This is a genomic window from Roseomonas sp. OT10 (assembly GCF_020991085.1).
Classification (GTDB): domain Bacteria; phylum Pseudomonadota; class Alphaproteobacteria; order Acetobacterales; family Acetobacteraceae; genus Roseomonas; species Roseomonas cutis.
Genome location: NZ_CP087719.1, coordinates 1008586 through 1064888, shown reverse-complemented (window position 1 = coordinate 1064888; position 56303 = coordinate 1008586). Strand labels below are relative to the sequence as shown.

The window sequence follows — 56303 nt, the reverse complement described above, 5'->3', positions numbered from 1 at the left end:
GCTGGTCGGGCTGGAGGCGGTGCCCCGCCTGCTCGGCTGCACCGAGCGCGAGGCGCTGCGCTGGGCGGGCACCGGGCTGCTGCCGGTCGCCAAGCGTACCCCCGGCAAGGGCGGGCGGGAGGTCTGGCTGTTCGACCCGGCCGAGCTGGCCCCGCTGCGCACCCGCCTGCCGGAATGGCGGGAGGACCAGCCCGACCCGCGCGAGCGGAAGCGCGACCGCCCTGAGGGGCGCGATGTCCCCGCCGCCCCCGCGATCCGCCCGGCCGGCGGCATGGGCGGCAAGGCGGCCAATGCCGCCGTGGCCCGGGTCGCCGCGCTGGACCGCTTCGCCGGACATTTCGCCACCGCCCGCGCCTTGAACCGGCGCATCACGCTGGTCACCGGCCCGACCAATTCCGGCAAGAGCCACACCGCGCTGGACCGGCTGGCGACGGCGGAGAGCGGCCTCGCCCTCGCCCCCCTGCGCCTGCTGGCGCATGAGTTCCGCGAGGCGCTGGGGGCGCGCGGCGTCCCCGCCTCCCTCTCCACCGGCGAGGAGCGGGTGCCCGTGGAAGGCAGCCGGCACCTGGCCGCGACGGTGGAGATGTGCCCTTTCCAGTCGCCCGTAGACGTGGCGATCGTGGACGAGGCGCAGCTCCTGCACGACCGCGACCGCGGCGCCGCCTGGACCGCCGCCATCATGGGCGCCCCGGCGCGGGAGGTCTTCGTGCTCGGCGCGCCGGAATGCATCCCGATGGTGCAGCGGATCGCGACGCTCTGCGGCGACCCGGTGGAGTCCGTCTCGCTGCGGCGCAAGGGCCCGCTGGTCGCGGCGCGCAACCCGGTGCGGCTGGGCGACCTGAAGGCGGGCGATGCGCTGGTCGCCTTCTCCCGCCGCGACGTGCTGGACTTCCGGGCGGAGCTGGTGAAGCGCGGCAAGCGGGTCGCCGTCATCTACGGCGCGCTGAGCCCCGAGGTGCGGCGCGCCGAGGCCGCCCGCTTCCGCTCGGGCGAGGCCGATATCCTGGTCGCGACCGACGCCATCGGCATGGGGCTGAACCTGCCGATCCGCCGGGTGGTCTTCTCCACCCTGCGCAAGTTCGACGGCGAGGAGCGGCGGGAGCTGAACTCCCAGGAGGTCAAGCAGATCGGCGGCCGCGCCGGGCGCTACGGCCAGCACGAGGAGGGCATCGTCGCCGTGCTGGCCGAGGGTGGCGGCGGCACGCCGGAGCTGGTCCGCCGGCTGCTGGAGGCCCCGCCCGACCCGCCGGCCGAGCTGCGCCCGCAGGTGCAGCCGGATTCCGACATCGTGGCCGCCGTCGCCGCCGAGATCGGCTCGGACAGCCTCTTCGGCGTGCTGGCCCGCATCCGCCGCGCCGTGCTGCGCAAGGACGACCCGAACTACCGCCTGGCCGACCTCTCCGCGCAGATCGCCATCGCCTCCGCCGTGGACGGGGTGGAGGGGCTGCCCCTGCTCGACCGCTGGACCTATGCGATGTGCCCGGTGGACGAGCGCGACCACGGCGTCGCCCGCCTCGCCCGCTGGGCCATCGAGCACGGCGCCGGCCGCCACGTCGCCCCGCCGCTGGCCGGCCGCCTCTCCGCCCCCGACCGGGCGGCGCGGGAGGAGCTGGAGCGGGCGGAGAAGACGCACAAGCGGCTGGTCGCCTGGCGCTGGCTCTCCCTCCGCTTCCCCAGCGCCTATGCCGACCACGCGCTGGCCGAGGCGGAGACGGAGCGGCTGGACCGCTGGATCGAGGAGGTGCTGCGCCAGCAGCGCCGCAGCCGCCCGGGGCGCTGAGGCAGGGCGGCGGCCGCGGCGCCGCCGTCAGCCGGCGAAGAGCGCCTCCACCCAGGCGGCCATGCCGAACAGGGCGGCCTCGCCGTCCGGCACGCCCAGGAGCTGCAGGCCGAGGGGCAGGCCCGCCTCCGCCTGCAGCACGGGCAGGGTGACCACGGGCACGCCGAGCAGGGAGCCCGGCACCACGAAGATGGTGTTCCCGGTCGAGCCCAGCCCCTCCGGCGCCGCGCCGGGCGCGGTGACGGAGACCAGGCCGTCGCAGCGCGCGGCCAGGGCGGCATGGGCGGCGCGGGCCGCGGACCGGCGGCCGAGCAGGGCCAGGTAGTCCGCGCGGGTCATGGCGCCGCCCTGGGCGTGGCGGTCGCGGGCGGACTGGCTCAGCCCCGCCGCGTCACGGGCGACGAAGGAGCCGAGCGGCCAGCGCCATTCCCAGGCATTGATCCCCAGGGTGATGTCGCGCGCCTCGGCGGTGGCCTCCTCCAGCGCCGCCAGCTCGGGGCAGGAGCCGCGGGTCAGGATCTCCACCCCGGCGGCGCGCAGGCGATCCAGCGCGACCTCCAGCGCGGCGCGCGCCTCGGGCTGCAGGATCGGCCAGCCGGCCGTCTCCAGCAGGGCGAGCCGCCGCGGCGCGGCGGCGGGGGGCAGCTCCTCCGGCCCGCCCAGGCCGGGATAGCCCGGATCGCCCCCGACCCGGCCGGCGATGGCGCGGGCCATCACCCAGGTATCGGCCAGCGAGGCGCCGATGGTGCCGGTGGTGCTCTGGCTCAGGAAGTCCAGGCTGCCGCCGCGGTTGATGCCACCCACCCCGGGCTTGAAGCCGTGGACGCCGCAGAAGGCGGAGGGGCGGATGATGGAGCCCACCACCTGGGTTCCCAGCGCCCCGGCCACCATGCCGCAGGCGACGGCCGCGGCCGATCCGCTGCTGCTGCCGCCGGGCGTGCGCGACAGGTCCCAGGGATTGCGGGTGCCGCGCGGCTCGGAGGAGGCGAACTCCGTCGTCACGGTCTTGCCCAGGATGACCGCGCCGCATTCGCGCAGCCCCTGCACGCTGGCCGCATCGAAGCGGGGCACGTAGCCGTCGTACAGGGTGGAGCCCATCTGCGTCGGCATGTCGGCGGTGTCGATGATGTCCTTCACCCCCACCGGCATGCCGTCGATGGGCGAGAGCGGGCGGCCGGCGCGCCAGCGTTCCGTGGCCGCGTCCGCGGCGCGCCGGGCACCCGCCGCATCCAGCACGGTGAAGGCGCCGACCTTCGGCTCCCAGAGCTCGACCGCTTCCAGGCAGGCCTCGAGGAAGGCGCGGGGGGTGTCGCCGCCGGCCGTGGCGAAGGCCTCGCGCCGCGCCAGGAAGGGGCGGGTGCGGGGTCGGTCGGGGGTATCGCTCGTCATCGGGAGTCTTCCTGCATGCGGACGGAGCCGGGACGGTCCCGTTCGGGGCGTCGCGGCCCCGCCCGGCTTCCCGGCGCGAGGATTCCAGCAAGGATCGCGCCGCCGTCCCACCCCTTCGGCCGGACCGGAAGCCGGCGGATCAGAAGCCCACCAGCACCAGCCCCGCCAGCACCGAGAGCAGGATGTTCACCACGATGGCGCAGGCGATGAGCGCCAGGGTGAAGGCCAGGCGACGCTCCTCCGGCACCCGCACGACGATCGGGATGCCGACCCAGAGGATGTAGAGGCTGTAGAGGCCGAGGATCGCCAGGAAGCCCAGCACCGGCACGATCGCGAAGACACCCGCCAGCCAGGAGGCGGTGGGCGAGTAGGCGGCGAGCTTCATCGCCTGGAGCGGATCGGCGGTGCCGCCGAAGCGGGGCGCCAGCGCCTCCACCAGCTTCGCCAGGACGAAGACGCCCAGCAGCCCCAGCAGGTAGCTGGCCACCGCGCCGAACAGCGCGGAGATCGGGCCGACCCGCATCCCCGGATGCAGCCAGCCCAGCGCCCCGCCCAGCAGCACGGTGCCGAGGAAGCCCGCCACCGCGGGCACGGCCGAGAGCGGCACGGCATAGGCGCGGAAGACCTCGGCCGGCGTGCCCGGCTCCGCCGCGATGACGCGCCACTCCGTGGCCGGGCTGAGGATCAGCCCCTTGGCCCGCGCAACGATGTCCATGACCCCGTCCCCCTGCCGCCCTCCGGCCCGGGCATGCTGCGATGCCGCCATGTGCCGCGGCAAGGGCGGACCCGCTTCCGGGCGGGCGAGGCTTCCGGCAGGTTGGGGGCGTGCGCCTGACCCTGCCCCCGATCGACCGCCGCCTTCTGGTCATGCTGGCCCTCGGCTTCTCCGCCGGGGTGCCGCTGCCGCTGACCGCCTTCACCCTGCGCCAGTGGTTCGCCGAATCCGGCGTGGCGCTGACGGCGATCGGGCTGACCGCGCTGATCGGCCTGTCCTATTCCTGCAAGTTCCTGTGGTCGCCGCTGCTGGACCAGGGCACGCCGCCGCTGTTCCGCCGCTGGGGGCGCCGGCGCGGCTGGCTCGCCACCATCCAGCCGCTGCTGGCGCTGGCCATCCTGGCGGTGGGGCTGACCGATCCGGCCACGGCGCCCGGGCTGACGGCGGCGGTGGCGGTGCTGGTCGCCTTCCTCTCGGCCAGCCAGGACGTGGTGGTGGACGCCTACCGCATCGAGGTGCTGGAGGAACGGCAGCAGGGCTACGGCCTTGCCTGCTACGTCTGGGGCTACCGCGCGGCGCTGCTGGTCTCCGGCGCCGGGGCGCTGGGCCTGGCCGAGCTGGGGGGATGGGCCCTCGCCTATGCCGTCTGCGCCGCGCTGGTGGTGCTGGTGGGATTCGCCGCCACCGTGCTGGCCCCCTCCCCGGCCGAGGCGCCGGCGACCCGCCTGCCCTGGGCACGGCGCATGCGGGCCGCGGTGGTCGAGCCCTTCGCCGACTTCGCCCGCCGCCCGCGCTGGCTGGGCATCCTGCTCTTCGTGTCGCTGTTCAAGCTGGGCGAGGCCCTGGCCGGGGTGATGACCACGCCCTTCTACCGGGAGCTCGGCTTCTCCCGCCTGGAGGTGGCGCAGGTCGGCTCCGTCTTCGGCCTCTTCGCCACGCTGGGCGGGGCGCTGGCGGGGGGCTGGCTGATCCGGCGCATCGGCGTGGCGAAGGCGCTGGTGCTGACCGGGCTGGGCCAGATGCTGTCCAACCTGATGTACGTCGCCCTCTACCATGCCGGGCACGACGTCCCGATGCTGTGGCTCCAGGTGGGGATCGAGAACTTCACCGACGGACTCGCCGACGCCGCCTTCCTCACCTACCTCGGCGGCCTCACCAGCCGGGCCTTCACCGCCACCCAGTACGCGCTGCTCTCCTCGCTGGCCGCCGTCCCCCTGCGCACCCTGGGCGCGACCTCCGGCTGGCTGGCCGAGGCGCTGGGCTGGCCCAACTTCTTCCTGCTGACCACGGCGGCCGCCCTGCCGGCCATGGGCCTGATGCTGTGGCTCCTGCGCAGCCTGCCCCCGGTGCCGGAACCGGCGGAGGCGGCCGGGCGCGCGGCGTGAGCTAAGGCCCTCCCCCCCCCGGCGGCGGACCGGGAGGGGACGCTGTCCCCTCCACGGACCCTCCCCTGCCGGGGCCACAAGCGGGCCCCGGTCCCCGCTGGGAGTTTGGTGCTGTGCGGTTGCCGCCAGCCTCCGGGCTGAACCCTGACGGTGCGTGGACAGGCGGGACTCTGAAAAAACGCATAGGGCGGCGGCCGTACCCGCCGAGGAGCATGGCTCCTCGGCACCTCGACCCCGTCGCAATCATCCGCGCGGCAGCGCCCCTCGGGTCCAGGGGCTCTGCTCCTGGCGGAGTGGGGGTATGGGGGCGAGGCAGCGCCTTGCCCCCAGGCCACGGGCACCACGCCGGCACGGATCGCGGCGTCCCACCCTCCAGGCCACGCGCCCGGCCGCCTTTCTCCTCCGGCGACCGAAGGTGCGAGAGGTGGTCCGCGTCACACGAAGGTCAGCAGCCGGCGCGGCGTCTCCACCAGGATGCGGTCCACCTCCGTCCGGCTGAAGCCGCGGCGGAGCATCAGGGGCACCACGTTGCGGAAGACGTGGCCGTAGCCGTGGCCGCCATAGGCCAGGAGGCGGGAGCGCGTGCAGATGTCCTGGCTGATGAGGATGCGGTCGAGATGCCCGTGGTCGCGCAGCAGCCGCAGCCAGGCGAGCCGGGCGCCGTCGTTCGGCATGTCGATCTCCGGGTTGGGGAAGTAGAAGCTCTCCTCCCAGCCGAAGAGGTCGAACTCGATCACCACCCCGGTGTCGGCCAGGCGCAGCAGCCGGTCGGCGTCGAAGATGGTGCGGTCGACATGGCTGATGATCACCCGGTCCATCGGCGCGCCGGCGGCGCGGCAGAACTCCGCCACCTCCTGCGGCTGGTCGGGATGGCGGCCGGGATGGATGTTCAGCGCGGCGCCGGTTTCCGCCTGGGCCAGCAGCGCGCCGCGCATCACCCGGCGCTCCTGCTCCGTCCAGGGCGACTGGCAGCCGATCTCGCCGATGATGCCGGCGCGGATGTCGGTGCCCCAGGCCCCTTCCGTGATCTGCGCGACGATCTCGCGCGCGAAATCCTCCGGCGCGCGGGTGGCGTTGGCCGGGTCCTGGTACTCCTCGACGTAATGGCCGCTGCCCATGACGATGGCCACGCCGGTCGCCCGCGACAGCGCGGCGAGGCGCCGCGGCTTCGGCCCCAGCCCGCCCACGGTGAGGTCGACCAGGGTGCGCCCGCCCGCCGCGTGCAGCTGGCGCAGCTCGCCTTCGGCGAGGTCCTTGTCGTTCAGCCGGAAGTTCAGCGGCCGGTAAAGCGAGCCCCAACGGATGTCGAAGCACTCGCAGGCGGGCATGGGCAGGTCGCCGCCGACCGGCTCGGCGCGCAGGCGCGGCGAGTTCAGCTCGATCTGCAGGTGCTCGTGCATCAGCGTCGGGCCGAGGCCGGCGGGATCGACCAGCCCGGTGACCGTCTGGGCGCGGCCGCGCAGCGCCCCGCGGGACAAGGGGGCCATGGCGCGTCAGCCCATCAGATGGGGCTGGCGGCGGGCGATGAAGGCATCGAGCGCGGCCAGGAAGCGTGCCTCCTCCGCATCCCCCACCGGCAGCATCAGCGCGATCAGGCCGCGCCGGGCGAGGTAGATGCCGCTCTCGACCATGTCGAAGAAGAACAGGTCGCGCAGGCGGCCGTCGCAGGCAGCGTCGGACGGGTTGCGGATCGGGCGCGCCGTGAAGTGGATGTTCATCAGCGAGCCGATGCCGCTCGCCTGCATCGCCACGCCCTGCGCGGCGCAGCGGGCGTTGATGCGCGCCCGCAGCGCCTCGCCGCGCGCGGTCAACGCCGCCGCCGCCTCGGGCGTGAAGATCTCCGTCAGCCCGGCGATGCCGGCGGCCATGCTGAGGACGTTGTTGTTGAAGGTCCCGGCATGGCCCAGCGCGCCGGGGCGGCGCGGGTCGAACAGGGCCATGAGATCGGCACGTCCGCCGAAGGCGCCGAAGCTCATCCCGCCGCCGAGGTACTTGCCCAGGGTGGTCAGGTCGGGCTCCAGCCCCAGCAGCGCCTGCCGGCCGCCGGCCGAGAGGCGGGACGTCATCACCTCGTCGAGGATGAGCAGCGCCCCCGTCCGCCGCGTCGCGGCGCGCAGCGCGTGCAGGAATTCCGGATCGGCTGGGATGCAGCCGCCCGCGCCCAGCATCGGCTCCACCAGCACGGCGGCGAGGCGGTCGCCCTGTTCCGCGATCAGCCGCTCGGCCGCCGCCGTGTCGTTGTAGGGGGCCATGACGACCTCGTGCGGCACGTTCACCGCCGAGGGGCCCGCGCCGAAGCTCAGCACCCCGCCGTGATAGGCCCCCTGGAAGACCAGGATGCGCGGCCGGCCCGTCGCCGCCTTGGCGAGCGCGACGGCCATCAGGTTGGATTCCGTGCCGGTGTTGGTGAAGCGCAGCTGCTCCATCGCCGGGAAGCGGTCGCAGATCAGCTTCGCCAGCCGCGCCTCCAGGAGGTTGTGGCCGCCGAGGTTGATGCCACCGTCCAGCGCCCGCCCGATGGCCGCGCGGATCACCGGGTTGGAGTGGCCGTAGAGCCCGGCCGTGAACTCGCCCAGCAGGTCGAGGTAGCGGTGCCCGTCCGCATCCCAGAGCCAGCAGCCCTCGCCGCGGGCCATGGCCAGGGGGAAGGGTTCGTAGAACAGGACGCTGCGGGTGTTGCCGCCGGGCATGACCGCCTCCGCCTCGGCGTGCTGCCGGGCGGAGGCCGGGTTGGCAGCGACGAAGCGGGCCCGCGCCTCCTCCAGCGCCGCGTCGAGGGAGGGGGCGTTCGGCAGCGCGTCCATGCGACCTCGCGGTATAATTGACCATTGGACAATAAATCCCACCGCCCCGGCGGGTCAACGGCCTTCGGCGGCCCGTCGCTCCAGCCCGGCGATCACCGTGTCCACATAGGCCTCGAAATGCGCGTCCAGCGGCATGGCGGTGCCGTTCTGCCAGCGCAGGGTGAAGGAGCGGTTCGCCATGCGCGGCAGGTGCGCGGCCAGCAGCGGGTAGCGGTCCGGGCGGACGCCGGCCAGCAGGGCGCGCATCCCCTCCTCCCAGGCCGGGGCATCCTCGGCCGGGGCGGGGGCGAATTCCAGCGTCACGAAGCCGACCTGGGCCGCCACCACCACGTTGAAGGCGGCGACCAGCCCCTGGTCGCGGAAGCCGGCGTCGCGCAGCACCTCCAGCAGCCGCTCCATCAGGCCGAGGTCGATGCTGGCGTTGGAGACGAGTTGCGCCCCGATCAGCGGCGCGATGTTCGGGTGCCGCCGCACGGCGCCGCGATAGCCGCGGAACAGCGCGCGCAGCCACTCCTGCCAGGGCGCCGTCCCGGCCGGCGGGGCGAGGCCGGACAGCACCTCCGCCACCATGGCGGCCAGCAGGGCGTTGCGGTTCGGGACGTGCCAGTAGATCGCGGCGGGATAGACGCCCAGGGAGCGCGCCAGGTCGCGCACCGAGAAGGCCTCCAGGCCCCGCTCGTCCAGCAGGGCCAGGGCCGCCGCGACGACCCGCTCCCGCGTCAGCCCCTGTCCGGCGGAGGCGGGCGGTCGTCCGCGCCGGCCAGAGGGCTTCGGAATCTCCGTCATGCGGGGCTTATACCAGCGGCCCGGGGGCGGGCGAGCCGCGGGGGGATCAGCGCCAGGCGCGCAGCACCTCCTCCGCCGTCACCGCCTGGACCTGCTGCCCGTAGCGGTCGCGGTAGAGGGTCAGCATGGCGTCGTGGGTCGCGTCCGCCGAGGAGCAGATGGCATCGGTCGGCACCACGACCCGGTAGCCGCGGTCCACCGCCCCCAGCACCGTGGCGAGGACGCAGACATCCGTCTCGGCCCCCGTGACGATCACGGTGTCGATCCCCCGCTCCTGCAACAGCGCATCCAGCTCCGGCTGCACCCAGGGGGAGTAGACCTTCTTGTCGATGATCCGGGCGGGCGGCACGAAGCGCGCGAGCGCCGGGACCAGGTCGATCATGCCCGGCGGCAGCGAAGCCCGCGTCATGCGGTGCCAGCGCTCCCAGTAGCCGCGCCAGGTGCCGTGCCCCTCGCCCGGCTGCGCGGCGGGGATGAAGCGGGTGAAGACGGTCCGGTCCGGGTGGGCGGCGACCAGCCGCTCCACCACCGGCAGGACACGGCGCATCCAGGGCGCCTGCCATTCCGTGGCCTCGGCGAACAGGTTCTGCATGTCGATGCACAGATGCGCGCAACGCGTCGTCAGCGGCTGTCCCGACAGGCTCTCCTGGCCCATGTCCCTTCCCTCCCCGGCTTCCCGGCGCCGGCAACGGCCGCGCCCCGCGGCGGAGGCCGGCCGGATCGGCGCACTATTCCGGCACGTTGCGGCGCAGCTCCTCCAGCCAGGCATTGGCATTGCCGTCCGAGGGGGCGCGCCAGTCGCCCCGCGGCGAGAGCGATCCGCCGCCCGAGACCTTCGGCCCGTTCGGCATGGCCGAGCGCTTGAACTGGCTGAAGGCGAAGTAGCGCCGCAGGAACAGCTCCAGCCAGTGGCGGATGGTGGGCAGGTCGTACTGCTTGCGCCGCTCCTCGGGGAAATGCGGCGGCCAGCGCCCGGCCCTGGCGTCGCCCCAGGCGCGCAGGGCGAGGAAGGCGATCTTGGACGGGCGGAAGCCGTAGCGCAGCGTGTAGAAGAGGTGGAAGTCCTGCAGCGCATAGGGGCCGATCTTGGCCTCCGTGCTCTGCAACGCCTGGGTCTCGGCATCGGCCGGGATCAGCTCGGGCGAGATCTCCGTGTCCAGGATGGCGGCGAGGGTGTCGTTCACCGGGCCGGTGAACTGGCCCGAGGCGATCACCCAGCGGATCAGGTGCTGGATCAGCGTCTTCGGCACGCCGGAATTGACGTTGTAGTGCGACATCTGGTCGCCGACGCCATAGGTGCACCAGCCCAGCGCCAGCTCCGACAGGTCGCCCGTGCCCAGGACCATGCCGCCGTGGTGGTTGGCGGCGCGGAACAGGTAGTCGGTGCGCAGCCCCGCCTGCACGTTCTCGAAGGTGACGTCGTAGACCGGCTCGCCCCTGGCGAAGGGGTGGCCGAGATCGGCCAGCATCTGCCGCGCCGCCGGTCGGATATCCAGCTCCCGCGCGTCGATGCCCAGCGATTCCATCAGCGCATGGGCGTTGGTCTTCGTCCCGGCGCTGGTGCCGAAGCCGGGCATGGTGAAGCCGAGGATATCCGTGCGCGGCCGGCGCAGCCGGTCCATCGCCTTGGCCGCCACGATCAGGGCCTGGGTGGAGTCGAGTCCGCCCGAGACGCCGATCACGATCTTCCCGCTGGTCACGGCGAGGCGCTGCTCCAGGCCGGAGACCTGGATGCTGTAGGCCTCGTAGCAATCCTGGTTCAGCCGCTCGGGATCGGCCGGGACGAAGGGGAAGCGCTCGATCGGGCGCAGCAGGCCCAGATCCTCGGCGGGCGGGCGCAGGCGGAAGGGGATGCGGCGGAAGGCCTGCGGCCGCAGGCGCCGGTTGTCGTCGAAGGTGCCCTGGCGCGCCCGCTCCTGCCGCAGCAGGTCCAGGTCCACATCCGCCAGCACCATCTGGTCGCCGAGCGGGAAGCGCTCGCTCTCCGCCAGGATGGCCCCGTTCTCGAAGATCGAGACCTGTCCGTCCCAGGCCAGGTCGGTGGTGGACTCCCCCACCCCCGCGGCGGCGTAGACATAGGCGGCGAGGCAGCGCGCCGATTGTGACAGGCACAGCAGCCGCCGGGTCTCGGCCTTGCCCACGGTGATGTTGCTGGCGGAGAGGTTGGCCAGCACCGTCGCCCCGGCCAGGGCCCCCTCCCCGCTCGGCGGCGCCGGAACCCAGAGATCCTCGCAGACCTCGGCATGCACCACCAGCCCGGGCAGGTCCTCGGCGGCGAAGAGCTGGTCCGGGCCGAAGGGGGCGGTCAACCCGGCCAGGCGGATGGTGCCGCCCTCCGTCCCCGCGCCGGAGGCGTACCACCGGCGCTCGTAGAACTCGCGGTAGTTCGGCAGGTGGATCTTGGGCACCACCCCCAGCAGCCGCCCGCCCTGGATCGCCAGCGCCGCGTTGTAGACGCGGCCCTCGTGCCGCACCGGGGCGCCGAGCAGCAGCAGCGGCCGCAGCCGCTCCGTCCGGGACACCAGCCGCCCGACCGCCTCCTCCACCGCGTCCAGCACGGCGTCCTGCAGCACCAGGTCGTCGATGCTGTAGCCGGAGAGCGACAGCTCCGGGAAGACGGCTACCGCCACGCCCTTGTCGTGGCACTCGGTGGCCATGGCCAGCGCCCCCTGCGCATTGGCCAGCGGGTCGGCCAGCAGGCAGCGGGGGGTACAGGCGGCGACACGGGCGAAGCCGTGCCGGTAGAGGGAATGGAAGTTCATGGCCATCCCAGGCTGGAACCTCCGCGCCACGAGGTCCAGCGGGGGGGTTGCTTCCCCCCGCCGGGGTCCCTCAGCCGTCGAGGAGCTTGTCGATCGTGATGGGCAGGTGCCGGACGCGCCGGCCGGTGGCGTGGAACACGGCATTGGCGATGGCCGCCGCCGTGCCGCAGATGCCGATCTCGCCCAGCCCCTTCACGCCGATCGGGCTGACCTTGTCGTCCTCCTCGGGGACGAAGATCACGTCGATGTCGTGGATGTCGGCATTGGCCGGCACATGGTACTCGGCAAGGTTGTGGTTCATGAAGCGGCCGAGCCGGTGGTCGAGCAGGCTCTCCTCCGCGAGCGCCATGCCGATGCCGAAGACCACGCCGCCGATGATCTGCGACCGCGCGGTCTTGGGGTTGATGATCTTCCCCGCCGCCACCGCGTCGACGATGCGGGTCACGCGGATCACCCCCAATTCCTCGTCCACCCGCACCTCGGCGAAGACGGCGGAATGGGTGTAGCCCGCGTAGCGCATCTGCGTGAGCATGCTGGGCTTGGCCGTCTCCTCCCGCTCGATCCGCTCCACCCCGGCGGAGCGCATGGCGTCGGCGAAGGTGACGAAGCGGGAGGGATCGGCGGCCAGCACGATGCGGTCGCCGGCGAAGGCGACATGGTCTAGCAGGGTGTTGGCAAGCGGCGACCCCTCCACCCGCCGGGCATCGCGGAACAGGCGCTCCCGCACGGCGAAGCAGGCCGCCTGCACGGCCGAGCCGGCCGAGGCCGCCGTCCAGGACCCGCCCTCGATGGGCGACATCGGCAGGCTGCTGTCGCCGATCCTGACGCTGACCTTCTCCATCGGCAGGCCCAGCGCATCGGCGGCGATCTGCGCCAGGATGGTGTAGGTCCCGGTGCCGATATCGGCGGTGGCGGTGGCGACCTCCAGCGTGCCGTCCAGGGCCAGCACCGCGCGGGCGCTGGTCTTCTGCATCATCGCCTCCCACATGCCCGAGGCCATGCCCCAGCCGACCAGCTCCCGCCCCTCCCGCATGGAGCGGGGCCTCGGGTCGCGCTTTGCCCAGCCGAAGCGCTCGGCGCCCAGCTCGTAGGCGCGGCGCAGCTCCTTGCTGGTGAAGTGCTTGCCCGTCGTCTCGTCGGATTCGGCGTAGTTGCGCAGGCGGAGCTCGATGGGATCGACCCCCAGCCCGTGCGCCATCTCGTCCAGCGCCGATTCCATGGCGAACTGGCCCAGCGGCGCCCCCGGGGCGCGCATGTCGATCGGCGTGGCGGTGTCGAGCTTCGCCAGCCTGTAGCGCAGCTCGACATTGTCGCAGTGGTAGAGTCCGTTGGACCAGTTGACCACGACCTCCTGGTAGTCCTCGTAGGTGGAGGTACCGGAGACCGCCTCGTGCCGGATGGATTGCAGCGTCCCGTCCTGCTCCATGCCCAGCGCCACCGTCTGAAGCACGTGCGGGCGGTAGCCGAAGGTGAACATCTGGTCGCGCGTCAGCACCACGCGGACGGAGCGCTTCAGCTCCATCGCCGCCATCACGGCCAGGAAGAGCTGGTATTGCGGCCGCAGCCCGCTGCCGAAGCCGCCGCCGACGAAGGGCGACACGACGCGCACATCCTCGGCGGACAGGCCGAAGACCTTGGTGACGTAGCCCTGGGTGTTCAGCACGCCCTGGATCTTGTCGTGGACGGTGATCTTGCCGTCGCCCTCCCAGACCACGGTGGTGGCGTGGGGCTCCATCGGGTTGTGATGCTCGGGCGCGACGCTGTACTCCTCCCGCAGCTTGCGTGGCGCCGCGTCGAAGGCGGCCGCCGCATCCCCCTTCGGCTTGGGCGGCGGGGCGATGCCGGAACGGGCCTTCGGCGGCTCGTAGGCGGCCGCCGCCGCCTTCTCTAGATCCGTCTCATGCGCCTCGGTGACGTACTCCACCCGCACCAGCGCGGCGCCGTCGCGCGCGGCCTCGAAGCTTTCGCCGATCACCAGCGCCACCGGCTGGCCGCTGTACTGGATCGCCTCGTCGTAGAGCGGGCGGAACGGCGCGCCCGGCGGCGCGACCTCGTCGCGGTAGTTGCGGTCCAGCCAGGCGGTGCGGGGCCGGTTCTCATGGGTGAAGACCTGCACCACGCCGGGCAGGGCCAGCGCCGCGGCTGTGTCGATCCGGGCGATCTTTCCCTTGGCGACGGCGCCGGAGACGACATAGCCGTGCAGCAGGTCGGGGGCGGTGAACTCGCCGGCATAGCGGGCCGTGCCGGTGACCTTGGCCTTCCCGTCCACGCGGCTGCGCGGGCTGCCGAAGTGCCGGCCGGCGGGGCTCATCTCGTTCATGTCCGGCGCTCCTCAGGCGATTCGCTTGTCGGTCTGGGACTGCGGCGTCCCGGCCGCGGCCTGCGCCAGCGCACGCCGGATCGCCCGGCGCGCGAGGTCGATCTTGAAGGCGTTGTCCTTGTAGCCCCTGGCCGGGGCCAGGACCGCATCGGCCACCGCCGCGAAGCTCTCCGCCGTGGCGGGCCGGCCGGCCAGCATCGCCTCCGCCCCGGTGTCCCGCCAGGGCTTGTGGGCCACGCCCCCCAGCGCCAGCCGCGCCCGCTTCACCGTGCCGCCCTCCACCTCCAGCGCGGCCGCGACGGAGACCAGGGCGAAGGCATAGGACAGGCGGTCGCGCAGCTTCAGGTAGCTGTGGTTCGCCGCGAAGCCCTCCGGCGGCAGCTCTACCGCCAGCACGACCTCGTCCCGCGCCAGGGTGGTGTCCGCCTCCGGCGTGTCGCCGGGCAGGCGGTGGAACTCGGCGAAGGGGATGGCCCGCTCGCCCCGCGGCCCGGCCACGTGCACCACCGCCTCCAGCGCGGCCAGGGCGACGCACATGTCGGACGGGTGGGTCGCGATGCAGCGGTCGCTGGTGCCGAGGATGGCGTGGATGCGGTTCACCCCCTCGATCGCCGGGCAGCCGGAGCCGGGCTCGCGCTTGTTGCAGGGCGTGGCCGTGTCGTAGAAGTAGTAGCAGCGCGTGCGTTGCAGCAGGTTACCGCCGGTCGTGGCGGCGTTGCGCAGCTGCGGCGATGCCCCGGCGAGGATGGCACTGGACAGCAGCGGGTAGCGGCGCTCCACCCTCTCGTCCCAGGCCACGGCGGTGTTGCTGACCAGGGCGCCGATGCGCAGGCCGCCGGCCTGCGTCTCCTCGATCCGGTCCAGCCCCGGCAGGCGGGTGACGTCGATCAGGTGGCGCGGCCGCTCCACCTCGTACTTCATCAGGTCGACGAGGTTGGTGCCCCCGGCGATGAACTTCGCCTCCGGATGGCTGGCGGCCTCGCGGACCGCTTCCTCCAGGCTGCCGGGCCGGGCATAGGAATAGCGGATCATCGCGCCACGACCTCCCCGATCGCCTCGACGATGTTCGGATAGGCGCCGCAGCGGCAGATGTTGCCGCTCATCATCTCGCGGATCTCCTCCCGCGAGGTCGCGCGCCCCTCCTCCAGCAGCCCCGCGGCCGAGCAGAGCTGGCCCGGCGTGCAGTAGCCGCACTGGAAGGCATCGTGCTCGATGAAGGCGTCCTGCAGCGGGTGCAGCGTCCCGTCCGGGCCGGCGAGCCCCTCGACGGTGGTGACCGAGCAGCCATCCTTCATCACCGCCAGCGCCAGGCAGGAATTGATGCGCTTGCCATCCACCAGCACCGTGCAGGCCCCGCACTGCCCGTGGTCGCAGCCCTTCTTGCTGCCCGTCAGGTGCAGCTGCTCGCGCAGCAGGTCCAGCAGCGTGGTCCAGGGCGCGATCCGGAGGTGCCGGGTCTCGCCGTTGACAGTCAGGGTGACGGGAAGGCCGGCATCGGGCTCGGCCGTCCCCGGCGCAAGGGGGACATGGGTATCGGGCATGGGCTGGGCATCCCGCTGTGGTTGGAAGGCGGCTGCACAGCGGAACGCCCGGATGGGCGGAAGGGTGGCAGCGGGTTACCGCCGCTCACGGAGAGTTCGTCGCCGGGACCGGCCCGGCGCATCGGAGGCGAATGCCGGTCACGCGCGGCCGCGGACGACGGCGCCAGCGGCCTTACCGCCGCCGGCGCCCCTCGGCCCGGGGATTCGAAGCGCCCAGGGATCAGAAGCGATAGCGGATGCCGGCCCCGATCACCCAGGGGTCCAGGTCGGCCCGGGCATTGATCGCGCCGCTGTTCACCGACACGCGCGGCTGCAGGAAGAGCTTCTTGGCATCGACGTTGAACACCCAGCGCGGCGTCAGCTCCACGTCCAGGCCGGCGTTCAGCGCCCAGCCCCAGGCGTCCTTGATGTCCACCTTGCTGACCGGCGAGGTCAGGGTCCCGCCCTCGCCATAGAAGACGGTGTAGTTCAGGCCGACGCCGACATAGGGGCTGAAGCGCGACGCGGGGAGCGGATGGAACTGCGCGGTCAGCGTGGGCGGCAGCACCCAGACCCGGCCGAGCTGCAGGTCGCCCACGGCGGACCCGTTCACCCGCACGTCGTGCCGCGTGGTGGCGGCGATCAGGTTCAGCGACAGGTTGGGCGTGGCGAACCAAGTGAGGTCGAGCTGGCCGGTGGCGGTGGTGGTCGCGTGCGGCTGGCCGCCGACGGCATTCACCCGCCCGCCATCCTGCGGCGCCACGACGATGCCGCCGAAGCCCAGCACGATGTCGCCCGCCTGCTTGCCGCGCGGCGCATCGTCCTGCGCGGCCGCCGGCAAGGCCAGCATCCCCGCCATCGCCGCAGCCGCCGACAGCATCCTCAAGGTCGTGTTCATCGCGTATCTCTGTGTCCAGGCGGCAACCCGCCGCTGCGCCACCCTCCTACGCGCCCCGTGGCGCCATCGCCTTGATCCAGGTCATGCCGGGGCGATTCGCCGCACCGCGTCACACCGCCGCGGAGTGCCGGCGGGCCCCCGGCGCGGTGTGCGCGTCGAAGCAGGCCGCGACCTGCCGCACGAAGCGGCGGCCCGCATCGGTGACACGCAGCATCCCGTTCGACAGGCGCAGCAGGCCGCTTTCCTCCAGCGCCACCAGCCGTGGCATCGCCTCGCGCAGCACCTCGGGCGCCGCGTCCCGCAGGCCGTGCAGGTCGAGCGCGAAATCGCACATCACCCGCTCGATCAGCCTGGCGCGCAGCCGGTCCCCGGCGCCGACGGCGACGCCGCGCGCGACCGGCAGGCGGCCCGCCGCGACGGCGGCGGCATAGGCGCGCTCCTCCACCAGGTTCTGCGCCATGCCGCCGGGCAGCGAGCCGATGGCCGAGGCGCCCAGCCCCAGCAGCACCGGCGCCGCGTCGGTGGTGTAGCCCTGGAAGTTGCGCCGCAGCCGTCCCGCCTCCGCCGCGCGGGCCAGCGGGTCCTCCGGCCGGGCGAAGTGGTCCAGCCCCAGCGCCCGGTAGCCGGCGCCGCACAGCACCGCCTCCGCGCGCTCCGCCTGCTCCAGCCGCTCCAGCGTGCCGGGCAGCAGCGACTCGTCGATCGCCTTCTGGTGCGGCATCATCCAGGCGACGTGCGCATAGCCGAAGACCGCCAGCCGGTCGGCGCCGAGCGAGGCGGCGAAGCGCGCGCTGCGCTCCACATGCTCCGCCGTCTGGCCGGGCAGGCCGTACATCAGGTCGATGTTGATGCCGGCGATCCCCGCGCGCCGCAGCCGCTCCACCGCCACCTCGACCAGCTCCGCGGGCTGCGGGCGGCCGATCCGCGCCTGCACCGCCGGGTCGATGTCCTGCACGCCAAGGCTGGCGCGGGTGAAGCCCAGCTCGCCCAGGGCCTCCGCCGTGGCGGCGTCCAGGTGGCGCGGGTCCAGCTCGATGGCCACCTCCGCGTCCGGGCGCAGCCCGAAGCGCCCGCGCAGCAGCGCCATCAGGTCGCGCAGCCCCGCGGGCCCCAGGATGGAGGGGGTGCCGCCGCCGAGATGCAGGTGGGACACCCCGGCATGGTCCGGCAGGCTCGCCGAGAGCAGCGCCGCCTCCGCCCGCAGCGCCGCGGCATAGGCCTCCAGGCGGGCGGCCGAGCGGGTCGGGCGGGTGTGGCAGGCGCAGTACCAGCACAGATCGCGGCAGAAGGGCACGTGCAGGTAGAGGGACAGCGTGTCGCCGGCACCGATCCCGTCCGCCAGCCAGGCGCGGTAGTCCGCCTCCTCCACCGGGCCGAACTGCGCCGCGGTGGGATAGCTGGTGTAGCGGGGCACCCGCGCCTCGGCCAGGGCAAGCATCAGGCGGGAGGGAGAGGCATCGGTCGCGGGCATGGGGAGGGGTAACCATGCCCCGGACGCATCTGCCTTGATCCAACGCAAGCCATCGCGCCGATGGAGCCTTCCCGGAGGCCTTCCCTTGATGGAGGTCAAGGACCCCGCCGCCCCCCGGCGGCTATGCCGGCCTCCAGGAGGCGCGGATGGGGATGAGGCGAGGCGACGAGGGGGCCGAGGTGCTGCGCCCCGATTTCGGCTGGAAGGCGCGGGCGGAGGCGGGCATCGCCGCGCTCTCGGCCGACCATGTCCGGCTGCGCGCGCTCTGCGACCGGCTGGAAGGGCTGGCGGACAGGCTGCCCGCCCTGCCGGCGGCCGAGGAGCGCGGCCGCATCGCACGGCAACTGGCGACCCTGGTGCCGTGCCACCAGGCGATGGAACGGGCCGTGCTGGACGATCTCTTCCCCGAGGCGCGCGAGGACCCCCTCGGCCACGCGCTGCTGGACCGGATCGCCAGCCAGCACGCCCTCGACGAGCTGCATGCCCAGGACCTCGGCGCCGTGCTGGACGCGGCCGACGCCTCCGGCCCGCCCGGCGGGGCGGCGGCGCTGGGCTACATGCTGCGCTGCTTCTTCGACGGCTGCCGCAGGGCGCTGGCCTTCGAGGAGCTGTCCCTCATCACCCTGGCGCGACACCGGTTGCCGCCGGACGCCACGCGGCTCCTCGCCGCCTGCCTCAGCCCCGGCCCGGCGAGACTCGGAGCCGGGCGCCCCGAGCCGGGTGGCGCAGGGCCGGCGGCCTGATCCGCGCGGCGTGATGCCTTGACGTCTGCCGGCATGCTGCCCGTGGCCCGGGGGCAAGGCTCTGCCTCGCCCCCGTAACCCCACTCCGCCAGGACCCTGCGGGCCCTGGACCCGATGAGCGCTGCCGCGGGACAGCCTGATACGGGGTCAAGGCGCCGAGGAGCCATGCTCCTCGGCGGGCACGGGGTCCGCGTTCGCTGGCGCCTATGAGACTTTTTCAGAGTCCCGCCTGTCCGCACTCCGTCAGGGTTCAGCCCGCAGGTTGACGCCCACCACGGAGCACCAGACTCCCAGCGGGGACCGGGGCCTGCTTGTGGCCCCGGCAGGGGAGGGTCCGGGAGGGGACGGCGTCCCCTTCCGGTGCCGCCGCAGGAACACCGCAGCACGACGGGTCAGGTCATTCCGCCGTCCGGATGGGCCACCGCTCCCGGCGATCCGGTGCTCAGACTGCGCGAACCGCGCCGCCGTCGATGCGCAGGATGCAGCCCGTCAGGTAGGCGGCGCGGTCCGAAGCCAGGAACGCCGCCATCGGCCCGTACTCGTCCGGCTCGCCGTAGCGGCCGGCGGGGATGGTCTTCGACCGCTCCGCGGCCACCTCCTCGACGGTCTGGCCCGTCTTCTCCCCCTGCGCCCTGGCGATCGCCACGGTGCGGTCGGTGCGGAAGGCGCCGGGCGCGATGATGTTGCAGGTGATGCCCTCGCCCGCCACCTCGGAGGCCAGGGTCTTGTTCCAGCCGACGATCGAGGCGCGCAGCACGTTCGACAGCGCCAGGTTGGGAATCGGCTGCTCCATGCCGGTGCTGCCCACGGTCAGGATGCGGCCCCACTTCCGCTCCCGCATGCCGGGCAGCAGCCGGTTCGCCACCTGGATCGGCGAGAGCACGATGCGGCGGAACCAGGTCTGCAGCGCCTCCTCCGTCAGCGACAGCGCCGTGCCCGGCGGCGGGCCGCCATGGTTCAGCAGGACGATGTCCACCCCGCCCAGCGCCGCCAGGGCGCCGTCCACCAGCGCATCCATCTGCGCCGCCTCGGCCACGTCGGCGGGGATGCCGACCGCCTTGGGCGCGCCGAGTCCCTTCAGCGCCGCGCAGGCGGCATCCAGGCTGGCCTGTTCCCGGCCGGAGATGGTGAGCGCGACCCCCTCGGCCGCCAGCGCCTCCGCCACCGAACGGCCCAGCCCCTTGGACGCGCCCATGACCAGCGCCCGCTTGCCCTGCAACCCGAGATCCATCGCCCCTGCACTCCTGACGTGAAATGGGCCGGGAGGCTGGCCCCCGGGCGGCCGGCTGGCAACCCGCCCCGGACGGGGGTGCGCCCTCCGGGGCCCCTGGGCAAGGCGGCGGCGCCTCGCCATCCTGCGCCGCCGAACCGGGAGGGACCCCATGACCAAGCCGACCATCCTGCTGACCCGCCGCTTCCCGCCGGCCGTGGAGGCACGCGCCGCGCGCGACTACGACGCCCGGCTGCGCCAGGACGACACCCCCTTCACCGCCGCGGAGCTGGCGCGGGCGGCCGAGGGGGCGGCGGGCATCCTCTGCGCGGCCGGCGATCCGCTCGGCGCCAATGCGATCCGCCAGCTTCCCGCAAGCGTGCGCATCCTCGCCACCTTCAGCGTCGGCACCGACCACATCGCGCTGGAGGCGGCGAAGGCGCGCGGCATCGCCGTGACCAACACGCCCGACGTGCTGAACGCCGCCACCGCCGAGATCGCGATGACGCTGATCCTGATGTGCGCCCGGCGCGCGGGCGAGGCGGAGCGGATGCTGCGCGACCGCGCCTGGACGGGCTGGACGCCGACCCAGCTGATGGGCGTGACGCTGGAGGGCAAGAGGCTCGGCGTGCTGGGCATGGGGCGGATCGGCCAGACCCTGGCCCACATGGCGCGCGGCTTCGGGATGGAGATCCACTACCGCAACCGCAGCCGGCTCCCCGCCGCCGAGGAGCGCGGCGCGATCTACCACGACAGCGACGAGGACTTCCTCGGCGCCATCGACATCCTGTCCATGCACATCCCCGGCGGCGAGGCGACGAAGGGCTGGCTCGATGCCGGGCGCATCACCCTGCTGCGGCCGGGCAGCATCGTGGTGAACACCGGGCGCGGCACGACGGTGGACGACGCGGCCCTCTGCGCGGCGCTGCATTCGGGGCACCTGCGCGCGGCCGGGCTGGACGTCTTCGCCGGCGAGCCGAAGATCTTCGAGGGCTACCACAACGCGCCCAACGTCACCCTGCTGCCGCATCTGGGCAGCGCGACGGAGGAGACGCGCGACGCCATGGGCTTCCGGTGCCTGGACAACCTGGACGCGCTGCTGCGGCGGGGCGAGGAGCCGCCCCACCGCGTCGCCTGAACAGCCGGGCCGCGCGACCCGGCGCCCGCGCTACTCCACCCGGGCGCCGGAGGCCCGGACCAGCGGCACCCAGGTGTCGATCTCCTCGGCCACGTAGCGGGCGAAGCGGTCGGGGGTGTAGCCGGTCATGGCCGGCGTCCCCAGCTCGTCCAGCCGGGCCTTGATCGTCGGGTCGTTCAGCGCCTGCTCAATCGCCGCCGCCATGCGCTCGACGATCGGGCGCGGCGTGCCCGCCGGGCCGAAGATGCCGTACCAGGAATAGGCCTTGTAGTCCGGCACCCCGGCCTCCGCGAGGGTCGGCACGTCCGGCAGCAGGGTGGAGCGCCGGTCTGCGGCGATGAACAGCACCCGCGCCTGCCCGGCATCGTGATAGGGCTTGAGCAGGCTGGGGATGTCGTGGGTGAACTGGATCTCGCCCGCCAGCAGGGCGGAGAAGACCTGGCCGCCGCCGCGGTACGGCACGTGCTCCGCCTGCGTCCCCGTGGCGCGCAGGAAGTTGGCGTTGGCGATGTGCCCGGTCGAGCCGACGCCGCTGCTGCCGTACTGGAAGCGGTTGGGATTGGCCTTCAGCAGGGCAATGAAGGCGGCGGCGTCGCGCGCATCGATCCCCTTGGTGGTGACGCCCAGGCAGATCGGGATGAAGACCGTGGGCGCGATCGCGGTGAGGTCCTTCACCGGGTCGTAGGAGAGGTTGGCGTAGAGTCCCTTCGCCACCCCGGTCGAGGAGAGGGTAGCGAGGACGAAGGTGCTGCCGTCCGGCGCCGACTTGGCGACGTAGTCGGTGCCCACCGTACTGCCGCCGCCGGGGCGGTTCTCGATCACCACCGGCTGGCCGAGGATCTCGCCCAGCTTCGGGCCGAGCAGCCGCATCGTCACATCCGTACCGCCGCCGGTGGCGAAGGGCACGACCATGCGGATCGGCCGGGTCGGCCAGGCGGGCTGGGCGTGCAGCGCCGGCGCGGCCAGCAGCCCCCCGCCGGCGAGGAGGAGACCGCGGCGCGGCAGGCGGCCGGGCGTGGTGGAGGCATCGGTCATGGCGGGCAGGCTCCGGCAGGAAGAACGGGGCTTCGGCGTCCGGGCATCAGAAGGAGCCGCCATTGACCGGCAGCACCTGCCCCGAGACGAACTTGGCGAGCGGCGAGGCGAAGAACAGCACCGCATCGGCGATGTCCTGCGCCTCGCCCAGATGGCCCAGCGGGATGGCGGCCAGGGTGGCGTCGCGGCGCGCTTGGCCGCCCCCCTCCCACTCCGCCCGCTTCTCCTCGTCGGTCAGGATCAGCCCCGGCGCGACGCTGTTCACGGTGATGCCGTGGGGGCCGAGTTCCTGCGCCAACTGGCGCGTCAGGCCGATCACCGCGTGCTTGGCGGAGGCATAGGCCTGGATCCGGGTGCGCGAGGCCTTCAGCGCGGCGGTCGAGCTGATGTTGACGATCCGCCCCCGGCCGGCCCGCTTCATCCCCGGCGCCGCGGCGCGGCAGAGCACGAAGGTCGCATCCACGTTCACCGCGAAGATGCGGTCCCAGTCGGCATCCGCCACCTCGTCGATCGGGCGGAAGGTCTGGAACAGCGTGCCGCCGGCATTGTTCACCAGCACCGCCACCGGCGCCCCGGCCTCCCGCTCCACCGCCGCGATCCAGGCGGCGGCCGCGGCGCGGTCGGTCAGGTCCACCACCGCGGTGGCGATGCCCGCCTGCCCCGCGGCGGTCTCCGCCAGCCCCTCCGCCTTCACGTCGGTGGCGAAGACCCGGGCCCCGAGCGCGGCGAAGGACCGCGCGATGGCCCGGCCGAAGCCGGTGCCCGCCCCGGTGACGGCCACGACCTGGTTCGAGAAATCCAGCCGCATGGTTCAGACAGCCTCCCGTACATCCGGCGGCGGGGCCGCCAGCATCTCCTGCGCCGCCTCGGCCGCCTCCCGCATATGCCGGAGGCAGGCGGCCTCGGCGGCGTCGGGGTCGCGGGCCAGCACCGCGTCGTGGATCGCGCGCAGCTCGGCGATGGAGCGCGGCAGCCGTCCCGGCCACTGCACCGAGCCGAAGCGCAGCAGGTTGAGCTGGTTGTGCAGCGTGCCCAGGCTGCGCCGCAGCGCCTCGTTGCCGTGCCCGTCCAGCAGCGCGGCGTAGAAGGCGGCGGTGGCGCGCATCACGCCCAGGTCGTCCCCGGTGGCGCCGGCGCGCTCGATCGCCGCCATCGCCGCCGAGAGGGCGGCGCGGTGCTCCGGCCGCGCCCGCTCGGCGCAGCCGCGGCCGGCGAATCCCTCCAGGACGCTGCGCACGGCATAGAGGTCGCGCGCCTCCTGCGGGGTGATGGCGGCGACCGCGGGGCCGCGGTGCGGCACCACCACCACCAGCCCCTCCGCCTCCAGCTGCCGCAGCGCCTCCCGCACCGAGGTGCGGCCCACGCCGGTCAGGGCGCAGAGCTCGCGTTCCGGCAGGCGCTGACCGGGGCGGAAGCGGCCGCGCATGATGGCGGCGCGGAGCCGGTCCTCGACCACCGCGCGGACGGTGGCGACGCGCCCGGCGACCCGGAGCTCGTCATCGTCGTGGCCGGGGTCCTCGCGGGCGAGCTCCTGCATCCCGGCACGCTGCGGATTGTCTGACGGGCTGTCAATCCGATTGACCCCGCCGCCCCGCCTGCCATGCTGGCCGCGACGGGCACGGGGGAGAGGGCGATGGACCTCGCGGTGGATGGCGCGCGCATGATGCGGGAGCTGGCGGAGCTCGCCCGCTGGCAGAAGCTGAGCGGCACGCCGGAGGAGGCGGAGAGCCTCGACTTCGTCCGCGCGCGGATGGACGAGGCGGGCTTCGCGACCACCCTGCTGCGCCACGACGCCTTCATCAGCCTGCCCGGCCAGGCCCGGGTCGAGGTGGACAACCGCGCGCTGCGCGCCATCACCCATTCCATGTCGCGCCGCTCGCCGCCGGAAGGCGTGACCGGCCCGCTGGTCGCGCTGGGCAAGGGAACGGAGGCCGACCTCGCCGGGCAGGACCTGGCCGGCAGGCTGCTGCTGGTGGAGGGCATCGCCAGCCCCGACGTGGCGCTGCGGGCCACCCGCGCCGGGGCGGCCGGCGTGCTGCATACGTCGCCGCACGGGCACCTGCACGAGATGTGCATCTCCCCCGTCTGGGGCAGCCCCTCGGCCGAGACGGCGGGGATGCTGCCGGGCGTGGTGGTCTGCACCGTGTCCCGCGAGGAGGGCGACGCGCTGCGCGCCCGGCTGGCGCGCGGGGAGCAGCCGCGCGTCACGCTGCATGCGGAGGTGGACACCGGCTGGCGCCCGACGCCGATCCTGGTGGCGGATCTGCCCGCCCCCGGCGGCGGGCCGGACGATCCCTTCGTGCTGCTCACCGGCCACCACGACACCTGGTACTTCGGCGTGATGGACAACGGCTCCGCCAACATCGCCATGATCGAGGCGGCGAGGCAGGCGGTGGCGCAGCGCGCGCAGTGGAAGCGCGGCCTGCGCATCTGCTTCTGGTCGGGCCATTCGCACGGCCGCTATTCCGGCTCCGCCTGGTACGCGGACGAGCACTGGGCGGAGCTGGACCGGCGCTGCGTCGCGCATGTGAATATCGACAGCCCCGGCGGCATCGGCGCGACCGACCTGACGGAGATCGCCGCCGCCGCCGAGCTGCGCGGCCTCGCGGCCGAGGCGGTGCGGGACGCCTGCGGCCAGTCGATCCTCGGCCGGCGCAAGGGGCGCAACAGCGACGAATCCTTCCCCGGCATCGGCATCCCCTCGATGTTCGGCGCCATCTCCACCCAGGGCGACCCGACGCCGGGCATGCGCAACAGCCTGGGCTGGTGGTGGCACACGCCGGAGGATCTGCTCGACAAGCTGGACGAGGGCTTCCTGGCCCGCGACACGCAGGTGCTGCTGCACGCGGTGCAGCGCCTGCTGACCGATGCGGTGCTGCCGCTGGACCACGCCGCGCAGGCGGAGGAGCTGCTGGCGGAGCTGCGCCCGCTGCACGACGCGGTGGGCACGGTGCTGGACCTGTCCGGCGCGGTCGCGGCCGCCGAGGCCGTGCGCGAGGCCGCCGCCGCCCTGCGCGGCCGCTCCACGGGGCTGAGCGGCCCCGCGGCGGAAGCGGTGAACCGGGCGCTGATGCGCGCCTCCCGCGCGCTGGTGCCGCTCGACTATGCCAGCGGCGACCGCTTCGCCCACGACCCCGCCCTGCCGCAGGGGCCCTGGCCCTCGCTGGCGCCGCTGCGCGCCCTGGCGACGGCGCAGGGCGAGGAGGCGGTGCGCCTCGCCCGGGTCGGCGCGGTGCGGGCGCGCAACCGGCTGCTGCACGCGCTGGACGAGGCCGGGGCGGCGCTGCGCGGCGCCTGAGCCGATGGGCCGCCCGGCATCAGGCCAGTCCGGGCGCCACCACCACCACGGGCTTGCCCGGGCGCCCCGCCTCCAGCGCGGCCTGCGCCTCGGCGGCGCGCTCCAGCGGCACGGCGAGGCCGAGCGGCAGGCGCAGCCAGCCGGCCGCCACGCCCTCGCGCACCGCGGCCACCCCGGCGCGCTCCGCCTCCCCGTGCAGCAGCATCGCCTGGACGAAGCGCAGCGTGACCCCCTTCCGCGCGAAGGCGTAGTAGTCCAGCACCGGCTTCGGCTCACGGGTGGAGGAATAGGCGGCGATGACCCCGTGCGGCGCCACCAGCCGCGCATCCATGGCCGCGTTGGCGCCGAAATCGACCTCGACGACGCGGTCCACCCCGCGGCCGCCGGTCAGCGCCAGAAGCCGCTCCGCCGCATCCGGCGCGCGGTAGTCCACCGCCGCCTCCGCCCCTGCCGCCAGGGCGGCCGCCCGCTTCTCCTCCGTGCTGGCGGTGGCCAGGACGCGCGCCCCGGCCCGCGCGGCGATCAGCACCGCCGCCAGCCCCACCGCCCCGGCGCCGCCCTGCACCAGCACCGTCCTCCCGGCCACCGGCCCGTCGGAGAACAGCGCGAGGTGGGCGGTGAGGCAGGGCACGCCCAGCACGGCGCCCTGCGCCAGCGGCACCTCCGGCGGCAGCGGCACCGCCCGCCCGGCGGGGAGGACGGCGTATTCCGCGCAGGTGCCGCGGCCATGCGGCGCGCCGAAGACCCAGACCCGCTCGCCGATGCGGGATCCGGGCACCCCCTCCCCCACCGCCGCGACCACGCCCGCGCCGTCGCCGTGCGGGATCACCAGCGAGCCGTCATGCCCCACGCCGCGCCAGCCCGTCCGTGCCTTGGTGTCGTGCGGGTTGGGCGCCGAGACGCCGATGCGGACCAGCACCTTGCCCGGCCCCGGCGCGGGGCGCGGCAGCTCCAGCAGCTCCAGCACCTCCTCCGGCGCGCCGCAGCGCCGCCAGCCGATCGCCCGCATGCGGCCCGGGGCCTGCCCCTGGTCGGATGTCATGCCGTCCTTCCCTTCCCGGCCGGGAACGTCCCCGGCGCCCCGCAGTGCAGGACCGGCCGCCGCCGGACGCAACCACCCGCCCCCGGAATCCCGACGCAGGAGAGACCATGCCCGACCTGACCACCGCCCCGCTGCTCGACGGCATCCGCGCCTGGGTCGAGCACGAGAGCCCCACCGATGCGCCGGAGGCGGTCTCCGCCCTGATGGCGACCGTGGCGGCCGACGCCGCCTCGCGCGGCGCCGCCACGCGGATCGTGCCCGGGCGCGACGGGCTGGGCGACCACCTGATCGTCCGCAGCCCCTGGGGCGAGGGCCGGCGCGGCATCCTGGTGCTGTCGCATCTCGACACGGTCCACCCGATGGGGTCGCTGGTGCGCATGCCCTTCCGCGTCGAGGGCGGCTCGGCCTTCGGCCCCGGCATCTACGACATGAAGGGCGGCGCCTACCTCGCCCATGCGGCGCTGGGCGCGCTGATGGAGCGCGGCGGCCCGACGCCGCTGCCCGTGACGCACCTGTTCAACTCGGACGAGGAGGTCGGCAGCCCGACCTCGGCCGACCTCATCCGCGAGCTGGCGCGGGAGGCGAAGTACGTGCTGGTGACGGAGCCGGCGCGGGAGGGCGGCAAGATCGTCACCGCGCGCAAGGGGGTGGCGCGCTTCGACCTGCACGTGCAGGGCCGCCCCGCCCATTCCGGTGCCCGGCACCAGGACGGCCGCAGCGCGGTGGAGGAGCTGGCGCGGCAGGTGCTCGTCCTGCACGGCATGACCGACTACGCGCGCGACATCACGGTGAACGTGGGCGTGGTGGCCGGCGGCACCCGGCCCAACGTGGTGGCGGAGGAGGCGCGGGCGGAGATCGACATGCGCGTGCCCAGCCCGGCCGTCGCCGAGGAGATGGTGGCGAAGGTGCTGGGCCTGCGTCCGCACCACCCCGACATCCGGGTGACGGTGACGGGCGGGCTGAACCGCCCGCCCTACGAGAAGCTGCCCGGCATCGCCGCGCTGTTCGAGCAGGCGAAGGCGCTGGCCGCCGGGATCGGCTTCGTGCTGGAGGACCTCAAGACCGGCGGCGGCTCGGACGGCAACTTCACCGCCGACCTCGCGCCCACGCTGGACGGGCTGGGGGTGGACGGCAAGGGCGGCCACACGGACTACGAGCAGCTCTACGTGGCGTCGCTGGAGCCGCGCGCCGCGCTGCTGCGCCGGCTGATGGAGACGCTGTCGTGAGCCGCCATACCCTGATCCGCGCCGCGCGGCTGATCCCCTGCACCGGCGCCCCGCCCATCGAGGGCGGGGCGGTGCTGGTCGAGGACGGGCGGATCGCCGCGGTCGGCCGCCTGGCGGACCTCTCCGTGCCCGAGGGCGCCGCGCTGATCGACCGCGGCGAGGAGACGCTGCTGCCCGGGCTGGTGGACGCGCACACGCACCTGTCCATCATCCCCGGCCTCGGCCACCAGATCGGCCAGCTCCGCGGCCCCGCCACCCAGGCGATGCTGCGCGCCATCCCGAACATCCGGGCCGACCTGCTCTCCGGCGTCACCACCATGCGCGTGGTGGGCGAGGAGCATTTCCTCGACGTGGAGATCAGGGACGCGCAGCAGGCCGGGCGCATCCCCGGGCCGCGGCTGCGCGTCGCCACCCGCCCCATCGCCGCGCGGCACGGGCATGGCACCGGGCTGACCGCGAGCGACGGGCCGGAGGAGATCCGCCGCCACGTCCGCGAGAACCTCGCCGCCGGGGCGGACCTGATCAAGTTCTTCGCGACCGGCGGCACCTCCTCCGCCCGTGCGCCCGCCGAGACCTGCTTCTACTCGCCCGAGGAGATCCGGCTGATCGTCGAGGAGGCGCATCGCGACGGCAAGCCCGCCGCCGTCCATGCCCATGGCGGCCCGGCCATCCGCTGGTGCGTCGAGGCGGGGGTGGACACGATCGAGCACGGCCGCCTCGCCACCGCCGAGGATTTCGCGCTGATGCGCAAGGCAGGGACCTGGCTAGTCGCGAACAACGCCATCTCGCAGCACCCCGACGGGATCGAGAAGGGCGACGGCCACGACCCGCGCATCATGGCCAAGCTGCGGATATCCCGCGGGCGCGCGCCGGACACCTTCCGGCTGATGCTGGAATCCGGCGTGCGCTGGGCGCTGGGGACGGATTCCATGCACGGCCTTCTGTGGTTCGAGGCGCTGAAGGCGGTGGAGTTCGGCGCCACGCCGGAGCAGGCGCTGGAGGGCATCACCCGCCGCGCCGCCGAGGCCATCGGGATGGCAGACAGCGTCGGCACGCTGGAGCCGGGCAAGCTGGCGGACGTGATCAGCCTGCGCGGCGACCCGCTGCGCGACATCGCCGCGCTGGAGCATGTGGGGCTGGTGATGCAGGGCGGCCGGCGCGTCGATCACCTGTCGGCGGAGTGATGACGGAGCGCGGGTTGCCCTGATCCGCGCCGGCGTGGGGTGCGCCCGTTCCCCGGGGGCAAGGCTCCGCCTCGCCCCCGTACCCCCACTCCGCCAGGACCCTGCGGGCCCTGGACCCGATCAGCGCTGCCGCGGGACAGCCTGACACGGGGTCTAGGTTCTGAACTCATAAAGCTTGCTGGTTGAGCGGGAGGCTGATTCAAGTCTCTGTGAACCGCGCCGGGTTTGGCGGAGGCTGTTTGGCGTGAGTCAGGCCGCCAGGGCTATGGCCTCCTGGGCGGCATAGTAGCGCGCCTCCGCCTCGGCGGGCGGGATGTTTCCGATCGGCTCGAGGAGGCGGCGGTTGTTGAACCAGTCCACCCATTCGAGGGTGGCGAACTCGACGCCCTCCAGGCTGCGCCACGGGCCGCGGCGCCGAATGACCTCGGTCTTGAACAGGCCGATGACGCTCTCGGCCAGCGCGTTGTCGTAGCTGTCGCCGACGCTGCCGACCGACGGCTCGATGCCCGCTTCCGCCAGGCGCTCGGTGTAGCGGATAGACACGTATTGGACCCCGCGATCGCTGTGATGGATCAGCCCCATGCCCTGGACAGGCCGCCGGTCATGCAGCGCCTGCTCCAGGGCATCCAGGACGAAGCCAGCATGGGAGGTGCGCGACACCCGCCAGCCGACGATCCGCCGCGCGAAGGTGTCGATGACGAAGGCGACGTAGACGAAGCCCTGCCAGGTCGCGACGTAGGTGAAGTCCGACACCCAGAGCAGGTTCGGCCGCGGCGCCAGGAACTGCCGGTTTACCCGGTCGGCCGGGCATGGCGCGCCCTTGTCGGGCACCGTCGTCCTGGTCTCCTTGCCACGCACCACGCCGCGCAGGCCCATCTGGCGCATCAGCCGCGCCACCGTGCAGCGGGCGACCGACGTCCCCTCGCGGCCGAGCTGGCGCCAGACCTTCCGCACGCCGTAGACGCCGAAGTTCTCGGCGTGGACCCGCCGCACCTCCGCCCGCAGCATGCTGTCCCGCTGCGACCTGGCCGAGCCCAGAGTGGGATCGGCGCGGCGCGCGGCATGGGCGTGGTAGGTGGACGGGGCGATCGGCAGAACCCGGCAGATCGACTCGACCCCGTACACGCCCCGATGATCGTCGATGAAGGCGATCATGGCTTCGACCGGCGGTCGAGCTCCGCCAGGGCAAAATACGCTGATGCCTTGCGCAGGATCTCGTTCGCCTGGCGCAGCTCGCGGTTCTCCCGCTCCAGCGCCTTGATGCGATCCCGATCCTCGCTCGTGGGCCCGGCACGCTTGCCGCGGTCACGCTCGGCCTGCCGGACCCAGCGACGCAGCGTCTCCGCCGTGCAGCCGATCTTCGCCGCGATCGAGCCAATCGCCGCCCATTGCGAGCCATGCTCCCCGGCGCCGTCCAGCACCAGCCGCACCGACCGCTCCCGAACCTCAGGCGAGTAGCTCGCCGCCGTCTTCTTCGCCGTCATCGCTCCATCCTCTCAACGGTTGGAGCCTCCGCCAAACCCGGCGCGGTTCACTGGGAAGGAGCCTTGGATGGCGAGGTACGATTTGAGCGAGGCGGAGTGGCGGTTGATTGAGGCGTTGCTGCCGAACAAGCCCCGCGGGGTGGCCCGGGTGGACGATCGTCGGGTGATCAACGGGATTTTCTATGTGCTGCGAACAGGCTCGCCATGGCGGGACCTGCCGAGCCGCTATGGTCCCTCCACCACGATCTACAATCGCTACAACCGGTGGGCGAAGGCCGGGGTCTGGCTGCGGGTCTTTGAGGCTCTGGCGGCAACATCGCCTCAATCCCTGCACCTGATCGACAGTTCCATCATCCGGGCCCACCAGCATGCCGCCGGTGGAAAAAAGGGGGCCCGGATCACGCCATCGGCCGTTCTCGTGGAGGACTGAGCACCAAGATCAACGTCCTGGTGAACCAGGATGGATTGCCGCTGCGGATCGTGCTCTCGGCTGGACAAGCCTCAGACAAGGCCGCCGTGGAGGCCCTGATCGACGGCCTGCCGCCCGCCCAAGCCCTTGTCGCTGACCGGGGCTATGACGCGCAGGCCATCCTCGATCTGGTTCGGGATCGCGGAGGCTGCGCCCATATCCCGACCCAGCGGGACCGGAAGATACAGCGCTCCGTCGATCCGACCCTCTACCGTCAACGCAATCAGGTCGAACGCTTCTTCTGCAAGCTCAAGCACTTCAGGCGCATCGCCACCCGCTTCGACAAGCTCGCGCGCAACTTCCTCGCCGCCATTCTCCTCGCCTCAACACGTCTGTGGCTCAAATCTTATGAGTCCACGACCTAGGCGCCGAGGAGCTTGGCTCCTCGGCGGGTACGGCCGTCGCCCTCGCGGACGCCTTCAAAACTATTCTGGAGTCCCGCTTGTCCGCGCTCCGTCTGGGATCAGCCCGCAGGCGGACATCTACCGGAAGCACCAAACTCCCAGCGGGGACCGGGGCCCGCTTGTGGCCCCGGCAGGGGAGGGTCTGGGAGGGGACGGCGTCCCCTCCCGGTCCGACGCCGGAACACCACGGCACGACGGGTCAGGCCATCCAGCAACCGGCATGAGGCCGCGCCGCTGGCAGGCTGTGCGGCTCAATGCGCCGCGTGGGCCAGCCAGCGGTCCACGGCGGCGAGCAGCGCGGGCAGCTTGAAGGGCTTGGTCAGGTAGTCGTCCATCCCGCCATCGAGGCAGCGCTGCCGGTCTTCCTCCATGGCGCTGGCCGTCAGGGCGATGATCGGCAGGGTGCGGCCGAACGGCATGGCAGCGCGGATGCGCCGGGTCACCTCGTAACCGTCCATGTCGGGCAGCTGCAGGTCCATCAGGATCAGGTCCGGCCACGAGGCGGAGACGCAGGCCAGGGCGGAGGCCCCGTCCACCGCGACGCGGACTTGGAAGCCCGCCTTGCGCAGGATGGTCTCGGCGATGATCTGGTTGGTGGGGTTGTCCTCCACCACCAGCACCTCCCGCGGCTCGGCCGGCGCCGCCAGTCCCGGCACCGGCGCGGCACCGACGGCCAGGGCGGGGACGCCGCTGGCGGGCTCCAGCGGCACGGAGAACCAGAACCGGCTGCCGCCGCCACCGCGGCTCTCGGCCCCGATCCGCCCGCCCATCAGCTCGACGAGATGGCGGGAGATGCTGAGGCCCAGCCCGGTGCCGCCGAACCGCCGGGCGATGCTGCCATCCGCCTGCTCGAACATGTCGAACAGCCTGCCGGCGACCGCGGGCTCGAAGCCGATGCCGGTATCCAGCACCTCGAAGCGGACCTGTCCGGGCTGCGCCTCGTCGGGCAGGAGGGCGACTTCGACCCGGCCCTCGGAGGTGAACTTCACCGCGTTGGACAGCAGGTTGAGCAGCACCTGCCGCAGCCGGGTCGGGTCGCCGATGAAGGCGCGGCGCAGCGTGGGATCGATCCGGCAGGACAGCTCCAGCCCGCGCTGCCGGGCGCGCGGCGCCAGCAGCGCCACCGCGTCCTCGGCCAGCTCCGCCAGGTCGAAGACGATCGCCTCCAGCCTCAGCTTGCCCGCCTCCAGCTTCGAGACGTCGAGCACGTCGTTGATGATGGTCAGCAGGGCGGAGGCGGATTTCTGCGCCGCCTCGGCATAGCCGCGCTGCACCTCGTCCAGCGGCGTCTCCAGCAGCAGGCTGGTCATGCCGAGGATGCCGTTCATCGGCGTGCGGATCTCGTGGCTCATCATGGCCAGGAAGACGGACTTGGCCTGGCTGGCCCGGGCGGCGGCGTCCCGCGCCTCCGCGGTCTCGCGCTGCTGCCGCTTCAGGTCGGAGATGTCGGAATGGGTCGCCAGGATGCGGCCATCCGCGTCCCGCCGCTCCACCACCCGCACCCAGCGGTCCCACGGCAGCGGCACCTCGAAGGGGGCGCCGGTGAAGCGCCCGTTCTCCAGCAGCCGGGACACGCAGGCCTCCCGCGCCCGGGCCTCCTCCGGCCCAGGCAGCTGGCGGTGCCAGACCGTGTCCAGGATCTCCTGGAAGCTGTGCCCGATCGCATCCGCCGCGCTGTCCAGCCCGTAGAGCGCAAGGAACTGCTCGTTGACCGAGACGGTCCGGCCGTCATCCCCGCGCACCAGCATCCCGTCGGCGATCCGATGCAGCAGCGGCCCGACATCCTCCGGCACCGCCTCCGGTGGGGTCCAGTCCGGGCTGGCCAGCCCGGGGGAGCGCAGCGTCTTCCAGGTCCGCATCCGCCCCACGCCCGGCATGGACAGGCAGGCCGCGAGCAGCCAACGGCCATGGTGGGAGAAGCAGAAGGGCCGGTCCTGGGCACGGTGCCGGGCGATGCCATCGGCGACGTACTGCTCCAGCCGGCCCATCTCCCCCGGCTCCAGCCGTCCGCTGTAGAAGCGGCGCAGGTTCTCGGCATAGGGCTCGCCCACGCTGACCCGGCCGTCATGCTCGGGGAAGAAGCGCAGGAAGGTACGGTTCCAGAGCACCGCGCGGTCGGAATCATCCAGCAGGTAGGCGGCCACCTCCAGCCCGTCGAGCATGTCGGCCAGGGAGCGCGCAAAGTAGGGGTCCGCGTTCATGGAGCCCCGGCCGGCGGCAGGGCATGGGGGCAGTGTCCAGCCCGGCAGTGGGGAGAAGCCGGCTTCAGACCCATGGCGACCCGTTCAGGTGCACAATGCCCATGATCTCCGCACGAACGAACCAGGCGGCGTTGTAGTTTTCCGCGCGATTCAACCAGTGGATGCAAAATAAACCCACAGCCTGCGCGTTGACAATGAATTTACCGGCAGATCAGCCCGGCGCCGGACGCGGGGGAGCTGCCAGCAGACCATGGGAGAGCATCTCCATATGGCCGCGCCGCAACGCTGCCACGTCCAGCGGCTCCTGCCGGCCGAAGGCCAGCCGCCAGGTGGAGGCGAGGACCGCCGGCGCCACCAGGAGTTGCGGCAGCCAGGCGGCCGCCTCCGGCCGGAATTCCCTGCGGGAGACGCCGTCCTGGAGCACCTGCCGCAGCAGCGTCAGGCTCCGGGGCATGACCTCCGCCCGGTAGAAGGCGCCGAGTTCGGGAAAGCGCTCGCCCTCGGCGATCAGCAGCTTGGTCACCACCGCCTCGCGCGCGTCGTCCACCATCACCGTGTAGGCATGGTCGATCAGCCGCTCCAGCAGGGCGAGGCGGGGCCCCTCGAACCCGGCGATCAGGCGCTCCGCATCCTCGAAGACCGGCTGCATCACGCTGTGGACGGCGTCCTTGAAGAGATCCGCCTTGCCGCCGGGGAAGTAGTGGTAGAGCAGGCTCTTGGCCACGCCGGCGCGCTGGGCCACCCGGCCCATGCTGGCGGCGGCGTAGCCGGAGGCGGCGAACTCGGCGAAGGCGGCCTCCCGGATCTGCGGCAGACGCTCGGCGGGCGGCAGGCGGCGGCGCGGGGGGGAACCCGTCGCCGGCCCCGGGCGCGCCGGCGCCGCCTCGTCGTCTTCCGCGCTGCTCACGATGGCACCCAACTCCCTGGGCCGTGATGCAGGATAGGCGGGAAACGGTTGACCGCGGAGACCCGCGCCCACATCTTCCGGTCCAATATTGACCGATCGGTCGGTAAGAACGCATGGACGCCGGACACAAGCCCTCCACCCTCCCCGCCCCGCCCTGGCGGCGCCTCGCCCTGTCGGCCGCGGTCCTGCTGGCGGCAGGGCTGCCGGCCCCGCACGCCGCCCTGGCGCAGGGGCAGGCCGCGCCCCCGGCCGCGCTGACCGTGGCCGCCGCGCCGGTGGAGATTCGCGCGGTGGAGCGCAGCGTCCGCGGCGACGGCTCCATCGTCGCCTGGCAGGAGCTGGTGCTGGGTGCGGAGGTGGCCGGGCTGCGCGTGGTGGAGCTGGGGGCCGAGGAGGGCGACCGCGTGCGCCAGGGCCAGCTCCTGGTGCGGCTGGACGATGCCGTCCTCCGCGCCCAGGCCGCCCAGGCCGCCGCCGCCGTGACCGAGGCGGAGGCCAACCTGCGCCTCGCCCAGGCCGAGCTGCGCCGGGTGCAGGAGCTGCAGCGCGGCGAATACGCCGCCCGCCAGACCCTGGAGCAGCGCCAGGCCAACGCGGCCGGGGCGGAGGCCCGCCTCGCCGCCGCCCGTGCCCAGCGCGACGATGCCGAGGCGCGCCTGGCCCAGACGCGGATCCTCGCGCCCACGGACGGGATCGTCACCACCCGCCGCGCCCAGCTCGGCACCGTGGTGTCGCTGGGGCAGGAGATGCTGCGCCTGATCCGCGACGGGCGGATCGAACTCGACGCCCGGGTCCCGGAGCTGGACCTGGCCGCCATCGCCCCGGGCCAGGCGGCCCGGGTGCGGCACGGGGGACGGGAGGTGACGGCCACCGTCCGCGCCATCGCTCCCACCGTGGCACCGGAGACACGGCTGGGCATCGTGCACCTCTCCCTGCCGCCCGATTCCGGCCTGCGCCCCGGCATGTTCGCCTCCGCCGCCATCGTCACCGGCCGGGCGGACAGCCCGACCATCCCGCGCGAGGCGCTGCTGCACCGCGACGGCCGCCCGGTCGCCTTCGCCGTCGAGGGCGACCGCGTGGCGCTGCGCCGGCTGGAGCTGGGCATGGCCGACCTCGACGGGCGGGTCGAGGTGCGCGCCGGCCTGTCCCCCGGCGAGCGGGTGGTGGTCGCCGGCGCCGGCTTCCTGAACGACGGCGACCGGGTCCGCCTCGCCGAGCCCGCCGCGCGGGCGGAGGCCCGCCGGTGAGCGCCGCGCCCGAGGCGGAGGAGCGCCGCTTCAACAACATCTCCGGCTGGGCGATCCGCCACCCGGTGCAGACGCTGGTGCTGTTCCTGCTGCTGACCGTGGCGGGGATCGCCTCCTACCCCTTCCTGCGCATCAACGTGAACCCGGACATCGACCTGCCCGCGGTCGTCGTCACCGTGGCCCAGCCGGGTGCGGCGCCGTCGGAGCTGGAGACCCAGGTGACGCGGCGGGTGGAGGACGCCGTCTCCGGCCTGGGCGACGTGCGCCACATCACCTCCACCGTGACGGACGGCGCCTCCACCACGGCGGTCGAGTTCGCGCTGGGCAAGGACATCGACCAGGCGGTCAGCGACATCCGCGACCGGCTCTCGCGCATCCGTTCCGACCTGCCGGCCGACATCCGCGAGCCGCAGGTGACGCGCGTCGAGATCACCGGCGCGCCGATCGGCACCTACACCGTGCGGGTCCCCGGCCTCTCCCCGGTGGAGACGAGCTGGTACGTGGACGACACCGTGGCCAAGGCGCTGCTCGCCATCCCCGGCGTGGCACAGGTCAACCGCGTCGGCGGCGCGGACCGGGAGGTCCGGGTCGCGCTCGATCCCGACCGCCTCGCGGCGCTGGGCATCACCGCGGCCGAGGTGAACGCGCAGCTCCGCGACCTCAACGTGGACCGCCCCGGCGGGCGCGGCACGCTGGGCGCGGGCGAACAGGCGGTGCGCACCCTGGGCAGCGCGCCCAGCCTGGAGGCGCTGCGCGAGCGGCCGATCATCCTTCCCGGCGGCCGCACCGCGCGGCTGTCCGACCTCGGCACCGTCACCGACGCCACCGCCGAGATCCGTACCGCCGCCCGGCTGAACGATGCGCCCGTCGTCGCCTTCGAGGTGATGCGCACGCGCGGCTCCAGCGAGGTCGCCGTCTCCGAGCGCGTGGCGGCGACGGTGGCGAAGCTGGCCGCCGCGCGGCCGGGGACGGAGATCGCCCGCGTCGCCTCCACCACGGAATTCGTCATCGAGGGCTATCACGGGGCCATCGAGGCGCTGCTGATCGGCGCGGGCCTCGCGACGCTGGTGGTCTGGGTCTTCCTGCGCAACCTCCGCGCGACGCTGATCTCGGCCATCGCCATGCCGCTGTCGCTGGTCCCGACCTTCGCGGCGATGTACGCGCTGGGCTACTCGCTGAACAACGTCACGCTGCTGGGCATCACCCTCGTCGTCGGCGTGCTGGTGGACGACGCGATCGTGGAGATCGAGAACATCGTCCGCCACCTGCGCACCGGGCGCGGGCCGGACGGGCAGCGCCTGACCCCGCGCCGCGCGGCGCTGGAAGCCTCGGCCGAGATCGGCATGGCCGTGGTCGCCACCACCGCTTGCATCCTGGCCGTCTTCGTCCCCGTCGCCTTCATGCCCGGCATCCCGGGCCAGTTCTTCCGCCAGTTCGGCCTGACCGTCGCCGCCGCCGTCGCCTTCTCCCTGGTGGTGGCGCGGCTGCTGACCCCGCTGATGGGGGCCTACCTTCTGCGGCCGAAGGATGCCGAGGGGCACCAGGACAGCGAGGGCCGGGTGATGCGCGGCTATCTCCGCCTGCTGCGCTGGTCGCTGCGCCATCGCTGGGTGACCCTGGCCGGGGGGGTGCTGTTCTTCGCCGGCTCCGTCGCGCTGGTGCCAATGATCCCGCAGGACTTCGTCCCCGCCCCGGACATGAACCGCTCCACCCTCAACCTGGAGCTGGCGCCCGGCGCCCGGCTGGCCGAGACGGAAGCCGCCGTGTCCCAGGCCACCGCCATCCTGCGCGCGCGGCCGGAGGTGACCTCCGTCTTCGCCGCCATCGGCACCTTCCAGGCGGATGGCGGCATGCCCGTCAGCGGCAGCCAGGCGGGCGACCCGCGCAACGCCACCCTGATCGTCAACCTGGTGCCACGCGGCAGGCGCGCCCTGACCCAGACGCAGTTCGAGACGGATGTGCGCCCGGCGCTGGCCGCCATCCCCGGCGTGCGGCTGCGCTTCGGCGCGGCGGGGGAGAGCGGCACCAAGATCACCACCACCCTGGTCGGCGAGGACCCGGAGGCGCTGATCGCCACCGCCCGCCGGCTGGAGAGCGAGATGCGCGCCCTGCCGCAATTCCCCGGCGCCCGCTCCACCGCCAGCCTCGCCCGGCCGGAATTGCAGATCGTCCCGCGCTCGGAGCGGGCGGCGGAGCTGGGCGTGTCGGTCGCGGCCATCGCCAACACCGCGCGCGTCGCGACGCTGGGCGACATCGACGCGCAGCTCGCCAAGTACAGCCTGCCCGACCGGCAGGTGCCGATCCGGGTGATGCTGACCGAGGGCGCACGCGACGACCTCGCCGTGCTGCGCACCCTGCGCGTGACCGGCAGCAACGGCCGCTCCGTGCCGCTCGACGCGGTGGCGGAGATCCGGCTGGGCAGCGGCCCGACCCAGATCGACCGGCTGGACCGCGCGCGCAAGGTGACGGTGGAGGCGGAGCTGTCCGGCATGCCGCTGGGCGAGGCCAGCGCCCTGGTCGCCGGCCTGCCGGTGATGCAGGCCCTCCCCCCCGGCGTGCACGAGAAGGCGGTGGGCGACGCGGAGATCATGGCGGAGCTGTTCCAGGGCTTCGTCATGGCGCTCGGCGCCGGCGTGCTGCTGGTCTACCTGGTGCTGGTGGTGCTGTTCGGCGGCTTCCTGCAGCCGCTGACCATCATGACCGCCCTGCCCCTCTCGCTCGGCGGCGCGCTGGTCGCGCTGCTGCTGGCGCAGCAGGCGCTGGGCGTCTCCTCGGTGATCGGGGTGCTGATGCTGATGGGCATCGTCGCCAAGAACTCGATCCTGCTGGTGGAATACGCGATCGAGAGCCAGCGCGCCGGCCTGCCGGTGCGCGAGGCGCTGCTGGAGGCGGCCCGCAAGCGCGCCCGGCCGATCGTGATGACCACCATCGCCATGACGGCGGGCATGGCGCACATCGCCCTCGGCCTGGGGGCGGATGCGGAGTTCCGCTCGCCCATGGCGGTGACGGTGATCGGCGGGCTGATCACCTCCACCCTGCTCAGCCTGGTCTTCGTGCCGGCCGCCTATACGCTGATGGACGATGTCGGACGCGGCGTCGCCTGGGTGGCCCGCGGGCGGCGCGGGCGGGCGGCGAAGGCCCCGGCCGCGCGGGCCGTGCCGGCGGAATAGGGGCGGCCCTGGGCCGCGACGCCATCCGGACCGACCCGTGGGGCCCCTGCCCGCCCAGGGGCGCCCCCGCATTCGGGCCGGCCCCTGCCGGCCGGTCGCAGCCCCGTTACCAAGCGTTGCACGCCATCGGGCCGGCCCCGGTTGCCCCGGCCCCCCCGGCCCCCCACCTGATTCGTCGCGGCCCGGTTTGCGCCGGACCGCCCGCGCCACTAGTGTCGGCCCGAATATCCAGGGCGCCACCGGGGGCGTCCCGCGACAGTCACGGGGATCGAGGCTTCACCATGGGTTCGTTCAGCATCTGGCACTGGCTCGTCGTGCTGCTCGTCGTGCTGCTGCTCTTCGGCAGCGGCAAGATCAGCGGGCTGATGGGCGACCTCGCCACGGGCATCAAGTCGTTCAAGAAGAACATGCGCGAGGACGAGGACGCCTCCATGGCGGATGGCACCCACACCCCGCCGGCCGGCAACCTGCCGCCGCCGGGCACGCCGGGCGCCCCGACCACCGGGACCGGCAACGCGACCACCACCGCCAATCCGTCGCGCCCCGCGGCGTAAGGCAGGCGAACCGCCGGCCGGGCCGCTGGCCCCGTCCGGCGCCCCCTTCCGGGCCCGGTGGGGCCGGGACGGCCATGGCGCCGCCCGGCCCCACCGGGCCCGCTTCGTTTGGGGCCCGCGTCGCCCGCGGCCCGGGGACAGCCTCCGGCCACAGGGTGGCAGCGCATGGCTGCCGGCGCCCCTGGGCATCGGCGCGCGATTGACGCGCCGGCGCCCTCCCGTCACGACGCGCGCCCAGGGCCGGGCCTGCCCCAGAATTCCTGGGAGGCCGGAAGGGGGGGTTGGGAATGACCGAGCAGGAGGCCGCCGAGGCCATCGTCGCGGCCGGGAACCGGCTGGACCGGCTGGGCTGGGTGCCGGCGACCGCGGGCAACATCTCCCTCCGCCTGGCGGATGGCCGCATCGCCATCACGCGCTCCGGCAGCCACAAGGGCTTCCTCGACGCCGGGCAGGTCATGATCGTGGACCTGGACGGAACGGCGGAGGATGCCGCCCTGCGCCCCTCCGCCGAGACGCTGCTGCACTGCGGCGCCTATCGCCGCTTCCCCGACGCGGGGGCGGTGCTGCACGGGCACAGTCCGGCCAACACCGTCCTCTCCCGCCTCTCCGGCGACGTGGTGCTGCTGGAGGGCTACGAGCTGCTGAAGGCCTTCCCCGGCCTGCCGACGCACGAGGCGACGGTCGAGGTCCCGGTCTTCGAGAACGACCAGGACATCCCCCGCCTGCAAGGCCGGGTCGAGGCCCGCTGGCAGGAGATGGCCGCGGACGGCCTGCCCATCCCTCCCGGCTACTTGATCCGGGGTCACGGCATCTATGTATGGGGCCCCGACATGCCCGGCGCCCTGGCCCGGATGGAAGCCCTTGAATTCATGCTGGCCTGCGAGCTCGCCGCGCTCCAGGCCCGAGGAGGATCGCCCGCATGAGCCGTCTCGTCGTTCACGACGCCAAGTCCCAGTCCGTCCTGCTGGACACGCAGGATGCGCGGGTCATCGCCGACACGCTGCGCCCGATCGGCGTGCGCTTCGAACGGTGGGAGGTCGCGCCCCTGCCCGCCGGCGCCGCGGCCGAGGCCGTGCTGGAGGCCTATCGCCCGCAGCTCGACGCCTTCATGGGCGAAACGGGCGCCGGCACGGCGGACGTCATCAAGCTGGACCCCAGCCATCCGCAGAAGGATGCGATGCGGGCGAAGTTCCTCTCCGAGCACACCCACACGGAGGACGAGGTCCGCTTCTTCCACGAGGGCTCGGGCAACTTCGTGCTGCACGTGGACGGCAAGGTCTACGACGCCCACTGCACCCGGGGCGACCTGATCTCCGTGCCGGCCAACAGCCAGCACTGGTTCGACGCGGGCACGGAGCCCTCCTTCACCGTGCTGCGGGTCTTCACCGACACCACCGGCTGGACGCCGCACTACACCGGCACGGACATGGCCGAGCGCTTCCCGGCGGCCACCGCGGCCGCGCCGGCCAGGGCCGCGGAATGACCCAGACCACGCCGGCGGCGCCGATCGCCGCCGTCGTCACGGACATCGAGGGCACCACCAGCGCCATCAGCTTCGTGAAGGAGACCCTGTTCCCCTTCGCGGCAGCGGCGCTGGACGGCTTCCTGGATGCCCATGGCACCGAGCCGGAGGTCGCCGCCATCCTGGCCGAGGTCGGGCACCTCGCCCCCGGCCAGGACCCGCGCGCGGCGCTGCGTGGCTGGATGGCGACGGATGCCAAGGTCACGCCGCTGAAGGCGCTGCAGGGCCTGATCTGGCGCACGGGCTTCGAGGATGGCCGGCTGCACGGGCACCTCTACCCCGACGTGGCCCCCTGCCTTCGCGCCTGGTCGCGCGCCGGCCTGCGGCTCTGCGTCTACTCCTCCGGCTCGGCCGAGGCGCAGAGGCTGCTCTTCGGCCACTCCGTCGCGGGCAACCTGACCCGCCTGTTCGAGGGCTTCTTCGACACCCGCATCGGCGCCAAGCGCGAGGCCGCCAGCTACGCCGCCATCGCCGCCGGGCTGCACCTGCCGCCGCGGGAGATCCTGTTCCTCTCCGACGTGGCCGAGGAGCTGGACGCCGCCACGGCCGCCGGCCTCGCCGCCTGCCAGCTGGTCCGCCCCGAGGACGGTACGCAGGCCACGGACCGGCACCCCCGCGCGGCAGACTTCCGCGGCGTCGCCCGGCTGTTCGGCCTAGCCGCGCCGGCTGCAGGGGCCGGCTGACACCGCTCGGGTCCGCGAAACCCGGGACTTCGGGCCATTGCCCGGGGAGGCACCCTCCCCCTCCACCAGATGACCTGACCCGTCGTGCTGCCGTGTTCCTGCGGTGGACCGGGAGGGGACGCCGTCCCCTCCCAGACCCTCCCCTGCCGGGGCCACAAGCGGGCCCCGGTCCCCGCTGGGAGTTGGCTTTGCGCGGTGAGCGTCAGCCTGCGAGTTGAACCCTGACGGAGCTCGGACAGGCGGGACTCCAGAATAGCTTTGAAGGCGTCAGCGATTGCGGCGGCCGGTCCCGCCGAGGAGCCAAGCTCCTCGGCGTCGCGACCCCGTCGCAGGCTGTCCCGCGGCAGCGCCAAATGGGTCCAGGGCCCGCAGGGTCCTGGCGGAGTGGGGGTACGGGGGCGAGGCAGAGCCTTGCCCCCGGGGAGCGGGCGCCCCCCCGCGCCGGCACATCCGCCGTCCGTATCAGCCCAACCCGACGAGGGAGCGGGCGAAGTCGTGCGGCTCGAAGGGGCGGAGGTCGGCGGCCTTCTCGCCCACGCCCACGGCATGGACGGGCAGGCCGAACTCCTGCGCCAGCGCGACGACGACGCCGCCCTTGGCCGAGCCGTCGAGCTTGGTGACGACGAGGCCGGTGACGTCCACCATTTCGCGGAACACCTTCACCTGCTGCAAGGCGTTCTGGCCGGTGGTGGCGTCCAGCACCAGCAGCACGGCGTGGGGAACGGCAGGGTCCTTCTTGCGGAGCACGCGGATGATCTTGCGCAGCTCCTCCATCAGCCCGGCCTTGTTGTGCAGCCGGCCGGCGGTGTCGACCAGCAGGATATCCATGCCTTCCGCGACCGCGCGGTCCAGCGCCTCGTGCGCCAGGCCTGCGGCATCCGCGCCGGTCTTCGCGGGCGCCACCACGGGCGCGCCGGTGCGCTCGCCCCAGACCTGGAGCTGCTCGACGGCGGCGGCGCGGAAGGTGTCGCCGGCCGCCAGCATCACCCGCCGTCCCTCGGCCCGCCACTGCTCCGAAAGCTTGGCGATGGTGGTCGTCTTGCCCGTGCCGTTCACCCCCACCATCAGCACGACGTAGGGCTTCACCCCCGGCATCGGGACCAAGGGCTGCGCCACGGGTGTCAGGATGGCCGCGATCTCCTCGGCCAGGGCGCCCTTCACCTCCTCGTCCGAGACCTCGCGGCCGAAGCGGGTGCGGCGGAACTCGCCGACGATGCGGCGGGAGGCAGCGACGCCCAGGTCGGCGGCGACCAGCGTGTCCTCCAGATCCTCCAGCGCGGCATCGTCGAGCTTGCGCTTGGTGAAAAGGCCGGTCAGCCCCTCCGTCAGCCGCTGGGTGGAGCGCTGCAAGCCCGCCTTCAGCCGGCCGAAGAAGCCGACCGTGGCCGGCGGCTCGCCGGCCGGGACAGGGGGGACGGCGGGCGGCGGGAAGGCCGGCGAGAAGGCGGGCGGGGCGTCCGGCACCGGGGGAACGGGTGGCCAGGCGGGCGGCACGGTCCCCAGCGGCGGGGCGGCGGGCGGCACCACGGGCCACGGCGGCAGCGCCCCGGAAACGGCAACCCCCGCGCTGGTATACGCGGGGGGGTCCTGGATGGGCGGCGGGGTCCCGGGCTCCTCGGCGGGCGGGGTATCCGGGATGTCGGCCGGTGGCGGCTCCTCCACATCCGGCTCGTCGTCGTCGGGCGGGACGGGTATGGGATTCGGCGGCTCCTGCACCGGCGGCGGCTCGGGCACCGGGTCCCCGCCCCGCAGGCTCCGGAAGGGGGCGTCCTCCGCCCGCACCTCCTCCAGCAGCAGCGCCTCGACCTCGGGCGGCAGGATCAGCAGGTCCGCGTCCTCCGCCACCGGCTCCAGGATGCTGGACAGGGGTGCCTCGGCGGGGGAATCCCCGGGCGGGGGCGGCTCGGAGGCAGGTGCGGCCGGGCTGGCCTCCCGGCCGGTCAGCCGGCCCCACAGGTCCTTCAGCGCCATGCGGCGGGCTCCTCTGCTGTGCCGCTTCCATCCCCCGTGGGTGCTGCCCACGCGGCACGGAAGCCTCGGCACGCTGGACAAACGGCCGGCCGGCGGCCGGCGCGGGACGATGGCCGACCGGGCGAACGCGGCCCGGCCACTAGAGTTCGAGCGTGCCCTGGAAGGCGGTCGCCACCGGGCCGGTCATCAGCACGTGGCCATCCGATTCGCGCCAGGCGATGCGAAGCTCGCCGCCGGGCAGGATGACGGTCGCCTCGCGTCCGGTCAGGCCGCGGCGATGGGCGTTCACCAGCGCCGCGCAGGCGCCGGAGCCGCAGGCGAGCGTCAGCCCGGCCCCCCGCTCCCAGACCGTGAGCAGGATGCGGTCGGGGCCCAGCACCTCGGCGAAGCCGATATTGGCGCGCTCCGGGAAGAGCGGGTCGTGCTCCAGCCCCGGGCCGAGGGCCCCGGCGTCGATCGCCGCGAGGTCCGGCACGAAGAAGGTCGCGTGCGGATTGCCCATGGAGCAGGCGGCGGGATCGGCGACCCCCGCATGCTCGAAGCCGGGCCGCGCCAGCGGCAGGTGCAGCGTGTCCATCGCCCGCGCCAGCGGCACGTCGCGCCAGTCCAGCCGGGGCGCCCCCATGTCCACCTCGATCAGCCCGCCCTCGCGGGCCACGGCGCGCAGATCCCCGGCGATGGTGCGGATCACCGCCTGGTCGCCGCCGGATTCCGCCATCAGCAGATGCGCGACGCAGCGCGTGGCGTTGCCGCAGGCGCCGGAGGCGGAGCCGTCCGGGTTGGCGATGCGCATGAAGGCATCGTGGCCCGCCGCGCCGGGCTCCAGCACGATGAGCTGATCGAAGCCCACGCCGCGGCGACGGTCGCCGATGGCGGCGATCCGCTCGGGGGTCAGGGGCAGGTCGGCGGCACGGGCGTCCAGGATGACGAAGTCATTGCCGAGGCCGTGCATCTTGCGGAAGGGGATGAGCACGTCCCGGCATATAGGGCGCCCCCGCCGGGGGTGGAAGCGCGGCGCCGGGCGCGGGAGGGCGCGACGGCCGTCCCACCCGCACCGGTCGCTGGGCTTCGCGGCCCGTCTTGTGCAATCTCCGCCGCCCCGGGCGCGACGCAGCCCCACACAGCCGGAGTGACGATCCCATGCCCCTCGCCACGCGACGCGGACTGCTTGCCGGAACCGCCGGCCTCGCCGCCGGGCTCGGGACCACCGGACTGGGTCGTCCGGCCCTTGCCCAGGGTGATGCCGCGCATGTGCTGCGCTTCATCCCCCAGGCGGACGTGACCACGCTCGATCCGCTGGCCACCACCTCCTATGCCGTGCGCAACCACGGGCACATGGTCTGGGACACGCTCTACGGGCTGGACACCGACTTCCGCCCGCAGCCTCAGCTCGCCGAGGGCCACACGGTGGAGGATGACGGCAAGCGCTGGGTCTTCACCCTGCGCGACGGGCCGACCTTCCACGACGGCGAGAAGGTGCGGGCGGCCGATGCGGTGGCTTCCATCAAGCGGTGGATGGGGCGCGACACGCACGGCCAGACCCTCGCCGCGCGGCTGGACGAGATCCGCGCGCTTGACGACCGGCGCTTCGAGCTGCGGCTGAAGAAGCCCTTCGGCGCCATGTTGGACGCGCTGGGCAAATCCTCCTCCTACCCCTGCTTCGTCATGCCGGAGCGCTTCGCCAACACGCCCTTCACCACGCCGCTGACGGAGGTGGTGGGCTCCGGCCCCTATCGCTTCCTGGCGGGCGAGCGACGGTCGGGGGCGCAGGTGGTCTACCAGAAGTACGGCCGCTACGTGCCGACCCCGGTGGGCACGCCGGGCGTCACCGCCGGGCCGAAGCTCGCGAATTTCGAGCGGCTGGAGTGGCGCATCATCTCCGACCCCGCCACCGCCGGCGCGGCGCTCCAGGCGGGCGAGGTGGACATCTGGGAGCGCATGGCCCCCGACCTGCGCTCCGTCCTCTCCCGCCGGCGGGACGTGGTGATCGACCGGGTGGAGACCAACGGCACGGTCGTGATGCTGCGCCCCAACCACCTGCACCCGCCCTTCGACGACCCGGCGGTGCGGCGGGCGCTGTGGCCGGCCATCGTGCAGTCCGACTACATGTCCGCCGTGATGGGGCCGGACCGGTCGCTGTGGCAGGACGGGGTGGGCGCCTTCCCGGCCGGCTCCGCGCTCGCCTCGGACGAGGGGATGGCGGCGCTGACCGGGCCGCGCGACCTCGCCAAGGCGCGCGCGGCCTTGCAGGCGGCGGGCAAGCTGGGGGCGAAGGTCGTCACCCTCAACCCCGCCGACCAGATCAACAACAGCAACCTGACCGCGGTCGCCATCGACATGTTCCGCAAGGTCGGGCTGGAGCCGGAGGACGCCGTCTCCGACTGGGGCACGCTGCTGCAGCGGCGCGGGCGCAAGACCCCGCCCAGCGAGGGCGGGTGGAACGCGGTGGTGGTGCTGTTCGGCGGCGAGGACCTGGCGAATCCCGGCGGCCACCCGCTGCTGCGCGGCAACGGGCAGGATGCCTGGTTCGGCTGGCCCACCAGCCCGAGGCTGGAGGAGCTGCGCGACGCCTGGTTCGAGGCGCCGAGCGCCGAGGCGCAGAAGGCGATCGGGCGGCAGATCCAGGCGCAGTTCTTCCAGGACGTGCCCTACTGGCCGCTGGGGCAGTACTTCGTGGACGTGGCGCGGCGAAGCAACTTCACCATGGCGCGGCGCGGGATGAGCCTGCCGCTGAACGTGACGCGGGGGGCGTAAGGGCTCCGGGGGCCCCATCCTCGCCCGGGAGCGGGACGCCGCGCCGCGCGACGGGTCGGAGCCGCCCCGATGAAGACATCGGGACAGGGGTGGGCCGCCCCCCACAGCAGGACGTGGCATTGCGTCGCGGCCGTCCGAAGGCCGCGACCCTTCCCTGGCGGTACCCCGGACGCCGGGACGGCCTGCAAGCCCGTCGCGGACAGGGCGCCGGCCAGCGGGGGTCAGGCGCCACCTTCGTGGGGGCGGACGGCTTGCCGCCCCATCATGTTACCGATAACATAGCCCGGCTCGACAAGACGAATCATGCGGGCCGGAGCAACCGGCCCGCGAAACCGGGAGTATGTCCATGCCCAGCAGACGCAACCTGCTGCTGACGGCCGGGGGCCTCGCCGCCACCCTCGCCCGCCCCTCCCTGCTCCGCGCCGCAACCTGGCCGGACGGCCCCCTGACCCTCATCATCCCCTGGACCGCCGGCGGCGGCACCGACACCATCGGCCGCGCCCTGGCCCCGGTGATGGGAGAGCTGCTGGGGACGACGGTGACCGTGCTCAACCGCCCCGGCGGCAACGGCGTGGTCGGGCACATGCAGATCCGCCAGTCGCCGCATGACGGGCTGACCTTCGGCGTCATCGGGCCTCAGCTCGTCGCGGCGCCGCTGCTGGGCCCCACCCCGGTCACCTGGCAGGACCTGCAGCCGCTGGCGATGCTGAAGGCCGACGTGCTGTCCGTGACCGTCGGCGGCCGCACCCCCTGGCGGACCCTGCCGGAGCTGCTGGCCTTCGCCCGCGCCAACCCGGAGGCGGTGCGGATGGGGAATACCGGCCAAGGCAGCTCGGTCCATATCGCCGTGCTGGAGCTGGAGAAGAAGGCGGGCATCGCCCTCACCCACGTTCCCTATGCCGGGGCCGCGCCGGTGGTGCGGGACATGCTCGGCGGGCACCTGGACGCCACCATGGCGAGCGCGGTGGAGCTGCGCGGCCAGGTGGCCTCCGGCGACCTGCGCATGCTGGCGGTGACGGGGCGCGAGCGGCACCGGCTGTTCCCGGAGGTCCCCACCGCGGCCGAGCAGGGCCTCGACGTGGTGGTCAGCAACTGGAGCGGCCTGGCCCTGCCCAAGGGCGTGCCGGAGCCGATCCAGCGGCGGCTGGAGGAGACGGTGCGACTGGCCATGGCGGACCCGCGCTTCACCTCGGTGATGGCGCAGCAGGGCTTCGACATGCGGTTCCGCGGCATCGCGGATTTCACCGCCTTCCTCCACGAGGCGGACACCCAGTCCCGCACCTATTTCCGGAGCTGAGGCATGCCTGTCCTGGGCTGGGACCACCTGCACCTGCGCAGCGCCGATCCCGATGCGGCCGGCGCCTTCTACGTGGAGGCGCTGGGCGCCGAGCCTGTGGACCGCCGGGTCACGGGGGGGACGGTCCGGGTCGCGCTGCGCCTCGGCGGCACCCTGCTGTTCCTGGAGACCGTGCCCGCGGAGACCCCGTTGCCGCCGGAGCCACCCTTCCGCGGGATGGAGCATATCGGGCTGGCGGTGACGGGCCTGGACACGCTGGTGGAGCGGGCGGTGGCCCGGGGGGCCAGGGTGGCGACGCCGCCGAACACGGTGAAGCCGGGTATCCGGGTGGCCTTCCTCGAGGCGCCGGACCGGGTGCGCGTGGAGCTCATCGAACGGGACGGGTGAAGGGCCGACCGGCCCTTCCGCCTACAGCAGCCAGTCCAGCGACCGCCGCAGCCGCGCCGTGCCATCGGCCTCGTACCAGCGGCCATGGGCGAAGATCACCCGCTCCGGCGCCCAGCCCAGCATCCGCCGGGCGGCCGCGCGCGGCGCCGCGCCGCCGGCCTTCACCAGCCAGCGCAGATAGGCCGGGGCACGCCCGTCCGGCGCCAGCGCCCCGGCCATGCCCATCCACTGGCGAGAGAACCAGGGCAGCCTCTCCCCCTCCAGGTTGATGATCAGGTCCGTCAGGACCAGCGTCCGCGACGCCCGGTGGTGGAAGGCGATCTCGTGGAAGCCCAGCGCGCCCGTCACCGCCGCCTGGTCGATCTCCCCCTCCCAGGCCGGGGGCGCCCGGTTGCCCAGGTCGGTGTCCAGCCGCAGGCCCGAGCGGCGCACCGCCCGCCGGTCGCGCAGGCCAGGCGCCGCCCAGCTCACCGCGCCGGGGAAGGCGGCCTGCCAGTCCCGCACCATCATCCAGTGGGAGATGCTGGGCGCCACCAGATGCCGCACCGGGCCCAATCGCCCGATCTCCGCGCGCAGGGACGGGGTGCAGCGCGTCGGGGAATGCAGCCAGACCGAGCCGTCCGCCAAGCGGATCACGGTCATCCGCACCGGGAACTCCAGCGGCCCGACATGCAGCGGGGCGCTGTCCACGATCCACAGCCCCTCCGCGACCGGCTTCAGCGTGTCGAGCGGGGGATAGGCCGGGTCGGGCATCGCGCGGGTCCGCCAGGGTTCCCGCCCAGCCTCCCATGCCGGCCAGCCCGGCGGCAATTCCGCGGGCGCCGCCACCCCATGGCCCGGCCCGTCTCCTGGCACCCGGCACACGGATTGCCTTAGGCTGCGCGCATGCTCGACTCCGCCACGCCCCCCGACCTCCCCGTCATCGACCTGTCCGGCCTGGGCAGCGCGGCGGGCGACGTCGCCATCGCGAAGGCGCTGGACGCCGCCTTCGGCACGGTCGGCTTCGCCTATTTCGCCGGCACCCCGGTCACGCCGGAGCAGCAGGCGGAGATCTTCGCCGCCTCCCGCGCCTTCCACGCCCTGCCGGACGAGCAGAAGCGCGCCGTGTCGATGAACGAGTTCCACCGCGGCTACATGGCGCCCAACACCTCCGTCATCGCCACCTCCTCCGTGGCGAAGGTGACGAAGCCGAACTTCTCCGAGAGCTTCATGTTCATGCACGAGGTCCCGGCCGGGGACCCGCGCTTCGGCCTGCCGCTGCAGGGCCCGACCCCCTGGCCGGAGGGGCTGCCGGCGTTCCGCGAGGCGGTGCTGACGTACCAAGCGGCGATGGAAGCCTTCTGCCGCAAGCTGCTGCGCCCCATGGCGCTGGCGCTGAACCTGCCGCCCGACGCGCTGCTGCCCTATTTCGAGCAGCCGACCACCTTCCTGCGCCTGCTGCACTACCCGCCCCAGGCGCCCGATTCGCCCGACGACGCCTTCGGCTCGGCGCCGCACACCGACTACGGCTTCCTGACCGTGCTGGCGCAGGACAGCCTGGGCGGGCTGGAGGTGCGGCGCGCCGACGGCGTCTGGCTGAAGGCCACGCCCATCCCCGGCACCTTCGTGGTCAATGTGGGCGACATGCTCTCGCGCTGGACCAACGGGCGCTGGCAGTCCACGCCGCACCGGGTGAAGAACCTGTCGGGCAAGGACCGCTACTCCTGCCCCTACTTCTTCGACATGGACATGGACGCGACGGTGGAATGCCTGCCGAGCTGCACGGGCCCGGACAACCCGCCGCGCTTCCCGCCCGTGCGCTACGGCGACTACCTGCTGGAGCGGCTGAACAAGAACTACGCCTACCGCCAGAAGTCCTCGGCCTGATCCGCTTCCCAAGGATATCCCGATGATCCTGACCCGCCGTTCCGCGCTGGCCGGCCTGGCCGGCGCCGCCCTGCCTCTGTCCGGCGGTGGCGCCTTCGCCCAGGCCCCCGGCCCCTTCACCGCCAACACCTATGGCGGGCGGTGGGAGCAGATCTGGCGCAACCAGATCATGCCGCGCTTCTCCCGCACCATCGGCGGGCGGGCGACGCAGCTCGACATCGGGCTGGGCACCGGCTGGGTCACCGCCTTCCGCGCCGCGGGCAGGGAGAAGCCGCCCTATTCCGTCTTCATGGCCAACGAGCGCTACGTCGTGCTGCTGCGCCAGGAGGGGTTCTTCGAGACGCTGGACGAGAGCAAGGTCCCCAACCTCGCCAAGGTGGTGGAGGCCGCGCGCTTCCCCGACAACAAGTCGGTCACCGGCATGATCGGCCCGATCGGCATCGCCTACCGCACGGACATGGTCCGCACGCCGCCCAAGGGCTGGGCCGACCTGTGGAACCCCGCCTACAAGGGGCAGCTCGCGCTCTATTCCATCACCAACTCCGCCTCGATGATGCTGCTGATGTGGGCCGGGCAGCATTTCGGCCGCGGCCCCGACGACATCGACGCGGCGGTGGCGAAGTTCGCCGCGCTGAAGCCCTTCCCGCAGGTCGCCTTCTCCGGCCAGATGACGCCGCTGCTGACCCAGGGCCAGGTCGGCATCGCGCCGCTGGACCTCGCCGAGGTGATCGGCATGAAGAAGCGCGGCGTGCCGGTGGAGTTCGTCCTGCCCGAGGAGGGCATGATGATCTTCGACCAGACCTTCTCCATCCTCGCCAACGGCACGGACAAGGAGACGGCCTACAAGTACCTGGACTTCATGCTGAGCCCGGAGATGCAGCTGCTCTTCGCGCGGGAGTTCCAGCAGGCGCCGGTGAACCGGGACGTCGTCCTGCCGGCCGAGATCGCCGAGACCATGCCGATCACCCCGGCGCACATGGCCAAGGCGATGCGCTTCGACTGGGCGCTGGCGGCGAAGATCGCTCCTGCCCTCTCCGATGCCTGGGCCAAGGCCATCTGAAGCACCTCGCATGGCCCAGGTGGATGTGGCGAGGCTGCGCAAGCGCTACGGCAGCGCGACCGCCCTCGACGGCGTGACCCTGCGGGCGGAGGAGGGTGAGCTGATCTCCCTCCTCGGCCCCTCGGGCTGCGGCAAGACGACGACGCTGCGCTGCATCGCGGGCTTCATGGACCCCGATGGCGGCGACATCCGCGTGGACGGCGCCTCGATCCTGGGGTTGCCGGCGAACCGGCGCGGCTTCGGGGTGGTGTTCCAGAACTACGCGCTGTTCCCGCACCTGACGGTCTTCGACAATGTCGCCTACGGCCTGGTCGCCCGGCGCGTACCGGCGGAGGAGCGGCGCGCGCGCGTGGCGGAGGCGCTGGCCATGGTGCGGCTGACCGGGCTGGAGCAGCGCCTGCCCCGCGCGCTGTCCGGCGGGCAGCAGCAGCGCGTGGCGCTGGCCCGCGCGCTGGTGATCCGCCCGCGCCTGCTGCTGCTGGACGAGCCGCTGGCCAACCTGGACGCCCGGCTGCGGCACGAGGTGCGCTGGCTGATCCGCGAGGTGCAGCAGGCCGCCCGCACCACCGCCTTCTACGTCACCCACGACCAGGCGGAGGCGATGGCGATCTCCGACCGGGTGGCGGTGATGAAGCACGGCCAGGTGGCGCAGTTCGCCACCCCGCGCGAGATCTACCAGCGCCCCACCGAGCGATACGTCGCCGACTTCACCGGCGAGGCCAACTTCCTCCCCGCCCGGGTGGAATCCCGCCTGGCGCCCGGCTGGTACCGCGTGGCCGCCGGCGGGGCGCTGCTGGACATGCCGGGGCCGGACGACCTGCCGGCGGAGGCGGAGCTGATGCTGCGCCCCGAGGCGATCGCGCTGGCCCCCGACGGCACCGGCGCGCTGACGGGCCGCATCGCCACCGCCGCCTTCCTGGGCGCGGCGCAGAACGTCGAGGTGGTGCTGGCCGACGGGTCGCGGCTGCGCTTCCTCGCCCCGCCGAACGCCGTCCTGCCCGCCGAGGGGGCGGTATCGCTGGCGGTGGAGGCCGAGCATGGCTGGCTGATGCCGAAGGTCGCACCGTGAGGGGCGCCCCGTGAGCCGGCGCCAGCTGTTCCGCATCCTGCTCGGCCTGCCGGCCGCGGGCTTCCTGCTGGTCTTCTTCGTGCTGCCCTACGTCGAGATGGTGGCGATGAGCTTCCGCGCCGCGGCGCCGGATGCGCCCTTCGGCGAGGGCCACACGCTGGCGCATTACGGCCGGGCCCTGGGGGATGCGTACTACCTGGGCGCGCTGGCGCGCAGCCTGGGCACGGGGGCGGCGATCACCCTGCTGTGCCTGCTGCTCTCCTACCCGCTGGCGCTGCATCTCTCGCGGCTGCAGGGGCGCTGGCATGTCGTCTTCTATGCCTGCATCGTCTCGCCGCTGATGATCGGGGTGCTGGTGCGCAACTTCGGCTGGATGGTGATCCTCGCCGTGGACGGGCCGCTGAACCGCTGGCTGATGGCGGCCGGGATCATCTCCGCGCCGATGCGGCTGCTGTTCAACCAGGGCGTGGTGGTGATGGCGCTGGTCCATGTCTTCACACCCTTCATGGTGCTGCCCATCGCCAATGCGCTGCGCGGAGTGAACGACAGCCTGCGCGACGCCTCCGCCTCCCTCGGCGCGGGGCGGTGGGAGACGTTCCGCCGGGTCACCCTGCCGCTCTCCTTCCCCGGCATCCAGGCGGGGGTGGTGCTGGTCTTCGTGCTCTCCGTCGCGGCCTATGTCACGCCCGCGCTGCTGGGCGGGCAGGGGCTGGCGCTGATGCCCTCGATCGTCGTGCAGCAGCTCACCGGCTCTTTCGCCTGGCCCTTCGGCGCGGCGCTGGCGGTGGTGATGGCCGCCTCCACGCTGGTCATCGTCTCCGCCTTCACCCTCGCGACGCAGCGCCTGGCGGAAAGGACGCGGGCATGAGGGACGCGGCATGAGGGCGGGCGAACGCTGGGCGCGGATCGGCGCCGCCGCCGTGCTGATCCCCGTCTACGCCTTCCTGCTGGTGCCGCTGATCGCCGTCGTCGCCGCCTCCGTCACGGCGGGCGAGCTGATGCGCGTGCCGCCCCAGGGCTTCTCGCTGAAGTGGTTCGGGCGCTTCTTCGACAACGTCGTCTTCATGGAGGCGCTGACCCTCTCGCTGCGCGTGGCGCTGACGACGACCGTGTGCGTGTGCGTCCTGGCGACGCTGGCGGCGCTGTGCCACCGCGCGCTGTCGCGCCGGCTCGGCGCCGCCTTCCGCGTGGCGATGACGCTGCCGCTGCTGCTCCCGGAGCTGCTGACGGCGATCGGGCTGCTGTTCTTCGTCTACAAGGTGGGGCTGGGGAAGTCGCTGCTGGGGTTGCAGATCGGCCACGTCGTCATCGCCTTCCCCTTCGCCTTCCTCTCCATCGTCGCGGCGCTGGAGCAGGTGGACCCGGCGCTGGAGGAAGCCTCCGACAGCCTCGGCGCCGGCGGGTTCGAGACCTTCCGCCGCGTGCTGCTGCCGCTGATGAAGCCGGGGCTGATGACCGGCGCGCTCTTCGCCTTCATCGTCTCGATGGACATCTTCACCGTCTCGCTGCTGCTCAAGCCGATCGGCGGCAACACCCTGCCCCTCGCGCTGTTCGACTTCCTCGCCTACGACTTCGATCCGACGGCGGCGGCGGCGGCCACCATCTCCGTGATCCTGGCCTTCGCCGGCGTCGTGCTGATCGAGAAGCTGGTCGGGCTGCGCCGTGCCTTCTGACGGCGGGGTGCATGGGCCCCGGCCGGCGCGGGCCGGATGCCCGCGCGCGCCCGCGGTCCCGCCGCATGGCCCGCAGGGTGGCACAGGGACGGGCCGCCCCATGCCGGGACGACGGCCGGATGCCGATTTCTTGCGTCATCCGCCATGCCGCCGCCCTTGTGGATTCCGACAAGCGCCCAATATCATTCTGTATACGTAACATTTGGACGCGGCAGAATGGCGAAGAAGGACTGGCATACCCGGCTGACGAGCCACGGCACCGTGCACATGGTGAAGGAACAGGACCAGCCACAATCCTGCGCCATCGCCTGCACGCTGATGGTCAACTTCAAGATCAGGAAGGGCGCGCTGCTGCTGGGCGCCGCCGCGGCCGCCGCGGGCGGCGCCATCATCCCCGTCTTCGGCGGACTGATCGGGCCGCAGCTGATGCAGACCGCCGTGGACTACGCGGTGAAGACGGAACCCGAGGTCTATGCCGCCTACGGCGCCATCCGGGGATCGTACTACGATGGCAACGAGCCAATCCTCGTCGCGGAACTGCCCAAGATCCTGCGTCACCTTGGCCTGGGCGAGTGGGAGACCGTCGCCGTCCCGCCGATCGCCTCCGGCAAGCTGGTGGCCGACAGCCTCCGCCAGGGCGACCCGGTCATCGTCGGGATCAGCTGGTCCAACGGGACGCACCACGTGGTGGTGGCGGATACGGTGGACGGGCGCGGCGACCTCACCCAACTCTTCCTCTGCGATCCCGGCGATGGCCAGGTGCACGTGGTGGACGCGAAGCCGATGGGCGGCGTGCGCTACCGCGTCGAAGGCTATTTCAACGGGCATGTCTGCCGACGCAAGGCCGCCGCGGTGCCGCCGCCCATCCCCTACAACCCCGCCACGGGCTGAACGCCGCTTCCCGTGGCCCCCCCTTGGTCCCTGGAAGCGCGACGTCAGATCGCGAAGTTCAGCGGCTCGGTGGAAGGGCGCTTCAGCCCGGCCGCCTGGGCCCGGCGCAGCAGATCCTCCACGGTCATGGATTCCAGCCTCTCGCGCAGCGCCGCATCCAGCTCCCGCCATAGCGGCCCGACGATCACCGCCTGCAGCCGCCCGTGCAGCTCCGGCGTCCCGCCGTCATCGGCCACGCTGGCCACCACCTCGGACAGGCGGATATCCCGGCCGCGCCGCGCCAGGCGGTAACCGCCGCGCGGGCCGCGCGTGCTCTCCAGCAGGCCGGCGCGGGAGAGGATCTGGAAGACCGGCTCGATGCCGCGCTTGGCCGCCCCCAGCCGCTCGGCGATGTCCGCGCCGCTTGCCACCCCGCCACCCCGCCCGGCGTGGAAGGCCACGTCGAGCATGACGGCCACGGCGGTCAGTGCGCGGTCCTGGCGGAGCAGCATGGAAGGGGAACGATCCTCACCGTTGACGAAGAGGCGTCGGAAATACGCCCGTCGAACGTGGAAATCCAGCCCGGGGCGTCCCGCACTATCGCACCAGGCGCCGCGCCAGCTTCCGCGCGCGCTCGCCGCGCGGGGCGTCGAGCAGCCGGGCCAGGGCGAAGGGCCCGTGCCGCACGCGGGCGCGCCAGTCGCTGAAGGCGTCGAACCCCGCCCGCCCGTGGTAGCGCCCCGACCCCGAAGCCCCGACCCCGCCGAAGGGCAGTCCGGGGAAGGCGACATGGTCCAGCGTCCGCCCCGTCGCGATGGACCCGCTGCGCGTCCCGGCGGCGATCCGCACCTCCTCCGCCCCGGTCGCACCGAACAGGAACAGGGCCAGCGGCGCCGGGCGCGCGGCCAGCCATGCCAGGGCCGCGTCCAGCCCGTCGCATTCCACCGCGCCCAGCACCGGACCGAAGCTCTCCTCCCCCGGATCGCCGCCCAGGCGCAGCGGCACCGGCCCCGGCGCCAGCCGCTCCGTTCCCTCGGCCAGCCGCGCCTGCCGCGGCGCCTGCCACGGCACCACCCGCGTCTCCGCCGCGATCCCCGTCGCCCGCGCCGCGGCGGCGAAGTCCGCGCGCGAATGCCCGACCAGCAGCACGGTATCCGGCGCCACGCAGGTCTGCCCGGCATTCACCGCCTTGCCCGCCAGAATCGCGCGCGCCGCCGCGTCCAGCCGCGCGCCCGGCAGCACCAGCGCGGCGCAGCGCCCGCCCAGCTCCAGCGTCACCGGCACCAGCCCGGCCGCCGCGGCCTGGGCGACCAGCCGCCCCGTCTCCGTCCCGCCGGTGAAGACCAGGTGGTCCCAGGGCTGCGCCGCGAAATCGGCCGCCACCTCCGGCCCCCCCTGCACGACGCGCGCGACGGAAGGCCCCCAGGCCTCCTCCACCATCTCCGCGATCAGGGCCGCCGTGCGCGGCGTGTGCTCGCTCGGCTTCAGGCAGACGCGGTTCCCCGCTGCCACCGCCTCCAGCGCCGGCCAGAGGCAAAGCTGCACCGGGTAGTTCCACGGCGCCATCACCCCCACCACGCCCTTGGGCACCGGCTCCACCCAGGCCCAGCACGGCTGGAACGGCAGCGGCGCCAGCACGGGCCGCGGCCGCGCCCACCACCGCAGCCACCGCCGCGCCCGCCGCGCCGCCTGCACGGTCACCAGCACGTCGGCGACCAGCGTCTCCTCCGCCGCCCGCCCGCCGTAATCCGCATCCGCCGCCGCCGCGACCTCCCCCGCCCGCCGCACCAGCACCCGTGCCAGTGCGCCCAGCCGCCGCCGCCGCTCGGCCAGCGTCGGTCGCTCCGGCGCCGCGTCGCGTAGCGCGGCCAGGGCATCGGCGGGGGTCATGGCCTGGCGCCGTCCCCGTGGTCCGCTGGCGAGGGCTCTGCTCTCGCCGCACCCCCCCGCCAGGAAACCGGGATGCCTGGACCCTCCGTTCGGAACAGTGTGGCGCTGGCGGCGGCCGG

At 73.5% G+C, this 56303-nt stretch carries 48 protein-coding genes and 1 other annotated feature (1 of these 49 running past the window's edge); of the genes, 23 read left to right on the top strand and 25 right to left on the bottom strand.

Going from position 1 to position 56303, the window contains the following annotated elements; genetic code table 11:
• A protein-coding gene (locus LPC08_RS04880; protein WP_230451610.1) for a helicase-related protein crosses the window boundary here: on the top strand, nucleotides 1-1780 show its 3' portion. The gene continues 515 nt to the left of window position 1, outside the view; the window shows 1780 of its 2295 coding nt (coding positions 516-2295); the start codon falls outside the window, past its left edge; the stop codon is at nucleotides 1778-1780.
• Nucleotides 1781-1807: 27 nt separating this feature from the next.
• Here LPC08_RS04880 and LPC08_RS04875 read toward each other — a convergent pair whose 3' ends face one another.
• A complete protein-coding gene (locus tag LPC08_RS04875; RefSeq protein WP_230451609.1) occupies nucleotides 1808-3169 on the bottom strand; it encodes an amidase in 1362 nt (453 codons plus the stop codon).
• 139 nt (nucleotides 3170-3308) lie between these two features.
• Complete coding sequence (locus tag LPC08_RS04870; protein ID WP_230451608.1) at nucleotides 3309-3884, bottom strand: Yip1 family protein; 576 nt, start codon at nucleotides 3882-3884, stop codon at nucleotides 3309-3311.
• A 110-nt stretch (nucleotides 3885-3994) separates the two neighbouring features.
• On the opposite strand from LPC08_RS04870, the gene LPC08_RS04865 reads away from it, so the two are divergent.
• Nucleotides 3995-5269, top strand: coding sequence for an AmpG family muropeptide MFS transporter (locus LPC08_RS04865; RefSeq protein WP_370643298.1), 1275 nt, complete (start codon nucleotides 3995-3997; stop codon nucleotides 5267-5269).
• Between the two features lie 434 nt (nucleotides 5270-5703).
• On the opposite strand, the gene LPC08_RS04860 is transcribed toward LPC08_RS04865, so the two are convergent.
• From LPC08_RS04860 to hemN, 10 genes are all read right to left on the bottom strand, one after another.
• Nucleotides 5704-6756: a phosphotriesterase family protein gene (locus LPC08_RS04860; protein ID WP_230451607.1), complete on the bottom strand. Its 1053-nt coding sequence runs from the start codon at nucleotides 6754-6756 to the stop codon at nucleotides 5704-5706.
• Nucleotides 6757-6762: 6 nt separating this feature from the next.
• Nucleotides 6763-8073, bottom strand: a complete 1311-nt coding sequence (locus LPC08_RS04855) for an aspartate aminotransferase family protein (protein WP_230451606.1) — start codon at nucleotides 8071-8073, stop codon at nucleotides 6763-6765.
• Between the two features lie 54 nt (nucleotides 8074-8127).
• The gene (locus tag LPC08_RS04850; protein WP_230451605.1) at nucleotides 8128-8859 is read right to left on the bottom strand and encodes a TetR/AcrR family transcriptional regulator C-terminal domain-containing protein; all 732 of its coding nucleotides are present in this window, start codon (nucleotides 8857-8859) and stop codon (nucleotides 8128-8130) included.
• 46 nt (nucleotides 8860-8905) lie between these two features.
• Nucleotides 8906-9514 (bottom strand): cysteine hydrolase family protein, encoded by a 609-nt coding sequence (locus LPC08_RS04845; protein ID WP_230451604.1) that lies wholly within the window; start codon nucleotides 9512-9514, stop codon nucleotides 8906-8908.
• 73 nt (nucleotides 9515-9587) lie between these two features.
• Entirely contained in the window at nucleotides 9588-11621 is a 2034-nt protein-coding gene (locus LPC08_RS04840; protein ID WP_230451603.1) for an NAD(+) synthase, read from the bottom strand.
• A gap of 70 nt (nucleotides 11622-11691) precedes the next feature.
• The gene (locus LPC08_RS04835; RefSeq protein WP_370643297.1) at nucleotides 11692-13941 is read right to left on the bottom strand and encodes a xanthine dehydrogenase family protein molybdopterin-binding subunit; all 2250 of its coding nucleotides are present in this window, start codon (nucleotides 13939-13941) and stop codon (nucleotides 11692-11694) included.
• Nucleotides 13942-13953: 12 nt separating this feature from the next.
• The gene (locus LPC08_RS04830; protein ID WP_230451602.1) at nucleotides 13954-14973 is read right to left on the bottom strand and encodes an FAD binding domain-containing protein; all 1020 of its coding nucleotides are present in this window, start codon (nucleotides 14971-14973) and stop codon (nucleotides 13954-13956) included.
• A complete protein-coding gene (locus tag LPC08_RS04825; RefSeq protein WP_230451601.1) occupies nucleotides 14970-15482 on the bottom strand; it encodes a (2Fe-2S)-binding protein in 513 nt (170 codons plus the stop codon). The genes LPC08_RS04830 and LPC08_RS04825 overlap by 4 nt, the downstream gene beginning before the upstream one ends.
• A gap of 220 nt (nucleotides 15483-15702) precedes the next feature.
• A complete protein-coding gene (locus LPC08_RS04820; RefSeq protein WP_230451600.1) occupies nucleotides 15703-16359 on the bottom strand; it encodes an OmpW/AlkL family protein in 657 nt (218 codons plus the stop codon).
• 109 nt (nucleotides 16360-16468) lie between these two features.
• A complete protein-coding gene (hemN, locus tag LPC08_RS04815; RefSeq protein ID WP_230451599.1) occupies nucleotides 16469-17830 on the bottom strand; it encodes an oxygen-independent coproporphyrinogen III oxidase in 1362 nt (453 codons plus the stop codon).
• A gap of 152 nt (nucleotides 17831-17982) precedes the next feature.
• Here hemN and LPC08_RS04810 point away from each other — a divergent pair, with 152 nt between their 5' ends.
• Nucleotides 17983-18573, top strand: a complete 591-nt coding sequence (locus LPC08_RS04810) for a hemerythrin domain-containing protein (protein ID WP_230451598.1) — start codon at nucleotides 17983-17985, stop codon at nucleotides 18571-18573.
• Nucleotides 18574-19015: 442 nt separating this feature from the next.
• On the opposite strand, the gene LPC08_RS04805 is transcribed toward LPC08_RS04810, so the two are convergent.
• Nucleotides 19016-19804, bottom strand: coding sequence for an SDR family oxidoreductase (locus tag LPC08_RS04805; RefSeq protein ID WP_304622063.1), 789 nt, complete (start codon nucleotides 19802-19804; stop codon nucleotides 19016-19018).
• 151 nt (nucleotides 19805-19955) lie between these two features.
• Here LPC08_RS04805 and LPC08_RS04800 point away from each other — a divergent pair, with 151 nt between their 5' ends.
• Nucleotides 19956-20921 carry a 2-hydroxyacid dehydrogenase gene (locus LPC08_RS04800; RefSeq protein WP_230451597.1) on the top strand — a complete coding sequence of 322 codons (966 nt, stop codon included), beginning with the start codon at nucleotides 19956-19958 and terminating at the stop codon, nucleotides 20919-20921.
• 30 nt (nucleotides 20922-20951) lie between these two features.
• On the opposite strand, the gene LPC08_RS04795 is transcribed toward LPC08_RS04800, so the two are convergent.
• From LPC08_RS04795 to LPC08_RS04785, 3 genes are read right to left on the bottom strand one after another with little or no spacing between them, the layout of a single operon-like run.
• Nucleotides 20952-21956, bottom strand: coding sequence for a Bug family tripartite tricarboxylate transporter substrate binding protein (locus LPC08_RS04795; protein WP_230451596.1), 1005 nt, complete (start codon nucleotides 21954-21956; stop codon nucleotides 20952-20954).
• A 46-nt stretch (nucleotides 21957-22002) separates the two neighbouring features.
• A complete protein-coding gene (locus LPC08_RS04790; protein WP_230451595.1) occupies nucleotides 22003-22764 on the bottom strand; it encodes an SDR family NAD(P)-dependent oxidoreductase in 762 nt (253 codons plus the stop codon).
• 3 nt (nucleotides 22765-22767) lie between these two features.
• The gene (locus tag LPC08_RS04785; RefSeq protein ID WP_230451594.1) at nucleotides 22768-23493 is read right to left on the bottom strand and encodes a GntR family transcriptional regulator; all 726 of its coding nucleotides are present in this window, start codon (nucleotides 23491-23493) and stop codon (nucleotides 22768-22770) included.
• A gap of 96 nt (nucleotides 23494-23589) precedes the next feature.
• Between LPC08_RS04785 and LPC08_RS04780 the strand changes: the two genes are divergently transcribed.
• Nucleotides 23590-25254: a M28 family peptidase gene (locus tag LPC08_RS04780; RefSeq protein ID WP_230451593.1), complete on the top strand. Its 1665-nt coding sequence runs from the start codon at nucleotides 23590-23592 to the stop codon at nucleotides 25252-25254.
• 19 nt (nucleotides 25255-25273) lie between these two features.
• Here the strand turns inward: LPC08_RS04780 and LPC08_RS04775 are convergent, their stop codons facing one another.
• Nucleotides 25274-26296 carry a zinc-binding dehydrogenase gene (locus tag LPC08_RS04775; RefSeq protein ID WP_230451592.1) on the bottom strand — a complete coding sequence of 341 codons (1023 nt, stop codon included), beginning with the start codon at nucleotides 26294-26296 and terminating at the stop codon, nucleotides 25274-25276.
• 107 nt (nucleotides 26297-26403) lie between these two features.
• Here LPC08_RS04775 and LPC08_RS04770 point away from each other — a divergent pair, with 107 nt between their 5' ends.
• Both LPC08_RS04770 and LPC08_RS04765 read left to right on the top strand, forming a co-directional pair.
• Nucleotides 26404-27522 carry a M20 family metallopeptidase gene (locus tag LPC08_RS04770; protein ID WP_230451591.1) on the top strand — a complete coding sequence of 373 codons (1119 nt, stop codon included), beginning with the start codon at nucleotides 26404-26406 and terminating at the stop codon, nucleotides 27520-27522.
• Entirely contained in the window at nucleotides 27519-28706 is a 1188-nt protein-coding gene (locus LPC08_RS04765; protein WP_230451590.1) for an amidohydrolase family protein, read from the top strand. The genes LPC08_RS04770 and LPC08_RS04765 overlap by 4 nt, the downstream gene beginning before the upstream one ends.
• Nucleotides 28707-28955: 249 nt before the next feature.
• Here the strand turns inward: LPC08_RS04765 and LPC08_RS04760 are convergent.
• A protein-coding gene (locus tag LPC08_RS04760) for an IS3 family transposase (RefSeq protein WP_230449651.1) occupies nucleotides 28956-30190 on the bottom strand; the annotation gives its coding sequence in 2 pieces (ribosomal slippage) (nucleotides 28956-29896 and nucleotides 29896-30190; 1236 coding nt in all).
• Nucleotides 29787-29903 (bottom strand) — a sequence feature (AL1L pseudoknot). Its footprint overlaps the gene before it by 117 nt.
• Nucleotides 30191-30257: 67 nt before the next feature.
• On the opposite strand from LPC08_RS04760, the gene LPC08_RS04755 reads away from it, so the two are divergent.
• A protein-coding gene (locus LPC08_RS04755) for an IS5 family transposase (RefSeq protein WP_230448576.1) occupies nucleotides 30258-31024 on the top strand; the annotation gives its coding sequence in 2 pieces (ribosomal slippage) (nucleotides 30258-30582 and nucleotides 30582-31024; 768 coding nt in all).
• A 290-nt stretch (nucleotides 31025-31314) separates the two neighbouring features.
• On the opposite strand, the gene LPC08_RS04750 is transcribed toward LPC08_RS04755, so the two are convergent.
• Complete coding sequence (locus LPC08_RS04750) at nucleotides 31315-33264, bottom strand: hybrid sensor histidine kinase/response regulator (RefSeq protein WP_230451589.1); 1950 nt, start codon at nucleotides 33262-33264, stop codon at nucleotides 31315-31317.
• Nucleotides 33265-33475: 211 nt separating this feature from the next.
• Nucleotides 33476-34171, bottom strand: coding sequence for a TetR/AcrR family transcriptional regulator (locus tag LPC08_RS04745; RefSeq protein ID WP_230451588.1), 696 nt, complete (start codon nucleotides 34169-34171; stop codon nucleotides 33476-33478).
• A 113-nt stretch (nucleotides 34172-34284) separates the two neighbouring features.
• Here LPC08_RS04745 and LPC08_RS04740 point away from each other — a divergent pair, with 113 nt between their 5' ends.
• From LPC08_RS04740 to mtnC, 6 genes are all read left to right on the top strand, one after another.
• A complete protein-coding gene (locus LPC08_RS04740; RefSeq protein WP_230451587.1) occupies nucleotides 34285-35418 on the top strand; it encodes an efflux RND transporter periplasmic adaptor subunit in 1134 nt (377 codons plus the stop codon).
• Nucleotides 35415-38588 (top strand): efflux RND transporter permease subunit, encoded by a 3174-nt coding sequence (locus tag LPC08_RS04735; protein ID WP_230451586.1) that lies wholly within the window; start codon nucleotides 35415-35417, stop codon nucleotides 38586-38588. Before LPC08_RS04740 ends, LPC08_RS04735 begins: the two co-directional genes overlap by 4 nt.
• A 281-nt stretch (nucleotides 38589-38869) precedes the next feature.
• Nucleotides 38870-39142 (top strand): twin-arginine translocase TatA/TatE family subunit, encoded by a 273-nt coding sequence (locus tag LPC08_RS04730; RefSeq protein WP_230451585.1) that lies wholly within the window; start codon nucleotides 38870-38872, stop codon nucleotides 39140-39142.
• Nucleotides 39143-39429: 287 nt separating this feature from the next.
• Nucleotides 39430-40065 (top strand): methylthioribulose 1-phosphate dehydratase, encoded by a 636-nt coding sequence (locus LPC08_RS04725; RefSeq protein ID WP_230451584.1) that lies wholly within the window; start codon nucleotides 39430-39432, stop codon nucleotides 40063-40065.
• Nucleotides 40062-40625: a 1,2-dihydroxy-3-keto-5-methylthiopentene dioxygenase gene (locus LPC08_RS04720; protein WP_230451583.1), complete on the top strand. Its 564-nt coding sequence runs from the start codon at nucleotides 40062-40064 to the stop codon at nucleotides 40623-40625. The genes LPC08_RS04725 and LPC08_RS04720 overlap by 4 nt, the downstream gene beginning before the upstream one ends.
• Nucleotides 40622-41347: an acireductone synthase gene (gene mtnC / locus LPC08_RS04715; protein ID WP_230451582.1), complete on the top strand. Its 726-nt coding sequence runs from the start codon at nucleotides 40622-40624 to the stop codon at nucleotides 41345-41347. Before LPC08_RS04720 ends, mtnC begins: the two co-directional genes overlap by 4 nt.
• A gap of 462 nt (nucleotides 41348-41809) precedes the next feature.
• Here the strand turns inward: mtnC and ftsY are convergent, their stop codons facing one another.
• The gene (gene ftsY / locus LPC08_RS04710; protein WP_230452985.1) at nucleotides 41810-42709 is read right to left on the bottom strand and encodes a signal recognition particle-docking protein FtsY; all 900 of its coding nucleotides are present in this window, start codon (nucleotides 42707-42709) and stop codon (nucleotides 41810-41812) included.
• A 748-nt stretch (nucleotides 42710-43457) separates the two neighbouring features.
• Nucleotides 43458-44291 (bottom strand): diaminopimelate epimerase, encoded by an 834-nt coding sequence (dapF, locus tag LPC08_RS04705; RefSeq protein ID WP_230451581.1) that lies wholly within the window; start codon nucleotides 44289-44291, stop codon nucleotides 43458-43460.
• A 167-nt stretch (nucleotides 44292-44458) separates the two neighbouring features.
• On the opposite strand from dapF, the gene LPC08_RS04700 reads away from it, so the two are divergent.
• The 3 genes from LPC08_RS04700 (at nucleotide 44459) to LPC08_RS04690 (ending at nucleotide 47756) form a co-directional block, all read left to right on the top strand.
• A complete protein-coding gene (locus LPC08_RS04700; RefSeq protein WP_230451580.1) occupies nucleotides 44459-46072 on the top strand; it encodes an ABC transporter substrate-binding protein in 1614 nt (537 codons plus the stop codon).
• Between the two features lie 346 nt (nucleotides 46073-46418).
• On the top strand, nucleotides 46419-47369 hold the full coding sequence (locus LPC08_RS04695; RefSeq protein WP_230451579.1) for a Bug family tripartite tricarboxylate transporter substrate binding protein: 951 nt from the start codon (nucleotides 46419-46421) through the stop codon (nucleotides 47367-47369).
• Between the two features lie 3 nt (nucleotides 47370-47372).
• Nucleotides 47373-47756, top strand: a complete 384-nt coding sequence (locus LPC08_RS04690) for a VOC family protein (RefSeq protein WP_230451578.1) — start codon at nucleotides 47373-47375, stop codon at nucleotides 47754-47756.
• 21 nt (nucleotides 47757-47777) lie between these two features.
• Here LPC08_RS04690 and LPC08_RS04685 read toward each other — a convergent pair whose 3' ends face one another.
• A complete protein-coding gene (locus LPC08_RS04685; protein ID WP_230451577.1) occupies nucleotides 47778-48509 on the bottom strand; it encodes a DUF4336 domain-containing protein in 732 nt (243 codons plus the stop codon).
• Between the two features lie 132 nt (nucleotides 48510-48641).
• Here LPC08_RS04685 and LPC08_RS04680 point away from each other — a divergent pair, with 132 nt between their 5' ends.
• From LPC08_RS04680 to LPC08_RS04655, 6 genes are all read left to right on the top strand, one after another.
• Entirely contained in the window at nucleotides 48642-49622 is a 981-nt protein-coding gene (locus LPC08_RS04680; RefSeq protein WP_230451576.1) for an isopenicillin N synthase family dioxygenase, read from the top strand.
• A 22-nt stretch (nucleotides 49623-49644) separates the two neighbouring features.
• The gene (locus tag LPC08_RS04675; protein WP_230451575.1) at nucleotides 49645-50682 is read left to right on the top strand and encodes a polyamine ABC transporter substrate-binding protein; all 1038 of its coding nucleotides are present in this window, start codon (nucleotides 49645-49647) and stop codon (nucleotides 50680-50682) included.
• A gap of 10 nt (nucleotides 50683-50692) precedes the next feature.
• Nucleotides 50693-51751: an ABC transporter ATP-binding protein gene (locus LPC08_RS04670; RefSeq protein WP_230451574.1), complete on the top strand. Its 1059-nt coding sequence runs from the start codon at nucleotides 50693-50695 to the stop codon at nucleotides 51749-51751.
• 10 nt (nucleotides 51752-51761) lie between these two features.
• Nucleotides 51762-52619 (top strand): ABC transporter permease, encoded by an 858-nt coding sequence (locus tag LPC08_RS04665; protein ID WP_230451573.1) that lies wholly within the window; start codon nucleotides 51762-51764, stop codon nucleotides 52617-52619.
• A gap of 10 nt (nucleotides 52620-52629) precedes the next feature.
• Entirely contained in the window at nucleotides 52630-53424 is a 795-nt protein-coding gene (locus LPC08_RS04660; RefSeq protein ID WP_230451572.1) for an ABC transporter permease, read from the top strand.
• Between the two features lie 216 nt (nucleotides 53425-53640).
• Nucleotides 53641-54315 carry a hypothetical protein gene (locus LPC08_RS04655; RefSeq protein ID WP_230451571.1) on the top strand — a complete coding sequence of 225 codons (675 nt, stop codon included), beginning with the start codon at nucleotides 53641-53643 and terminating at the stop codon, nucleotides 54313-54315.
• A 44-nt stretch (nucleotides 54316-54359) separates the two neighbouring features.
• On the opposite strand, the gene LPC08_RS04650 is transcribed toward LPC08_RS04655, so the two are convergent.
• Nucleotides 54360-54806, bottom strand: coding sequence for an RrF2 family transcriptional regulator (locus LPC08_RS04650; protein WP_230451570.1), 447 nt, complete (start codon nucleotides 54804-54806; stop codon nucleotides 54360-54362).
• An 85-nt stretch (nucleotides 54807-54891) separates the two neighbouring features.
• Nucleotides 54892-56184, bottom strand: coding sequence for an aldehyde dehydrogenase family protein (locus LPC08_RS04645; RefSeq protein ID WP_230451569.1), 1293 nt, complete (start codon nucleotides 56182-56184; stop codon nucleotides 54892-54894).
• Nucleotides 56185-56303 lie beyond the last annotated feature (119 nt).

What these genes read in the sequence shown, in the direction of transcription:
- LPC08_RS04720 (WP_230451583.1), top strand. Translation starts at nt 40,062, where the DNA reads ATGAGCCGTCTCGTCGTTCACGACGCCAAGTCCCAGTCCGTCCTGCTG.
- LPC08_RS04845 (WP_230451604.1), bottom strand. Translation starts at nt 9,514, where the DNA reads ATGGGCCAGGAGAGCCTGTCGGGACAGCCGCTGACGACGCGTTGCGCG.
- LPC08_RS04645 (WP_230451569.1), bottom strand. Translation starts at nt 56,184, where the DNA reads ATGACCCCCGCCGATGCCCTGGCCGCGCTACGCGACGCGGCGCCGGAG.
- LPC08_RS04725 (WP_230451584.1), top strand. Translation starts at nt 39,430, where the DNA reads ATGACCGAGCAGGAGGCCGCCGAGGCCATCGTCGCGGCCGGGAACCGG.
- LPC08_RS04810 (WP_230451598.1), top strand. Translation starts at nt 17,983, where the DNA reads ATGAGGCGAGGCGACGAGGGGGCCGAGGTGCTGCGCCCCGATTTCGGC.
- LPC08_RS04655 (WP_230451571.1), top strand. Translation starts at nt 53,641, where the DNA reads ATGGCGAAGAAGGACTGGCATACCCGGCTGACGAGCCACGGCACCGTG.
- LPC08_RS04840 (WP_230451603.1), bottom strand. Translation starts at nt 11,621, where the DNA reads ATGAACTTCCATTCCCTCTACCGGCACGGCTTCGCCCGTGTCGCCGCC.
- LPC08_RS04690 (WP_230451578.1), top strand. Translation starts at nt 47,373, where the DNA reads ATGCCTGTCCTGGGCTGGGACCACCTGCACCTGCGCAGCGCCGATCCC.
- LPC08_RS04830 (WP_230451602.1), bottom strand. Translation starts at nt 14,973, where the DNA reads ATGATCCGCTATTCCTATGCCCGGCCCGGCAGCCTGGAGGAAGCGGTC.
- LPC08_RS04740 (WP_230451587.1), top strand. Translation starts at nt 34,285, where the DNA reads ATGGACGCCGGACACAAGCCCTCCACCCTCCCCGCCCCGCCCTGGCGG.
- LPC08_RS04795 (WP_230451596.1), bottom strand. Translation starts at nt 21,956, where the DNA reads ATGACCGATGCCTCCACCACGCCCGGCCGCCTGCCGCGCCGCGGTCTC.
- LPC08_RS04805 (WP_304622063.1), bottom strand. Translation starts at nt 19,804, where the DNA reads ATGGATCTCGGGTTGCAGGGCAAGCGGGCGCTGGTCATGGGCGCGTCC.
- LPC08_RS04800 (WP_230451597.1), top strand. Translation starts at nt 19,956, where the DNA reads ATGACCAAGCCGACCATCCTGCTGACCCGCCGCTTCCCGCCGGCCGTG.
- LPC08_RS04835 (WP_370643297.1), bottom strand. Translation starts at nt 13,941, where the DNA reads ATGAACGAGATGAGCCCCGCCGGCCGGCACTTCGGCAGCCCGCGCAGC.
- LPC08_RS04790 (WP_230451595.1), bottom strand. Translation starts at nt 22,764, where the DNA reads ATGCGGCTGGATTTCTCGAACCAGGTCGTGGCCGTCACCGGGGCGGGC.
- LPC08_RS04730 (WP_230451585.1), top strand. Translation starts at nt 38,870, where the DNA reads ATGGGTTCGTTCAGCATCTGGCACTGGCTCGTCGTGCTGCTCGTCGTG.
- LPC08_RS04855 (WP_230451606.1), bottom strand. Translation starts at nt 8,073, where the DNA reads ATGGACGCGCTGCCGAACGCCCCCTCCCTCGACGCGGCGCTGGAGGAG.
- LPC08_RS04680 (WP_230451576.1), top strand. Translation starts at nt 48,642, where the DNA reads ATGCTCGACTCCGCCACGCCCCCCGACCTCCCCGTCATCGACCTGTCC.
- LPC08_RS04650 (WP_230451570.1), bottom strand. Translation starts at nt 54,806, where the DNA reads ATGCTGCTCCGCCAGGACCGCGCACTGACCGCCGTGGCCGTCATGCTC.
- LPC08_RS04860 (WP_230451607.1), bottom strand. Translation starts at nt 6,756, where the DNA reads ATGGCCCCCTTGTCCCGCGGGGCGCTGCGCGGCCGCGCCCAGACGGTC.
- LPC08_RS04770 (WP_230451591.1), top strand. Translation starts at nt 26,404, where the DNA reads ATGCCCGACCTGACCACCGCCCCGCTGCTCGACGGCATCCGCGCCTGG.
- LPC08_RS04850 (WP_230451605.1), bottom strand. Translation starts at nt 8,859, where the DNA reads ATGACGGAGATTCCGAAGCCCTCTGGCCGGCGCGGACGACCGCCCGCC.
- LPC08_RS04875 (WP_230451609.1), bottom strand. Translation starts at nt 3,169, where the DNA reads ATGACGAGCGATACCCCCGACCGACCCCGCACCCGCCCCTTCCTGGCG.
- LPC08_RS04660 (WP_230451572.1), top strand. Translation starts at nt 52,630, where the DNA reads ATGAGGGCGGGCGAACGCTGGGCGCGGATCGGCGCCGCCGCCGTGCTG.
- LPC08_RS04820 (WP_230451600.1), bottom strand. Translation starts at nt 16,359, where the DNA reads ATGAACACGACCTTGAGGATGCTGTCGGCGGCTGCGGCGATGGCGGGG.
- LPC08_RS04685 (WP_230451577.1), bottom strand. Translation starts at nt 48,509, where the DNA reads ATGCCCGACCCGGCCTATCCCCCGCTCGACACGCTGAAGCCGGTCGCG.
- LPC08_RS04695 (WP_230451579.1), top strand. Translation starts at nt 46,419, where the DNA reads ATGCCCAGCAGACGCAACCTGCTGCTGACGGCCGGGGGCCTCGCCGCC.
- LPC08_RS04785 (WP_230451594.1), bottom strand. Translation starts at nt 23,493, where the DNA reads ATGCAGGAGCTCGCCCGCGAGGACCCCGGCCACGACGATGACGAGCTC.
- LPC08_RS04780 (WP_230451593.1), top strand. Translation starts at nt 23,590, where the DNA reads ATGGACCTCGCGGTGGATGGCGCGCGCATGATGCGGGAGCTGGCGGAG.
- LPC08_RS04670 (WP_230451574.1), top strand. Translation starts at nt 50,693, where the DNA reads ATGGCCCAGGTGGATGTGGCGAGGCTGCGCAAGCGCTACGGCAGCGCG.
- LPC08_RS04825 (WP_230451601.1), bottom strand. Translation starts at nt 15,482, where the DNA reads ATGCCCGATACCCATGTCCCCCTTGCGCCGGGGACGGCCGAGCCCGAT.
- mtnC (WP_230451582.1), top strand. Translation starts at nt 40,622, where the DNA reads ATGACCCAGACCACGCCGGCGGCGCCGATCGCCGCCGTCGTCACGGAC.
- hemN (WP_230451599.1), bottom strand. Translation starts at nt 17,830, where the DNA reads ATGCCCGCGACCGATGCCTCTCCCTCCCGCCTGATGCTTGCCCTGGCC.
- LPC08_RS04675 (WP_230451575.1), top strand. Translation starts at nt 49,645, where the DNA reads ATGATCCTGACCCGCCGTTCCGCGCTGGCCGGCCTGGCCGGCGCCGCC.
- LPC08_RS04775 (WP_230451592.1), bottom strand. Translation starts at nt 26,296, where the DNA reads ATGACATCCGACCAGGGGCAGGCCCCGGGCCGCATGCGGGCGATCGGC.
- LPC08_RS04700 (WP_230451580.1), top strand. Translation starts at nt 44,459, where the DNA reads ATGCCCCTCGCCACGCGACGCGGACTGCTTGCCGGAACCGCCGGCCTC.
- LPC08_RS04870 (WP_230451608.1), bottom strand. Translation starts at nt 3,884, where the DNA reads ATGGACATCGTTGCGCGGGCCAAGGGGCTGATCCTCAGCCCGGCCACG.
- LPC08_RS04750 (WP_230451589.1), bottom strand. Translation starts at nt 33,264, where the DNA reads ATGAACGCGGACCCCTACTTTGCGCGCTCCCTGGCCGACATGCTCGAC.